Source organism: Pseudoclavibacter sp. RFBA6 (assembly GCF_002931575.1).
Classification (GTDB): domain Bacteria; phylum Actinomycetota; class Actinomycetes; order Actinomycetales; family Microbacteriaceae; genus Pseudoclavibacter; species Pseudoclavibacter terrae.
Genome location: NZ_PSUA01000015.1, coordinates 167295 through 222896 on the forward strand (window position 1 = coordinate 167295; position 55602 = coordinate 222896).

Here is a 55602-nt window from a genome sequence, read left to right on the forward strand (position 1 = left end):
TCTCGAAGAGCACGTCGTCTGACGTGTACTCGTACGGATGCTCGCTGACGAGCTTGTGCTGCAGGCTCGCGACGGTCGGCCCCTTCGCCGACTCCGGCGGTGCCTCCGCCTCATCGACGGGGCAGTCGTCGGCGATCTGGATGAACGTGCTGGTGTAGTTCGTCGTCCCCATGGGCAGAGCCTACGGGTCCGCGGCGCCAGGGACCAGACGAGCGAACTGCGCGCAGCATCGCAAGCGTGACCGGTTGTACCGGAGGCGAGCTTCGAGAGCGACACCTATGGCGTGCGGTTCCGGAGTTCCGAGTCTGACCGGAGCGCCGTCAGCTACGAGGAGGGCGCGTTGGGGATGACCGTTGCCGACCAGCAGCTGTGGGTCGAGGAGAAGTTCCTGATCTCGCAGTGCATGCGCGAGAAGGGCATCGAGTACCGCTTCCGGCTCCCCTGGCAGCTGCACCCCGACGACCGGAGCGAGGCGAACGAGCAGTACGGCGAGGATGAGCTGCTCGCCCTCTACGGCGAGCCCGCACCAACGGGTCCGGACGACTGGACGCAGCACAGATGTTCGGGCTTCGCGGAGCATGAGATGAGCCCGAGCGGCACGACCTACCGGGGGCCGCGGCCGCACGACATCACGCGCGGCGCGCTCCTCCCATGTCATTCGCTGGGTGCGCGCCGCCCTGCGCCCCGCGGTGGTGCCGACGCGGAGAAGGCCGGATGCGTGGCATCCGGCCTTCTCGTGCGCGTTCGGGGGAAACGCGCGACACGATCGGGGGAGATCGTGCCTCGGTCGCCGAAGCGACCAGGGTTGGGACTACTGGGCGAGCGTCGCCTGCACGTCGAGGTTGATCGTGACGGTGTCGCCGAGCGTGAGGCCACCGGCCTCGGTCGGTGCGTTCCAGTTGACGCCGAAGTCCTTGCGGTTGATCTTCGTGACCGCTTCGAAGCCGAGCTTCTTCTGGCCGTAGCCGTCGGTCGTGATGCCGCCGAACTCGACATCGAACGTGACGGGCTTGGTGACGCCGCGCAGCGTGAGCTCGCCGTCGACCTTGACCGAGTCGCCCTCGACACGCGTGGCGGAGGAGGCGAACGTGAAGGTCGGGAACTCCTCGGCGAGGAAGAAGTCGGAGGTCGCGAGGTGCTGGTCGCGTGCGGGCTGCTTCGTGTTGACGGATGCGACCTCGACCTCGGCGTTGACCGTGGACTCCTCGATGGTCTCGCCGGTCGTGATGACACCCGAGAAGGTCTCGAAGCCGCCACGGACCTTGCTGATGGCGAGGTGGCGGACGACGAAGCCGACCTCCGTGTGGGTGGGGTCGATGTTCCAGGTGCCGGCGGTCCAGCCGTTGATGTCTGCTGCGCTGATGCTCATGTCTTCTCCTGAAGGCTCGGGTGTTGTCTCGGTCAAGTCCTGGACAACGTAACACATTGTTGCGGATACAAGTTATTCAAACGCATAGAGATGTGACGGTATTCCGACCGGCAGGAGAAACTTCGGTGAACTCGTCGACGACCCCACCGAACGCGGCAAGCAGCTAGGCCTGCTGCTGCTTCGCTGCCGCACTCACCGACTTCATGAAGCGCAGCACGTTGTCGTCGACGAAGATGTCGTTCGGCTGCAGCGGGCGCGACAGGTGCAGCCCGTCGAGGGCGCGGATGCGTGACAGCGCCACGTAGGTCTGACCGGGCGAGAAGGCCCGCGCGCCGAGGTCGACCACCGCGCGATCGTAGGTCTTGCCCTGCGACTTGTGGATCGTGACTGCCCACGCGAGACGCAGCGGGAACTGCGTGAACTCCCCGACGACGTCCCGCGACAGCTCACGCGTATCCGGCGAGTACGAGTACTTCAGCTTCTCCCACACAAGCGGTTCGACCTCGTGCTCGTCACCGTCGATCTCGACGTAGACGGTCTTGTCGATGCGCGTGACCTCGCCGATGGAGCCATTCACCCAGCGCCCGTCGGAGTCGTTGCGCAGGAACATGACCTGCGCGCCGACCTTCAGGTCGAGGCGCTCGTCGGCGGGGAAGTTGCGCCCGCCGAACTCGCCGGAGATGTCGGCGTTGGCGGTCATCGACGCGCCCGGCAGGCGCTCGAGGTTCTGCGCGTTGATACGCGACACCTGAGCGTTGCGGGACGCGAGCGTGATGGTGCCGTCGGCTGGGGCAGGCCTGGCGCCGACCGTGTTGAGACGGTTCGCCATGTCGGCCGTGACCTGCCCGTACCTGACGGCGGTGAGGATGTTCTTGAACTCGTCCTCGTGCTGCCGGTGGATCTCACGCAGCGCGTGGATGCGCAGCTCCGCCTCCTGCCACACCTTCGCGTCGAAGAACCAGAGCGAACGGTAGTGGTCGCGGAAGTACGCACGCTCGTCCGGGTCGGACGGCGGCACGGGTGCCAGCTGGAACGGGTCCCCGAACATGACGAGCTGCACGCCGCCGAACGCCTCGTTCCCCCGCTGCCTCGCCTGCCGCAGCGACCGGTCGATGGCGTCCATGAGGTCGGCGCTCACCATCGACACCTCGTCGATGACCAGGGTGTCGATCTTGTTGAGCAGCTTGCGGACGTCGCCGTTCTGTTCGATCGGCGCATCCCCGATGACACCGATCGGCAGCTTGAAGAGCGAGTGGATGGTCTGCCCGCCCACGTTGAGGGCCGCGACTCCCGTAGGCGCCGCGATGACGAGCTGCTTCGAGGTGTGCCACGCGAGGTGGTTGAGCAGCGTCGACTTGCCGGTCCCGGCGCGACCCGTCACGAAGAGGTGGTCGCGCGTGTGCTCGATCGCGTCGAACACACCCTGCTGCTCCGGGGTGAGGACGATCGTCACTGCTTCGCCCCCTGCTCTGCGTCACGCTCGAGCTGCGCCTCCTGCTCGCGCCGGTCCTGCTTGCGCTTCTCGAGCGCCGCAGTGCGGTCGGCCATCACCTTCAGCTGCGCGTTGTACGCCTCGAGCTCCGCGTCGCCGTCCCGGTCCGCCTTCCGGTCGCGCCGCTTGGCCTCCCGATCGTCGGAGCGAGACCACGAGAACGCCACCAGCATGGCGAGGATGACCGTCGGCACCTCGCCGACACCCCAGGCGATCGCGCCGCCGATCTGCTGGTCGGTGATCGCATCCGCACCCCACGGCCTGCCCATCGCCCCGTACCAGTCGGCGAGCAGCAGCCCCGTTCCGCTCATGATGCTGAGGCCGAAGAACGCGTGGAACGTCATGACGAGCACCAGTGCGATGAGGCGCATCGGGTAGGGAGCGCGTGTGCCGATCGGGTCGATGCCGATGAGCGCGTTCGCGAACAGGTAGCCGACGATGAGGAAGTCGGCGATCATCCACATGTGCCCGACGTGGTCGGTCACCGCCCAGCGGAACAGCGGCGTGTAATAGAAGACGAGCAGCGAGCCAGCGAAGACGACGGCGGAGACGATGGGGTGCGAGAAGAACTTCGCCCACTTCGAGTGCACGAACTTCAGCGCCCACTCGCGGGTCCCCATGCTGCCGTCGTGGCGCGCGTGCACGGCGCGAAGCAGCAGCGTCATGGGCGCTGACAGCACGAACATGATCGGCACCAGCATGGTGAGGAACATGTGCTGCGTCATGTGGAAGCTGAAGACGAACTTGCCGTAGACGATGAGCGAGCCGTTGACGAGGTAGAGCAGGATGAGGATGCCGAGGACAAACGAGATCGTGCGTCCCAGCGGCCACTCGTCGCCGCGGCGGCGGAGGCGCAGCACACCGGCGATGTAGAAGAACAGCGCGAAGAGGCACAGAGTTGTCCACATGGGGTCGAGGCGCCACTCGGTGAGCAGGCGGAAAGGCTCGAACTCGGGCGGAAGCGGGTCGCCCGTCAGCAACTGGGCCGGTGACGGCGACGCGAGCTGGTCTGCCGTGACCTCGGTGACGGGCGACGGCGTACGGCCCAGGGCCGCCGCCGCACCGGAGGCGATACCCATGAAGGCGAGTTCGAGCGACACGAGCCACACGAGCGGCTTGCGAGTGGATGTGCCCTGCTCGACCGCAGCGCGCATCCGGTTGATGAGTCCGCGCCGCTGCGCCCAGCCGATGAAGCCGAGCACGATCAGCACGACCGCCTTCACGATGACGATGACCCCGTATGGCGTGACGAGTTCGGCGAACGAGCCGATGTTCGCGACGCTCGCGACGACCCCGGACGCGGCGACCACGATGAAGGCGATGAGTGCGAGCGTCGAATAGCGTTCGAGCACCGCCAGACGACGGACGTCGGGCAGGCGCGGGGCGAGGATCGCCACGACGAGCAGCCCTCCGAGCCAGAGCGCCGCACCCATGTAGTGCAGGGTGATGCCGCCGACGACGGTCTCGTGGTTCGCGGCGCCCGCGGCGTGCCCCTGCGCTCCGAGCGGCCACAGGCAGAAGAACGAGAATGCCGCGGACAGGCCGATCATCCAGGGGCTACGGCTCGCGAACACGACGATCGACAGCAGGAGGACCATGCCGACCGCGAGCACCCAGGCCTGGCCGAGCTCCAGCGACGTGAAGAAGAACAGGAGGCCCTGGCCGAACGCCGCGTCGAACGAGAACGCGGCGTTGGAGATCTGCAGGTACGTGAGGAACGCCGCGGAGAACGTGGAGACAACCCAGGCGGCGGCACCAGACGACGCGATCGTCATCGCGCGCTCGAACTCCGGCTGCTTTCGGCTGGCCGCCCACGCGGCGAGCACCAACGCGCCGATCGTGACCGACGCGGACAGGTTCAGGGCCAGGCGGGCGATCGGCACACCCCACATGACGACGGGGCCCGGGTCGGAGACGATCAGTGCCTTCGCACCGCCGCCGTAGGCGAGGCCCCAGACGACCGCGGCGAGGGCGGCGAGGAGGAAGAGCGCGGGGCCGAGGACAACCATCCGCTTCGTGTGGAGCGACCAGGAGTCCGCGTTCGCGCGATTGCGCTCAGCCTTGCTGGCGGTCTTGCCTGCGGCTGCCGCCGTCTTCTCGTCTCTGGAACCGGGGACGAGGGGCGTAGGCATGATCATCAAGTGTAGATCGTCGCCGCCGGACGGGCTCTTCATCCACAAGCGGATGCACACGCCGGGCACCGCGGGGGCGGGGCGCCGCGGCGATCTCCGGGTGGCCTTCACGCACGCGGATGGCTTGCAACCCATCCGCGTGCGTGGAAGCCATCCCGAAATCTGGCAGTGGCGGCAACTCGGCGGAATCCAGCGCACCGGAATCGAGCACATCGGATGGGGCCTGCGATGGCGGCACGGATGCGGTGCGAGCCGCGCACACGAACGCGGGGCCGCTCCCGAGTGGAAGCGACCCCGCGTGCGTTCAGGCGCGAAGACTACTTAGCTGCGGCCTTGAGCTTCGAGCCAGCCGAGATCTTGACGCCCTTCGAGGCGGCGATCTGGATGGCTTCACCCGTCTGAGGGTTGCGGCCGGTGCGTGCGGCACGAGCGGTCTGCTCAACGGAGAGCCAGCCCGGGATCGTGACCTTGGTGCCCTTGGCAACGTTCGAGGCGAGCTCGCTGAAGAGTGCGTCGAGGACGCTTCCAACAACAGCCTGGCTCTGGCCGGTCTCAGTCGCGATCGCGGCAACGAGTTCGGTCTTGTTCACAGTCTTGTCTGCCATATGTCCTCCTTAGGACGCAGCCCCGCCCTTGCGAGTGCAGCATGTTGGGTTCAGAAGTCCTGCAGTTCCGCGGGATTCCGCGGCAGGACCTTCGTCAACCTACCAAAACCCGGGCCCCTGGCATGCAGATTCGCCTGACACGCCGCGTCTTGCCACCCAATTCACCGGTTTGGGGCCTTTCTGGACCGGATCGATCCCCGGATCGGCGCTGAATCGCCGGAGCCGCGAGGACTGCGCTCGGCGGCGTCGACCCTCACTCAGCGCCGCTTGATCTCCGGGAAGTCATCGTCGCGCCATTCGCCGTCGAGCCGCGCGCCCTCAGCCTCGATCTCCCGGTTTCGGAGTTCGACGCGGCGGATCTTGCCTGACGCGGTCTTCGGCAACTCGAAGAACTCGAGACGCCGGACTCGCATGTACGGCGGCATGACGGCGCGAGCATGCCGGAGCACCTCGAGGGCAGTCTGCCGGTTGGCCTCCCAGCCCGCCGCGAGCGTCACGTAGGCCTTCGTGATGTTGAGCTTCGTCGCGTCCGGCGCTCCGACGACACCCGCCTCGGCGACGGCGTCGTGCTCGAGCAGGAGACTCTCGACCTCGAACGGCGACACCTTGAAGTCGGAGGACTTGAAGACGTCGTCGGTGCGTCCGACGAAGGTGATGCATCCGTTCTCGTCCCGAGTCGCGACGTCGCCCGTGTGGAAGAAGCCGCCGCGCACCGCGTTGTCGGTCGCCGCGGGCGAGCCCAGGTACTCGGTCATGAGGTTCACTGGGCGCTGGCCGCGCATGTCGAGGCAGATCTCGCCCTCGTCGCCCGCCGTTCCCGTGACGGGGTCGAGCAGCACGACGTCCATGCCCGGCAGCGGATGCCCCATCGCGCCTGGCTTGATGACGGACCCCGGCGCGTTCGCGATGAGAGCCGTGGTCTCGGTCTGTCCGTAGCCGTCGCGGATCTCGAGTCCCCACCAGTCGTCGATGCGCGCGATGACCTCGGGATTGAGGGGTTCGCCGGCGGAGAGCAGTTCACGCATGGCCCGCGGCTTCTCGCTCTTGCCGTGCTGCACGAGGATGCGCCAGACCGTCGGCGGCGCGCAGAACGAGGTCGCACCGGCCTTGTCGAGCTGCTCGAGCAGCAGCTGCGCATCGAACCGCTCGTAGTTGACGACGAACACGGTGGCCTCCGCGTTCCAGGGCGCGAAGAAGCTGCTCCAGGCGTGCTTGCCCCAGCCGGCGGCGCTGATGGCGAGATGCACCCCGCCAGGCTCCACGCCGATCCAGTACATCGTCGAGAGGTGCCCGACGGGGTACGAGCGGTGCGAGTGGACCACGATCTTCGGGTGACTCGTCGTGCCTGACGTGAAGTAGATGAGCGCGGCGTCGTCGCTTGCCGTCTGCTTCACGACCGGCGCATCCGGTGCGTCGTAGATGTCGTTGAAGTCGAGCCACGAGTCGCGAGCTGCGCCGTCGAGCCCGGCACCCACCTGCACGATGCGGTAGCTGCCGATGACGTTGTCGAACTTCGCCGCGTCGGCTTCCTCTGCGATGACGAGCCGAACCCTGGCTCGCTCGACGCGGTCGTCGAGGTCGTGCGGGCCGAGCACGACGGAGGTGGGCAGGATCACGGCGCCGAGCTTCAGTGCGCCGAGCATCGCCTCCCACAGCTCCCGACGGTTGCCGAGCATGAGCATCACGACGTCGCCGCGGCGGATGCCCTGGGCTTCGAGCCAGTTCGCGACCCGGTTGGAGCGGCGGCGGAGGTCGTCGAAGCTGTACTTCGCCTCGCTGCCGTCGGCTTCCACGATCCACAGCGCTGTGCGGTCGTTGCCCTCGGCGATCTCGTCGAACCAGTCGAGGGCCCAGTTGAAGCGGTCGCCGACGTCTGGCCACTCGAACTCACGGCGCGCCCGCTCCGCATCCGTGCGGAGGGCGAGCAGCTGGTCGCGTGCGCTGCGGAAGGCGGAAACTTCACGAACATCTGACATGCGTGCCATTCTCACGCACGCCACCGACATCGCGCCGCCGATCGGAATGCTCGCGGGCAGGTCGGCGCAACGATCAGCGAGGCGGCAGGTAGTCGAGGAGCTCGCCCGGCTTGCATTCGAGCACGGCGCAGAGCCTCGCGAGCGTCTCGAAGCGCACCGCCTTGGCGCGGTTGTTCTTGAGCACCGACAGGTTGACGACGCTGATGCCGACACGTTCGGACAGGTCGACGAGGGTGATGCCGCGCCTCGCCATGATCTCGCCAAGGTGGCACACGATGTAGTGCGGCTCCTCGAGGGGCTCCGGCACCATCAGACGAGGCCTTCCTGGTCCTGCTCCAGGCGCGCGCCACGGCGCATGATGAGGTTCACGACGAGCAGGATCACGAGGATGAGGAGGAACGTCCACGTCTGGTCGAGGATGGTCGGCTCAGGCGCGTCGGACCCGCTCCACCCGAGCTTCGCGATCGTCCAGTTCGTACCGAGGAGCTCGAAGAAGCCCGGGGCCGCGAGGGAAGCGACGACCAGCCCAGACGACCAGTCGAGGAGGCGGATGCTCTTGCGTCCGAAGAAGTCACCCTTCGCGAGGTTCCTGGCGAAGAGGAGGAGCATCCAGACTGCGGCGAGGCTCAGGACGGCGCCGATGATCTGTCCGATGAGGAGCAGCACGAGCGCGCCGGTTGGCAGGAGATCCCCGGCGACGAGGATCGTCGAGGCACCATCGAGCGGAACGTCGGCCCCGACGGGGGTCGGCAGGGAGACGGATGTTCCCTCGAACGACGCGTTGACGCGCACGCTGCCGTCGACGAAGTAGCCGATGACGTTCTCGAGGGGCTTCAGGACGACGAGGCCTGCTGCGACGATGCCGAGCGGCCAGAGGTAGCCGAGCTCCTTCGCTTCGCGGTCGGTGCCTGCTGGATTCTGTCGTGCGTTCATGGTCTTCCTCCATATCGTTTCTCGTTATGCATAACGATAAACGATATGGCCGGATGCGCAACCCCTGGCTCGCATCCCGTTTCGGGATGGCTTCCACGCTTCCGGATGCCTTGCAACCCATCCGGAAGCGTGCAACCCATCCCGAAAGTGGCGCGACGGAACGCACGAAACCCCCGAGCGAAGACGCTCGGGGGTTTCGGGGAAGCACTACGCCATCACTGGCGGGCTGGTGGCTACCAGCTCGACTTCGTGATTCCTGGAAGCTCACCGCGGTGAGCCATGTCGCGGAAGCGGACACGCGAGATGCCGAACTTCGAGACGTGGCCGCGGGGGCGTCCGTCGATGCTGTCGCGGTTGCGGACGCGGACCGGCGAAGCGTTGCGGGGAAGCTTCTGCAGGCCGACGCGAGCTGCCTCGCGCGACTCGTCGGTGCCGTTCGGGTCGACAAGAGCCTTCTTCAGCTCTGCGCGGCGTTCCGCGTAGCGCTCGACGATGACCTTGCGCTGCTCGTTCTTGGCGATCTTGCTCTTCTTGGCCATGTTTAGCGCTCCTCTCGGAATTCGACGTGCTTGCGGATGACCGGGTCGTACTTCTTGAGCACGAGGCGGTCAGGCGTGTTGCGACGGTTCTTCTTCGTCACGTAGGTGTAGCCCGTTCCAGCGGTGGAGCGGAGCTTGATGATCGGACGTACGTCCTGGCTCTTCTTCGCCATTAGAACTTGACTCCCTTCGCACGAAGCTCAGCGACGACGGACTCGATGCCGCGTGCGTCGATGACCTTGATGCCCTTAGCCGAAAGCGTCAGCGTGATCGTGCGCTTCATGGAAGGCACGAAGTACTTCTTCTTCTGGATGTTCGGGTCGAACCGACGGTTGGTCCGTCGGTGCGAGTGCGAGATGTTGTGACCGAATCCGGGAACCGCCCCGGTCACCTGGCACACTGCTGCCATTGTTTCCTCCGTAGATACCGCGGGAACCAGAAGGCCCCGCCCAAGATCTCTTGTCTGCGTCGGTGGCGGTTGCACACCAACACGGTCGCGCCAGAGGGGAACCCCGGCGCACCAAGGGTCGAGCTTAGGCGACACGCCCGGGAGAGCGCAAGCTTGGGCCGTACGAAGGCGCGCGAGCGGGGTGAAAGACTCGAGCATGGCCTCCTCCCCCACGTTCTCTCCTCCCTGCGGTCCCGTCACGGGATGGACCGAGGAGTGGCCAGGCGAGGTGCCGTTGGTGCGAGCCACGGGCATCCGGTACGCCGCGGCCCGCAGGTTCGAGGCCCCGCTGCCAGCTCCCGACCGCACCGAGGTGTTCGAGGCGACGAGCTGGTCGCCGGCCTGCCCGCAGGCCCCCATGCCCGTGCTCGAGGAGGTGCTCGGCGGTGGCATCGGCGAGCTCGGCGTGGACGAGGACTGCCAGCGACTCTCGATCACGCTGCCCGGCGACCTCGCTCCGGGCGAGCAGCTGCCGGTGATGGTGTGGATCCACGGCGGCTCGTACGTCTCGGCCGCCGGTGACGCCGCGGTCATGGATCCAGCTCCCCTGGTCGCGGAGCAGCGCGTGGTCGCGGTGAACGTGACGTTCCGGCTCGGCTTGTTCGGGTTCCTGGGTGGGTCGGATGCGCGTCCCGCCAACCTGGGGCTGCTCGACATCCTCGAGGCGTTCCGCTGGGTGCAGCGCAATATCTCGGCGTTCGGCGGCGACCCGGCCCGGGTCACGGCGTACGGGCAGTCTGCCGGTGCGCACGCGATCGCGCAGCTGATGGCGCTGCCGGAGGCCCCGAGCCTGTTCCGGCGCGCGATCATCCAGAGCGCTCCACTCAACGTGGAGGGTGGCCGCGAGGAGATGCAGGGCAGGATGCTCGAGGCGACCGCCGAGCTCACTGCCGAGAGTCCCGTGGCAGCAGTGGTCCGCGCGCAGGCCGCGGCGTCGCGCGCATCCGCCGAGTACGGCCTGCAGGGCGCGATGTCGTTCAGCCCACAGCACGGCGCGGACCCGCTGCCGGACACTGCGGGCGTGCTCGCGGGTCGCGATTCGAACGCGCCCGCGATCGATGTGCTCATCGGTTACACGTCGGAGGAAGCGCTGCTGTTCGTGCCGCGCATCCCCGCGACCAAGCGGCTCAGCGAGCTGCCGGTCGTCGGGAGGCCGCTGACGAAGGCGGTCGTGAGCGCGCTCACCTGGGTCGTCTACCGGCGCGACGCGGCACGGTTCGCGAGGCGGCACGTGCGGGCCGGTGGGCGCGCATCCACGTATGTCGTGAGCTGGCGCGCGCCGCACAACATGTGGGGCGCGTGCCACATGATCGATCTGCCCCTGCTCTTCGGCAGCGAACGGACATGGAGTCGTGCCCCGCTCGTGCGAGGCGCTAGCTGGACTGAGATCAACCGTGTTGGCAGGCGGATGCGTGCCGTCTGGGGCGAGTTCGCGCGCGGCACCCTGCCCGCCGAAGCCGACAGCATCCCGGGCGCCGCGAGCTTCCGTCGCCGTGGCTGAGCGTCGCCGCTCCGCTGCCCCACGCCTGCCTTCTCGCCCCGCTCCGCGCGCCTCCCATTCGCGAGTCGCCGGAAACGGTCGCGAAGAGCCGGCCAGAACGACCGTTTGAGGCAACTCGCGGACCGCGTTCAACCGTGTGAGGCGACTCGCGAACGCAGGGGTGCCGCTAGGCCAGGAACGCGAGCGCCACGGGCGCGATGATCAGCGCGGGCAGCAGGTCACCGACCGGGATCGCCCTGAGCGGGACGAGTCGCACGCCGAGGGCGATCAGGATGAGCCCGCCCACAGCCGAGAGCCCGTCGATCTGGGCGTCGCTGAAGACATCGCCCGCCAGGAATCCGACCAGCGTGAAGGCGCCCTGGATGATCCCGACCGGGACCGCGGCGAACAGCACCCCCTTGCCGAAGGTCGAGGCGAAGGCCATCGCCGCGAAGCCGTCGAGCACCGCCTTGACGTAGAGCTGGTCGGCGCCGAGCCCCAGGCCGTCGGAGATGGGGCCGAGGATGGCAAGCGGGCCGACGCAGAAGAGGAGCGTGGCCGTGACCATGCCATCGACGAAGCGGCCGTCGCCATCGGATTCGGACTTCAGTCGACCACGCACCCAGACCGCCAGCCCCTCGAGGCGATCCTCGATGCGCAACCACGACCCGAGCAGCGCGCCGAACACGAGCGACAGCAGGATGACGATCATCGCGAACGGGCCGGCCGCATCCGCGAGCGCCGCAGACCCCATGTCGGCGACGCTCATGCCGCCGAGCACGATGACGAACAGGCCGAGCACCGCGGTCACCGTCGTCTTCGTGCGCTCCTTCAGGCGGTCGCCGAGGAGGATGCCGAGCACGCCGCCGACGAGGATGAGCGCGACGTTCACTAGCGTCCCTGACCCGATGATCACCGTCCGATTATCGTGCCGACTTGCAGGCGTCGTGGACACGAGGGGATCCGAGACCCGAACGGGCAGGGCCCGCCGCCCGCGCCGCAGAACAGACGGACGCGTCTGCCCGGTCGCGAGACTCGTCGCTCGACCGACCGCGGCCCGCATGGCGGATCAGGACAGCGGGTGCGACTCCCGAGCGCCCCCTCGCGCGGCGGTGAGCGTCGCCTGGAACCGGTATGCGCTGGCCCGGTAGTTCGACGTGCTCAAGTGGAGGGGTGCTCCATGCTGGTTGTAGCTCAGCTCCTCGCCGACGAGAACCGGGTCGCTGGCATCGATGTCGAGGGCCGGAGCGATGCTGCCCGCGAGCGCGGCCGAGACGATGAAGTCGCTGCGTGATGGCGTCGCCCCGTGGCTGCTCATCAGCTCGTAGAGGGAACGATCGACGAACGACTCATCATCGAGCCCAGGGGTCAGCCACAGCGCGATGATCGATCGCTCCACGCAGATCGGCTCGCCCTCCAGGAGGCGGACTCGCTCGAGCTCCAGGACCCGGTCCGAATCGCGTGGCTGGAGCCGCTGGCGCTCTTCGTGGCTCGCGAAGCGCGTCAGCTGATGCGTGACCCGGGTCTGGACGATGAGCCCGCGGCGCCTGGCCATCTCCGTGAAGCTGAGCAGCTGACGCGGGGGCGGACCGTACGGAACGTTCGTGATGAACCATCCCGACTGCGCTGCGGGCGTGACCTCGCCCTGCGTGGCGAGCAGGGTGAGCGCCTTGCGCAGCGTCGAGCGGCTCACCTCGAACTGCTCGCTCAGGACCCGCTCCGGGGGCAGGCGTCCGGAGGGACCCACGTCCTGGGAGCGGATGTACTCCCGGAGTCGGCCTGCGACGGTCTGCGTCAGGAGCGATGGCGACACCCCTGGCGCGCGCCCGATCTGTGCGGTCTGCTCACGGTCTCCCATGCGGCAACCATACAGACCAAAGCAATCCAATTGGCCCGAAGTGTGCGCAAGCATTCCGCAGGGTCTCTGCGCCTGCCTAGACTCCGAGGCAGTTCAAGCGACCAAGAAAGACCAATCATGCATACGGAAAGGACCAGTGCATGACCAGACAGCTCGTAGCCCTCGCCGGCCACGGCGACATCGCAGCCGGCATGCGAAGCGCCGCATCGCTCATCCTCGGGGAGCGAGACGACCTCCGCGCGTTCCCGCCATACAGCGGTGACGTGGACGCCGTCCGACGCCACGTCGAGGCCCTCCTCAGCGAGGTGGGCAGCACCGGCACGCTCATCCTCGTCAGCGACCTCGTCGGCGGCAGCGTCAGCAACACGCTCCTCGAGTACCAGCAGGACCCCCGGGTGCACCAGATCACCGGCATGACGCTCTCACTCGTGCTCGAGTTGCTCACGACGCAGCCCATCACCGCAAGCGCCTCCATAGACCCGGCGCTGATCGACCGCATCCGCGCCACCGTGAGCGTCCTGCCCCTCCCCCACACCGACCAGGAAGACGACTTCTGATGATCCAACTGCTCCGAGTCGACCACCGGCTCATCCACGGCCAAGTGGTCATGTCGTGGGTGCGCACCCTGGACCCGACCGCCATCCTCATCGCCAACGACGACGTCCCCTCCGACGAGCTGCGCAAGAGCACGCTGAAGCTCGCGAAGCCCGCCGACGTGAAGCTCGTCATCAAGACGGTCGCCGACTCGATCGAGGCGATCAACTCAGGCAAGACCGACAGCTACCGCCTGCTGATCCTGACCGACAACGTCGCAGACGCCATCCGCCTCGCCGACGGCTGCCCGACCGTGCAGCACGTCAACCTCGGCGGCACGAAGCGACTCGAGGGGACCACTCCCCTCACCAACACCGTCAACCTGACCGAAGACGAGACCGCCGGCCTGACCAGGCTGGCCTCCCGCGGCGTCGAGGTCGAAGCGCGCGCCATCGCCACAGACCGGAAGGTGCCGCTCAGCGGCAGTGGGAGCGCACCCGCATGATGACCGCGCTCACGCTCTTCATCGCCGCGCTGGGGCTCGGGCTCATCGACCTCTTCCTCGGCCGCAACCTCGCCATCCGCCCCATCGTCACCGGAACCGTCGTGGGGTTCATCCTCGGCGACCCCGTCACCGGCATGGCCATCGGAGCGACCCTCGAGCTCGCGTTCATCGGCCTCTTCACCGTCGGCGGCGCGATGCCGCCCGAGATCCTCACCGGCGGCATGCTGGCCACAGCTCTCGCGATCAACGCCGGAGCCGGACCGGAGACAGCGCTCGTGCTCGCCTTCCCGATCGCCGCCCTCGGCCTCATCGTGAAGAACCTCCACTTCGTCTTCGTGGCCCCCGCGCTGCTCCACCGAGCCGACACCTACGTCGAGCGAGGCTCGATCCGCGGCGTCAGCGCCATGCACATCCTCTCCGGGTTCCTCTGGATCTTCTGGCTCGCATGCGTGGTCGGCGTCTCCTACGCAGTCGGCAGCGACGCCATCGGGGCGCTCGTCGCCGCCATCCCAGAACCAGTGACGGTCGGACTGCAGGTGGCGACGGGCATCCTCCCAGCCCTCGGCTTCGCGCTCCTCGGCCGGATGCTCATCAACAAGAGGGTCATGCCCTTCTTCTTCATCGGCTTCCTGCTCGTCACGTACGGAGGCATCCCGATCGTCGGCCTCGCCGCCGGCGCGGCCATGATCGCCTGGGTCCTCGTGGACGCAGAACGCCGCCGCACCAGCGCGCAGCAGCCAGCACTCGCCATGAACGGAGCAGCAGACGATGACTTCTGACACGACAGCACCAGGCACGCACCTCGACGAGGTCAGCCCTGAAGCACCGACGACGCAGACCGGCAGGATCACCACCGCGGTCCTGAACCGCATGTACGTGAGGGCGCTGAGCATCGAAGCGTCGTTCAACTACGAACGACAGCAGGGCCTCGGGTTCGCCTACTCCATGATCCCCGCCGTCCGGGCGCTCTACGAGAAGGAGTCAGACCAGGCCGCGGCGCTCAAGAAGCACCTCGAGTTCTTCAACACCACCCCATACGTCGCCGGCGCGATCGTCGGCGTCTCCACCGCCGTCGAGGAGCAGCTCAGTCAGGACCCGAGCCTCGCGCCATCCACCGCGAACAGCGTCAAGGCCGCCCTCATGGGTCCTCTCGCGGGCATCGGCGACTCGCTCTACTGGGGCACCATCCGGCTCCTCGTCACCGGCATAGGGGTGTCGCTGGCGATGGCGGGGAACATCCTCGGGCCGATCATCTTCCTCCTCGGCTTCAACCTGCCCGTGCAGCTGCTGTCCTACCTGTACCTGAGATCCGGATACAAGTTCGGGACGAAGCTCCTGCAGCGCATCTCCGGCAGCGACGCCATGTCGAGCCTCACCTACGGTGCCGGGATCGTCGGGCTCATGGTCATCGGTGGGTTGACCGCCTCGATGGTGTCGGTCTACGTGCCGCTGCAGTTCGAGGTCGGCGAGGGAGTCAGCTCCATCCAGACGGACGTGCTCGACGGCATCATGCCGGGCATCCTCGGTCTCGGCGCCTTCTGGCTCGTGTACTGGCTTCTCGGCAAGGGATGGAAGACGACCTGGGTTCTGCTCGCCATCTTCGCCGTCGGGCTCCTCGGCGCGCTGACCGGCGTGCTCGGCACCGCGCCGTGACCACCCACTGACTGATCGACCCACGAACTCGAAGGAATCACATCATGACGACGATGCTGGACTGCATCAACGAACAACCCCGCGTCTGCGAGCAGATCCTCGCCGACGAGGCCACCAGCTTCTCGGAGTTCGACCGCCTCATCGAAGACCGCCAGGTGAACCGCGTCCTCGTCCTCGCGACGGGGTCATCCCTCAACGCCGTGCACGCCGCCGAGCGCCACCTCGAGGTGGTCGGCGGCATCGTGACCAAGGTCGTCGAACCGTTCACATACTCGGAGTACGAGAGTCTGGACAACGACTTCGACCTGGTCATCGCGGTCTCCCAGCGCGGGACCAGCTCATCGACGATCGACGCGGTGAAGGCCGCCCGGGACCGGGTCGCGGCTCCCATCCTCATCGTGACCGCCGACATGCGGAGTCCACTCGCTGCCCTCGGCGACTGCCGTCTGGACATCGGCTGCGGTGACGAGGCCGTCCGCTACTCGACGAAGGGAGTCACGGCCACCGTCCTGAGCCTGCTGCTCCTGTCGGTTCGACTCGCGGAGCACGGACGCCGTGAGATCCCCGCCGAGCTCGCGCGGCCCGGAATCGCCGCGGCGGTGGCCTCCATGGGTGGCGTCATCCAGCACGCGGAGCAGTACTACGACGCGCACCGGGAGGAGCTCGAGGCCGCAACCCGCATCTCGATCCTCGGATTCGGACCGAACGTGGGCACCGCCGTGGAAGCCGAGACGAAGATCATCGAGACGGTTCGCGTCCCCGTCCAGGGCATGGAGCTCGAGGCGTACATGCACGGGCCTCTCTTCGAGCTGCGCCCCGAGTACACCCTCTTCCTCACCGAAGTGCCCGGGACCACGTCGGCTGAGCGCCTCCGTCAGTTCGCGGACTTCGCGTCAGGACACTGCGACCACGTGCACATCGTGACGTCGGGTGCGAGCACGGGCGCCACGCGAGAGCTGGCACTCGACGAGCAGGTCGCGGAGGAGCTTTCCCCGCTCCTGCTCATCGTTCCCTACCAGGTGCTCGCCTATCGGATGTCCGCGTCCCGGGGCATCGACCTCGTCGAGCCGGCGTTTCCCGACTTCCGCTCCGCCATGCGGACCAAGGTCGCCGGTTAGCCACGGCGCTCCGCGGGGGTGGCCAGCGGCACTGGTCATCCCCGCCCCCTGGCGCCGTTAGCCTTCGATCTCCTCCACGGAGAACACGTAGTAGGTGTGGCCGGGGGCCGTGACCTCGACGACCCTGCCGCCCGGGATATCGCGGGGCTCGCCCGTCGTGACGTTCGGATGCTCCGCCCGCCACGCATCCACGTCGTCGACGAAGTACATGGGGCCGGCGGGGCCCCAGCCGGGCTCGTCGTCGAGCATCAGCTCGATCTCGAGCTCCGGCATCTGCATCGACACGGTGTGCTCGCCCTCGCGCCACGCCTCCTCCCAACCCAGGTCGAGGTAGTGCTGCACGGCCGCCCCCAGGTCTTCGACGGGCTGGAACTGGAACGTCAGGATCACGGTGGTCTCCCCAGTCGGCGGGCGGGCGCGGTGCTCCGAATCTAGCCGCCTGCGCGCGTTCGACGCCACGCGGCGACTCCGAATCGTGATGCGCGCGACAAGTGTCGATATCGTTCCGTGACCGGATGCGGGACGTCCGGTCCCTAGGGTCGGTGCATGTCCCTCCGTCGCCTCGCCCCAGCGTCGATGCTCTGCGGCGCCCTCCTGCTGCTCGCCGGATGCGCCTCGCCCGAATCGGCGGCTGTCGCGCAGCCCGCTGCCAGCGTGGCACCCTCCGCGAGCGCGGGCGGGCCGGTGGCCGACGAGCTTCCCTCGCAGGACGCGCTCGATGGCATCCCGATCGAGGAGATGACGCATCAGCCCGTGCCGGTGCAGATGACGCAGTGCCTCACGCAGCAGGCGAAGTGGATCGACCTGCCCGCGGGGAAGACGTCGTCGGACCTGTACACCCGCATCGCCGCGCACGAGCAGGAGCTGCTGTTCCTGCTCCCAGACGAGGTCGGCGGCTTCGACAACGTCGAGGTCGCGGCTGGCCCTGGCCCGCGGGGCACGGTCAGCGTGTCCATCGTCGGATCCGCTGAACTGGGGGACGACGCCGCGGCCTCGTGGCAGGCGCTGCGCGACGCGACGCCGGAGGTCGACGCCGCGGCGGTGGGCATCGAAGCGGAAGGAGCGTCGTTCGTTGCGAGGCTCGTGGACTTCTCCTACGCAGAGCTGTGCACGACGCAGCTGGCGGTTTTCGCTCTTCCGTTGTGGGCGGACCCGAGCCTGGGCCTGCAGTCCGTTCGGATGGACGTCGAATCCAATCGCCTCATCGCGGGGGTCGAATCCGGCGTGCTCAGCGACGCTGGCGTCAGCGAGATCCGCGAGACCGGTCCGGATGGAATCTTCGAGTTGGAGGAAGTTCAGTAGGCGCCCGTCGAGATTCGAGCTCTCGTTCCTTCCGCTCAGCGGCGAGGGTGACGCGGCATTCCTGGGCCGTGGCGGGGCCGAGGACGGACACCCAGCCCGCGGAATGTCGGCGAGTTCAGGCCAGAGCGACTGCTGTCGGTGCTGGTGCTGCTGTCGGTGCTGGTGCTGCGCAGTTCTCACTGGACTTCCCGCCGGCGCGCCTACCCTGTCCAGCATGACTGCGACCACGCATGCAGGTGTCACGTTCGGAAACCGTTTCGCTCGGGAGCTGCCCGAGCTGTCGGCGCCGTGGGCGGCCGAGCCCGCGCCCGCCCCGCACCTCGTGCTGCTGAACGAGGCCCTCGCCGACGAGCTCGGCTTCGACGCCGAGTTCCTGCGGTCGAGCGACGGCGTCTCCGTCCTCCTGGGCGCATCCGTCCCTGAAGGCGCGACCCCCGTCGCGCAGGCCTACGCGGGGCACCAGTTCGGGCAGTACTCGCCGCGCCTGGGCGACGGGCGCGCGCTCCTGCTGGGGGAGGTGACGGATACGCGCGGACGACTGCGGGACATCCACCTCAAGGGTTCGGGCCGCACGGCATTCGCCCGCGGCGGTGACGGGCGCGCGGTCCTCGGCCCCATGCTGCGGGAGTTCATCGTCAGCGAGGCCATGCATGCCCTCGGCATTCCCACCACCCGATCGTTGAGCGTGGTCGCGACGGGTCGCCAGGTGCAGCGCGACGACGTGCTCCCGGGCGCGGTCCTCACCAGAGTCGCGAGCAGCCACCTGCGCGTCGGCTCGTTCCAGTTCGCCCGAGCCACCGGCGACCTCGAACTGCTGCGGCGTCTCGCGGACCACGCCATCGCCCGCCACTACCCGTCTGCCGCGGAGGCGGTGAATCCGTACCTCGCCTTCTTCGAGCGCGTCGTGTCCGCCCAGGCGAAGCTCGTTGCGCAGTGGATGCTCGTGGGCTTCGTGCACGGGGTCATGAACACGGACAACATGACGATCTCGGGCGAGACCATCGACTACGGACCGTGCGCGTTCCTTGATGCGTTCGACCCGGACGCCGTCTTCAGCTCCATCGACATCCAGGGCCGCTACTCGTTCCGCAACCAGCCGCATGCCGCGGGGTGGAACCTCGCGCGGTTCGCGGAGACGCTCCTCCCGCTCTTCGCGGCCGACGAAGACGAGGCCGTCGCCCTGGCCGAGCAGTCGGTCTCCGGGTTCGGGCCGGTCTACCAGGAAGCGTGGGTCTCTGGCATGCGAAGCAAGCTCGGGCTTCCCGACGACGTCGCCCCGGACACGTTCGAGCGCCTGCTCGGTGAGCTTCTGCCCCTCATGCAGCGCAGCGGCGCCGACTACACTTCGACCTTCCGGGCGCTGGGTGCCTACGCTCGCGGCAACCGCGCCCCAGCGCTCGACATCTTCGGGGAGGCGGGTCCCGCGTTCCGCACCTGGGCGCAGGCCTGGCTCGCGCTCTCCCCGAACGCGAGCGCAATGGATGCCGCCAACCCCATCTACATCCCGCGCAACCACCTCGTCGAGGAAGCACTCGAGGCGGCCCTCGATGACGAGCTCGAACCGACGAGGCGCCTGCTCGCAGCCGTGACCGCCCCGTTCGACGAACGGCCCGGCCTCGACCGCTACGCGACCGGAGCACCGCAGGATTTCGGAGACTACGTCACCTTCTGCGGAACCTGAGCGTCGCGACCGCCAGCAGTGGATCTCCCTGTCGAACATGGAGTTCTGCTTCTCGCCGAGTTCAACCGAACGGCCGATCCGAATGTCGGTGCGTGTTCCTAGACTCAGCGCATGACCGCTCCTCTCCCGAAGGCCCCGCACCTCGTGGACGAGCTGGCCCTCGACGGGGAGCCGCACGGCGTCGGACTGACCGAGCGCGACCTCCGCTCCGCGGAGTCCTGGGGAGGCAGTCGCCGCTGGCGTCCGTGGATGCGGGCCGTCGCGGTCTCGCTCGGGTCATTCCTCGCGGGCGCGGTGGTCTTCACCCTGGTACTCGCCGTGGAGATCGAGGATCCCGCGTCTGATACGGAGTCGGGGGCGTTCTACGGGTTCCTCATCGTGAACGTGGTCGGCGGGCTTCTCGCGTGCATCGCCATCGGCCCGATCCGCGGTTCTCGCGCGGGGAACCTGTGGGTCGTCGTCATCGGCATGACCAGCTCCCTGGCCGTCGGGGCATGGCTGATCGCTGTGATGCGGCTCGGCGCGCGCCGTTCGCTGCCGTTGGATGCGCTGGTCGTGGCCCTCGTCGTCGGCGGCGGGGTCCTGTGGGACGGGTTCCAGTCCAGCGTGACCGGCCGTGCGCCCATCGACGCCCCGCTCTTCTACATCATCCTCGTCGCCCTGTCGACGATCATCGCGCTCCTCTTCGGACGTTCCCGTGGAACTCGCGCCGCACTCATCACCTCGTTGCGCGCGCAAGCCGCGTCGGCGGAACGCGAGCGGGCCGCGCTCGCGCAGAGCCGGGTCTCCGACCTCGAGCGCGCCCGGGCCGAGGAACGGGCCGCGATAGCCCGTGACATGCACGATTCGATCTCGCACGACCTGGCCGTCGTCGCAACGCAGGCAGGAGCGCTCGCGTATCGCAGCGACCTGTCGCCGGAGATCGTGCGGGAGACGGCCGCCACGGTGCGGGAGTCGGCGGCACGCGCCAACACTCGTCTCCGCGAAGTGCTCACGGGCATGCGCGAGCCAGACGGCACCGGTCGAGGCGACGCCCCCCTCCCCGACCTGCGAGCTTTCGAGTCGCTCCTCACCGAGGGTGCGCCCCACCAGAATCCCCCGTCGGTGACCTGGCGCGACATCGAGCCGGGTGACCTCTCGCGGCTTTCCGCGGAGCGCATCCGGGCCCTCCACCGCACCCTCTCGGAGCTCCTCGTCAACGTTGGCAAGCATGCCCCGGACGCGGGGGTGCACGTCGTCCTCGCGGGTGGCGACGCTCATCTCAGCGTCACCGTCTCGAACACCTTCCAGCCACCGGCGGCCCCGGCCCTCGGCACCGGCTACGGCCTCCTCGGTGCCCGCGAGCGCATGCATCTCGTCGGGGGCACCTTCGAGGCGGGTCCCGCCGAGAGCGGCGATTTCGTGGTGGAGGTGACGCTTCCGTGGTGACTCCCGGGCAGGACAGCATCAGCGTGCTCATCATCGACGACGAGGTGGGGATCCGGATGGGGCTCAGGCTCCTCATCGACGGTGCGGAACGCATTCGCGTCGTCGGAGAAGGCGTCAACGGCGACGAGGCGCTCGCCCTCGCCGCACACCACGACCCCGACGTCATCCTCATGGACGTTCGCATGCCCGGCCTCACCGGCATCGACGCGGTGCAGCGACTCACCGACACCGGGTCCCGCGCGAAGGTCGTGATGCTCACCGCGTTCGACACGGAGGAGTTCCTGCTGGATGCGCTCCGGGCGGGTGCCGTCTCGTTCCTGCTGAAGGACGCCCCGCCGGAGGACATCGTCGGGGCCGTGCTCGACGCGGCACAGGGCAAGTCCGCCTTCTCGCCGAGCGCACTCGACCGCCTCGTTCGCGCCGCCGCAGGCGGAAGCACCGACGAAGCTCGCCCCCTCGAGAGCAGCGGCAAGCGGCAGCGCGAGCCGGGCGCGACCCGCGACGACGGGTTGCTCGCCAGCGTCACGAGTCGCGAGCGGGAGATCGCGCGGTACGTCGCGCAGGGCATGACGAACGCCGAGATCGCCTCGGCCCTGTTCGTCAGTCAGGCGACGGTGAAGACGCACCTGGCGAGCCTCTTCTCGAAGCTGCACGTCACCAACCGCGTGCAGCTCGCGTTGCTCGCCCTCGAATGGGAGGCGGCTGGACACGCCTGAGGCGCGGGAGCCCGGCGTGTACTCTGGGCGGCACAACCGAGATCGAGGTGAGTTCCGCAGTGACGAATGTCCCCTCCGCTGACGGCCCGCCCCATGCATCCGCGCTGAGCCCCGCTCTCATCGCGCTCGCGGAAGCAAGACAGGCGTCGCAGCATGAAGCGAGGCGGTCGCTCGGCATCGGCGAGATGGATGCGCGAGCCCTCGCGTTCCTGGCGCAGAACCCCGGCTCCAGGCCCAGCGCCCTCCGCGCACACCTGGGTCTCACCTCCGCGGGTGTCTCGACCCTCTGCGACCGGCTCATCGAACGCGGCACGATCCATCGCGACACCGACCCGAGCGACCGGCGCGCGAGCCTCCTCACGGTCACCGTCGACCTCTCGTCGAGTCCGTGGAACCGCCTCAACGCATTCGACCGGAGCCTCGAGGCGGCGCTCGCCGCGGAGGCGGACCCTGCGACGCTGCAGCGAATCGCCGCGCTGTTGACGCACGCGTTGAGCGTCACGACACAGTCGCCCGAAGGGGCCGAGTCAACCCAGACCGGTTAGGGGCGGGGGTTGCCGACCGCCGGCTGCTCCTCTGGAGGCGAGTGCAGCTCGGCGAGCAGCACGATCGACTTCGCCTGCAGGAAGGTGCACAACGCCGAGATGACCGCCAGCTCCTGCGCAAGGGAATGCACGCCCGCCGCTGAGAGATGCAGCGTGTGCTCGCGTGGCTCCATCGTCACCGACCACTTCGGGCTCTCGCGAGTTCCCGGCTGCAGGTAGAGCTCGGTGGGAACGTCCGTCAGCTGCACCCGCACGAGCCCCGTGTCATGACCCTCGTCGCCGTCCTGCACGATGACCTTGACGACCCCGGGCCCGGCGTAGCCGAGGCTCTCGAACTCACGCGCCCACGACTCGAGGACTTCTTTACTTCGATACGGCATTCTGGCCTCCGACCGGGGGTGACGGCTTACGACGTCCAGCATCCCTCATCCGGGGCAGTTTCTCGAACACTCTTGCCTGCCGGCTGCGGCTTCGCCCCACCGAGTCGAGCATCGCCTAGGTTTGTCGGGTGTCAGACGCAGAAACCGCCCAGCCGGAGCAGCACCCCTCGCATCGTCCGATCTTCTCGTTCTCGCGCCGCAGCGGCCGCCTCACGGAGGGTCAGCTGAACTCGTGGAACACGCTCGGCCCGAAGTACCTCGTCGACGTCGAACGCGCCGAGCTCGACTTCTCCGTGAGCCCTTCGTTCCGGGTCGACCCTGCCGAGCTGTTCGGCAGGGACGCGCCGCTCATCGTCGAGGTCGGATCCGGCACGGGTGAGGCCGTGGTCGCGGCGGCCGCCGAGCATCCGGAATGGAACTTCCTCGCCGTCGAGGTCTTCGTCGCCGGCCTCGCCCGCACGCTGCGCCGCATCGAGGACGCCGGCCTGTCGAACGTGCGTCTCGTCGAGGCGAACGCCGTCGAGGTGCTCGAGCACATGCTCCCTGCCGGCAGCATCGAGGAACTGTGGATCTTCTTCCCCGACCCCTGGCACAAGGCGAAGCACACGAAGCGGCGGCTCGTGCGCGAGGGCTTCGGCGCTGTCGCCGCGCACGCCCTGCGCCCAGGCGGCCGCATGCGGCTTGCCACCGACTGGGAGGACTATGCGTTCCAGATGCGCGAGGTGCTGGATGCGGCTCCCGAGTTCACGAGCGAGCATCCGGGCGATTGGGCCCCTCGGTTCGACGGTCGTACGCTCACCGTCTTCGAGCGGAAGGCCGCGAAGGCCGGGAGGCGCATCCGCGACCTCAGCTACGTGACGCCGGAGTAGCCTCTGCGGCCGCCTCCTCCTCGCGTTTCCCGGAGCCGAGGCGAAGCGTCGCGGCGAGGCCGAGCGCGAGGAACGCGGCGGCCGTGAACGCCGATGCGCGGGTGCCATCGGAGAGCGCCGCCTTCGCGTCGTCCGCGAAATCAGCCGTCGCGGGGTTCTCGCCGAGGCCGGCGATGGCGCCGCCGGCCGAGTCGACCACCGCCGAGACCACCTGATCTCGCGGCTCGGCGGGCACCTGGGCGTCGTCGAGCGAGGCGCCGAGGGATGCGCCGGTGATCGTGAAGAGGATCGTTCCGAGGATGGCGACGCCAAGCGCCGACCCCACCTGCCTGGACGTGGACTGCGTCCCGGAACCCTGACCAGAGAGCTCGACCGGGACATCCTGCAGCACGACTCCCGTGAGCTGCGCGGTAGCCAGGCCGACCCCGAAGCCGTAGACGAACAAGGCGGGGATGAGCCAACCCCACTGCGCATCCGGGGCGATGATGAACCCCGCCCACGCGATGCCGACGATCTCCGCGAGGATGCCGACGCGCACGATCGTGACCGCGTTGACCTTCCCGCTGCTCGCGCCCGCGAATCCGCTCGCGACGAACGAACCCGCGGCGAGGGCCAGCAGCACGAACCCGGTCTGCAGGGCGTCGAAGCCGAGCACGAACTGCAGCCACAGCGGCAGCGACAGGATGATGCCGAACTCGCCGAGCGCGACCACCATCGCCGCGATGTTGCCGTTGCGGAACGACGAGATGCGGAAGAGGGAGAACTCAAGCAGGGACGACTCGCCCCGGCGAGACCGCCGCACGCCGCGGACGATGAACGTGACGAGGGCGAGCGCTGCGACGCCGAACGCGACGGGCACGGGCGAGATGGAGAGGGGCCACTCGAACGAGCCGATCGTGAAGGTCTCGTTGACGGCCCACCAGCCGTAGGTGCGGCCTTCGATGAGACCGAAGACGAGGGCCCCGAAGGTGACCACGGAGAGCACCGCACCGACGAGGTCGAGTCGCTGCTGCGCGGGCTCTCTCGACTCGTTGACGAAGAGGAGCACGCCGATGACGATGATGATGCCGAGCGGCACGTTGATGCCGAACGCCCAACGCCACGAGAACTCCGTCGTGAGCCACCCGCCGAGCAGCGGACCGACCGCGGCCATGCCGCCGATCGTCGAACCCCAGACGGCGAACGCGATGCCCCGCTCTCGACCCCGGAAGGTCGCGTTGATGAGCGAGAGCGTCGTCGGGAGGATCATCGCCCCACCGACGCCCTGCACGAGGCGGGCGAGGATGAGCAGCCCACCCGTCGGAGCGAGTGCCGCTGCCACGGAGGCGATGGCGAAGATCACGACACCGATGAGCATCAGGCGGCGGCGGCCGACGCGATCGGCGAGGCTTCCGAAGAGGAGCAGCAGCGACGCGAAGACGAGGGTGTAGGCCTCCTGGACCCACTGCACCTCGGTCGACGTGATGCCGAGCTCGGTGACGATCGACGGGACGGCGACGTTCACGATCGTCGAGTCGACGATGATGAGCGCCACCGCGACGCTGATGAAGACCAGACCAACCCACCGACGACGTGCTGACTCAGCCATGATGCTCCAACTTCTCGGCAGGGGACGGGACGACGTGGTGAGGGTACGCCTCATTGCTTGCGATTTCGCTCAATCGTTTAATTACTTTGGGTGGGACGCGCCTGAGTTGTGGTCTCACCGTTCCATTCCCGCCCTGACGGTTCGTGACGTCCCCGAGCACACCATTTGTTGCGTGTCATGAACCGTCACACCCGTGACACTCCCCCGGGTCAGGCGTAGCCTCGCTCAGTTCGCGGAATATCCCGCGAAATGAGAAATCGCATCGGGAGATCTTCCATGTCGGCCAACACCCCCACAACAGCCGGAGCATCCGAAGCTGAGGTGACGCCGCGCCCCAAAAGCCGCGCGCGCAAGCTCCTCACGTCGTTCGGATTCCAGATCCTTGCCGCCCTCGTCCTGGGCGTCGTGCTCGGACTGGTCGCCCGCAACCTGGGCGACGACGCGGAAGGCAACCCCAACGGGCTCGCCGCGACGCTCGCCACCATCGGCAGCTCGTACGTCACCATCCTGACCGCCGCCGTCGTTCCGCTCATCCTCACCGCCGTCATCTCGAGCATCGCGCAGCTGCGCCTCGTGACGAACGCGGCCAGGCTCGCGGGCCAGACGCTCCTGTGGTTCGGCATCACCGCGCTCATCGCGGTGACGATCGGCATCGTGCTCGGCGTCACCATCCAGCCGGGCAACCGCGTCGACCAGTCGCAGCTCGAGACCGGTGAGCCCTCCTCGGTCGGCACCTGGTGGAACTTCCTCACCGGACTCGTGCCGCAGAACTTCCTCGGCATGGGCGTGCGCTCGCGCGTGGACGCAGACACCGGCGACGTGAACTCGACGATCGCGTTCAACGTGCTGCAGGTCATCGTCATCGCCGTCGTCATCGGCATCGCGGCACTCCGCCTCGGCAAGCGCGCCGAGCCGTTCCTCGAGTTCACGGCGTCCGCCCTCGCGGTCATCCAGAAGGTGCTGTGGTGGATCATCCGCATCGCCCCGCTCGGCACGCTGGGCCTCATCGCGAGCGCCGTCGTCAACTACGGCTGGGAGAAGCTCACGAGCCTCGCCTGGTTCGCGATCGCCATCTACATCGGCCTCGCGCTGGTGCTGTTCGTCGTCTACCCGATCCTCGTGAAGGCGCACGGCCTGTCCATCGGCCGTTTCTTCTCCGGCGTGTGGCCGGCAGTGCAGCTCGCGTTCGTGAGCCGCTCCTCCATCGGCACGCTCCCCCTCACGCAGCGCGTGACCGAGCGCAACCTCGGCGTGCCCCGCGAGTACGCGTCGTTCGCCGTGCCGTTCGGCGCGACCACGAAGATGGATGGATGCGCCGCGATCTACCCGGCGATCTCCGCGATCTTCGTCGCCCAGTTCTTCGGCATCGAGCTGTCGATCATGCAGTACATCCTCATCGTCATCGTGTCCGTCGTCGGCTCCGCCGCGACGGCCGGTACGACGGGTGCCACGGTCATGCTCACGCTGACCCTGTCGACGCTCGGCCTCCCACTCGAGGGTGTCGGCCTGCTGCTCGCCATCGACCCGATCCTCGACATGGGCCGCACCGCGACCAACGTGGCCGGCCAGGCGCTCGTGCCGATGATCGTCGCGAAGCGCGAGGGCATCCTCAACGAGAAGCTCTACAACGCGCCCCGCGGCGACGTCGCCTTCTCCGACGAGACCGACGAGGAAGTGGAGGAGACCATCCAGCGCTCCACCGGCTCGCAGAACGACCGCGAGCAGGACGCCTTCGAAGGCGCGACCCTGCAGGACGCGGAACGCCGAAGCTAGCCTCGGCTCAAGCAGTCAACGGGCGCTTGCCCTCGGAACCCCACGCGGGGCATCCGGGAGCAGGCGCCCGTTTCGCGCCCCGTCACGACCAGCGCGCCGGGAGCGCACTTGTGGTCGCTTCCAGCGAGTTTTGACGACCACAACTCCGCCCTCGGACGGCAGGGCGCCGCGCGGCGGCAGGGCGGGGCGGGGCGCCGCGCGGCGGCAAGGCAGGGCACGGACTCGGGATGCGCGGGGCCGAGCGTGCGAACCTTGCCGCATGCGCGCATCCACCTGGACTCCCCTCGCGATCTTCTACCTCGTGCTCGCCATCGTCGGCGGGGCCGTTACCTGGACGTTCAACGTCATGGCCGGCATGGAAGGCAGCGCCTTCATCGGTGACTACTTCGGCAGCGGACCCGCCGTCACGTCGATCGTGATCGACGTGCTGGTCGCCGCGACGGTCGGCGCGGTGTTCATCATCGCCGAAGGGCGGCGGCAGGGGATGCGGCGGCTGTGGGTCTACATCCTTTGCTTCGGCGTCGCGTTCGCGTTCGCCCTGCCACTGTTCCTCGCGATGCGGGAGCGGCGCATCGCGGCGGGGCGCGGTCAGGTCGCAGGCGACCGGATCACCGCCGAGCAACCCCGCTCATAGCCGCTGAGATTCCCGTGCGTTGAGGCAGCACGGAGGTCCGCCTGATTGGGTCACTGCATAGCCAACTCAGAGGGGGCCACCGTGCGCAGGACGCTCTGGTTCGCAGGCGGCATCGCTATGAGCATCGTGTACGTGCTCCTCGTCGGCTACCTGACACTGCAGGTGATCGGTCTCGCAGCGGGCGCGGTGCGCGGTATCGACAACCAGCTGACGGCCGTGACGAGGCCGGGTCCGGGCCTCGTCCAACTGGGCGGGATAGCCGCGGCCAGCGGCGGAGTGCTCCTCGGACTCACCTGGACGACACGACGCGCGGATTCCACAAGCCGGTTCTCGCTGCGGCTTGGTTTCGCCGTCACCACCACGGCGCAGGTCGTCGCCGCTTTCGCCATCCTGTCGCAGCGCTTCGAGGTCCTGGACCTCGACACCGGACCGGCGCCGTGGGTCGAGGGCTGGCTGACCAGGGGCGGCACCGCCTCGGTTGTTCACCTCATGCTGATCGTGGCCATTGGCCTGCTGTTCACGCGCCGCGATCCAACCGGTGTCAAGCCGCCGCGCACTGCTCGGCCAGCCAGGCATGAGCCAGCTGAGGGGCATCGCTCGTGAGTGCGGAAACGTCGGGTTGGATGGGCTCCGGCATGACCGCGCCCGTCCGGTCCGTGAAGCGCGACGTTGTGAGCAGGATCTCCGATCCGTCGGAGAGCAGGAAGCCCTCGACACCGGTCGCGAGCCCGTTGCTCTTCTCCCCGAACGTGCGGACGCCGTCCTGCCCCGAGAACCCCGCGAGCACCATCTCGGCGGCGGAGGCCGTGTAGAAGTCCTGCAGGACGGCGATGGGCTTGCCCGCGAAGAAGCTCGCTAGAACGTCGACACCAGAGTCGAAGCGCAACTCGTAGCCGTCGGTCGAGGTCGCACTCTCCGTGGATACCGTGATCGCGTCGTGTCTGCCATCGCGGTCCACGAATCCCGCAACCTCGCTCGTGTCGAAGAGCGGCGAGACGGCCCCGAGCATCGGGAACGCATTGCCGCCCCAGTTGCCGCGCAGGTCGACGACGAAGCCGCACGTGTTCGCATCCGCGAGCGCCGACAACCCCTCGACTCCAGTCCGTGCATACTCCTCGGCGAGGGGGCCTTCGTGTCCGATCGCCGACACCGTGATCGTGACGGTGCGGCCCTGCGTCGCTTCGACCGTCGGCGGGGCGCTCGGTGCCTCCGTGTACGCTGCTTTCCGCTCATCGGCGGGAAGGAACCTCGCATGCCGGCCACCGGCATCGAAGGCCGCCGCCGCGATCAGGTCGTGCGCCTCCTCGAGGGTTGTGGCCGACACGCCCGCGGCGAGGAGCGCATCCCGTTCAGCCGACCAATCTCCGCCCGAATACAGGCCGTTCTCCTCCAGAACCTGAGCAGCCTCTTCGACAAGTGCCGCCGGACTGACGGTCGGCGTGGGGACGGGCGCTGGCTGATCGGCGGTGCCGCATCCCGTCAATCCGACAACGAGCGTGGCCACCGCCCCCGCGACGAGCGCACGCGCGGATCCCCCGCGTCTCGGGATGAACGCGCCGCTGCCCATGCGCTCACCTTACGGTCTCAGCTCCCGGAGAAACGGGGCATGTCCAGCAGAACGGAGACTGTTCCGCGCCGACCAGTTCCTCTCCTGGCGCATTCACGAGCTCGCCTTCGACGGGACGCTCTTCGGGTAGGCAAGGTGGCGCAGGAGCCGCTCGAAAGGGCCGCGCTGTCCGCGACGTTCCATCGCCGTCGCGATGAGCACCGTCGTCAGCCACACACCGACCGCGTAGAGGGCGCCCTGCCACTCGGTGAGGACCCCGCCGAGGCCGAGCCCCCAGATTGAGAGCACCGGCACGAAGAGCACGGATTGCAGCAGGTAGCTCGTCATCGACCGCTTCCCGGTCGCAACGAGAGCACGTCCGACGACGCCGACGCCCCGGCGCTGCCAGGCGACGCCGATGAGCCCGAACGCGGCGGCATACCCGATACCTCCGGCCAAGCCCGTCGCGATGGACAGCATCTGGAAGGTCCAGGAAGGCAGGTCGGGGAGTGCGCCGACGAAGTGCGCGAACGCTACCGCCCCTCCCGCCCAGCCGATCCCCACACCGACGAGCGCGGTCGCCGTCAGCAGTCGCCGATGTTCATCCGCTCGCTCAAGCACCGAGTGCCGGGCGGCCAGCAACGCGAGCAGCACCGCGACCGGCACCGCCAACGTCAGGAGCCCCTGTCCGAGAAGAACCGTCGCCCAGGTGGCGAGCCGAATGGGGACGGAGTGCAGGAACGTGTCGGATTCGGCCGCGGTCGGGACACTCACGCTTCCGCCCGCATCACCGGCAAGACCAAGAGCGGCGCCCCCGATCCACGACGACACTGCCCCGACGACCAAGAGCCCGGTGAGCGCTCCGGCCCAGATGGCCAGTGTCCGGTCGCTCCGATCCAGAAACAGCCAGCATGCGAGAAGCCCGACGAGACCGTATGCGCCGATGATGTCCCCACCCCACAGCAGCAGGGCGTGCACAGCGCCGAAGGCCAGCATCCACCAATGCCTGCGCCTCAGGAGGCGACGCGCTTCCTCGCGGGAGGCTCCCGCTGAGACCTGTCGCCGGTAGAGCTGCCAGATGCCGTAGCCGAAGAGGAACGCGAACAGCGGGTAGCTGCGCCCGTCGATCGCGATGATGGCGACGGCCTGCCAAGCCCGATCGAGGACGCCCCCGTTGGGGTCGTGCATGGATAGCCCGTCGGTCTCGTAGCTGGAGAGGTGCCAGGGCATGTTGGCGAGCGCGATGAGCAGAAGCATGAGGCCGCGAGCTATGTCGGGGGCGAGGACCCGGGCAGGCGCGGAGTGGGTAGTCGTCATGCGACCACCGTACATAACACTTGTTATGTTGGTACTGTCATGCAGGAGATACACACCTGGGAGGTGATGCGACGTGCCGCACGCCGACGCCCGCGAAGCGCTCATCCGAGCCGCCATAGACACGCTCGGGACCCCCAGGCCGCCGGCCATGCCGCTCCGCGAGGTAGCCGCCGCCGCCGGCGTCACCACAGGCGCCGTGCAGCACCACTTCGGCAACCGCCGAGGGCTCCTGCTCGCTGCCATCGACCGTCAGACCGAAGCGCTTGTGCAGCGGCTCTCCGACGTCGCCGACCGCCACCCGGAAGGTGGCCTCCCGCGCCTGAGAGCGGCGGCGTTCGAGCTGCTGCCGCTCGACGAGCAGCGGGTTCGCGAGGCTCGCCTGCTCGCCGCCTTCGAGCAGCTCGCCGTCGACGACGAACCCCTCGCCGCGGAGTTCCGGAAGCGATACAACCTGCTGCTCGAGATGCTGCAGCGCGACCTCCCCGGTGGGGCCCAAGACGCGGCACTCCTGCTCTCCGTTCTCACCGGCACAGCCGGAGACATGCTCTTGCGCATCGCCGACGAGCGCGACGCGACGGAGCTCGTCGACCGCTTCCTCGCAGCACTCGGGGCTATCTAGGCGAGGCGCCGCCGGAGAACAGCGTCGTTCCGCGGAGAACGTGGACGTCTCAGCGATCCAGTCGGTGAGGCCACCACCGACTCGCGGTGGAATGTCGGCGGCCGTGGGTAGCGTCAGTGCCGTGGACATCATCCTCATCCCCGGCTTCTGGCTCACCGGCGACTCGTGGGCCCCGGTCACGCGAGCTCTCGAAGACGCGGGGCACACCGCGCACCCCCTCACCCTGCCGGGCAAGGCCCCGGGTGAAGATGCGGCGGGCGTTGGCCTGCGCACCCACATCGACGCGGTCGCCGCGCTCATCGACACCCTCGACGGCGACGTGGTGCTTGTCGGCCACAGCGGCGGTGGCGCGGTCGCTTACGGGGCGGTGGATGCACGCCCCGACCGCGTCTCGCGGGTCGTCTACGTCGACTCCGGGCCGCTCGCCGACGGCGGCCTGATCAACGACGGCTTCGAGTCTTCCGGCGGCGCGGTGCCATTGCCAGACCGCAGCGTCTTCGAGGAGCCCGAACTCGTCGACATGACCGACGAGGTCTGGAAGCGACTCGAGGACATCGCCGTGCCAGAGCCCGTCGGCGTCGCCACGGAGACGCAGCACCTCAGCGACGAGCGCCGCTACGACGTGCCGGCGGTGGTCATCACGAGCACCATGCCCGAGCCGATGCTTCGACAGTTCATGGACGACGGCCACCCCTACGTCGCCGAGCTCGCCCGTGCGCGATCCGTGCGCATCGTCGAGCTCCCGACCGGGCACTGGCCACAGCTCACGAAGCCGGACGAACTCGCGGCCGCCGTCGTCGACGCCGTGACCGGCTGAGAAAGCTGAGGCGATCTAGAGGAAGACCTGAAGCACCGCGAGCAGCGCGATCCCGCCCACGACCGCCGCGAGCACGGTGACGCCGATGCGCATCTGCGGACGGCGGCGGGAGCCGATGCCACCTGACGTCTGCGCGAGCTGCGTCGCGGCGATGAGCTCCGGCGAACCGGCCGGCGGGAGCTGCTCGGTCCCGCTCGCCGGCTCGGACGCCGGCACGTCGATCGAATAGTCACGCGGATCGACCCGTTCGGGGAGGCTCTGGAACCTACCGCTCTCCACATCAGCCATGGTGCCGCCCCCGTTCGTCGCCCATGCCCACCACGCTAACGTGCGCAGGTCCGAACGCCCAGGGAACACCTGACGCCCTGCTGGCCCATCGGCGCCGACACCCTGCCTTTCGAGGTGGGCGGTCAGCACTGAGCACCGACCGCCCGCGCCTCAACTCCGCGTCGAGGTAGCCACCCCGACTGCTTCGACCGTGAGCGGAGGCCCGTCCTGCGTGCGACGCTCGACGATCGGGAACGCAGCGCCGTTCAGCACGACCACCGGAGTGGCAAGCGAGCGAACCCTGCCGCGCACGGCCTCGAGATCCACGGCGACGACCACGTCGCCAGCCTCGACGACGTCACCCTCCGCCCGCTTGAGGTCGAAGCCCTCCCCGTGCAGGTCGACGGTGCCGAGACCGATGTGCACGAGCACCTCAAGCCCTTCGGCGGTCGTCACGCCGAACGCGTGGCCAGTCGGGAACAGTGCCGTGATAGTTCCGGATACGGGGCTCCGGAAGTCACCGGACGTCGGCTCGACGGCGAAGCCGTCACCCATGGTTCCCGCGGAGAACGCCTCGTCCTCGACATCGGAGAGGCGAATCACCGTTCCTTCGACCGGAGCGAGGATATCGATGCGCTGCCCCGCGACGGCCCGGGCCCCGGAGGCGACTGCCGACGCCGGCGCCGCTGCCCTCGCAGGGTCCGCATCCTCGCCTCTCGGCGCTCCGTACTCGTCCTGATCCGCGTTGTGCTCGGCGAGCAGCGCTGGGGTGAAGCCCCAGAAGTAGGTGATCAGGAAGCCGGAGACGTACCCGGCAAGCAGCCCGACGACGTAGGCGAGGATCGCGTACCCCTGGCCGTTGTCGCTCTGCAGCAGCGGCAGCAGCGCCCACCCGGACGGGCCGATCGCCGTCGCCCCGAACGCACCGGCGAACTGATTGAAGGCACCCGCAACTGCACCACCGACCGCGCCGCCGAGGCAGGCAGTGAGGAAGGGGCGACCCAGCGGGAGCGTGACCGCGTAGATCAGCGGCTCCCCGACCCCCAGGATGCCAACCGGCAGCGCACCCTTGATCGTTGTCCGCAGGGACTTGTTCCGGTTCAGCTTGAAGTAGATCGCCAGGGCGGCGCCGACCTGGCCGGCCCCCGCCATCGCGAGGATCGTGAGCAGCGGCGTGAAGCCCACCTGCTCGATGAGCGTCGCGTGGATGGGGATGAGCGCCTGGTGGAGGCCGAGCATGACAAGCGGCAGGAAGAGCCCGCCGAGCACGAACCCCGCGAGGAGCCCGGAGTTGCTGAGCAGCCAGATCGCGCCGGCCCCGATCGCGCTCGCGATGTTGCCCGCGACGAACATGAACACGAAGATCGTGGCGAGGCCGGAGATGAGGAGCGCGAGCGTCGGCGTGACGAGGATGTCGATGGCATCCGGGATCTTCCCGCGCAGGCTTCGCTCGATCCAAGCGCAGAGGCCCGCGGCGAAGATCGCCCCGATAACGCCTCCCTGCCCCGGCGCGAGCACGATGTCCCCCAGGACGGGGAGGCTGTACTGCACGTCACTGATGCCGGCGAAGACGATGATCGCGGCGACGGCGCCGCCGAGTGCGGGTGTGCCGCCGAACTCCTTCGCGGCGTTGATGCCCGCGAAGATGGGCAGGAACGCGAAGAACGCCGACCCGATGACGGTCAGGGCCGGCACGATCGCCTCGACGAACTCCGGAGCCGTCCCGACGGTGACCCAGTTCACCAGGAGGCCGCGAACGGCCGCGACGATGCCGGCGCCGATAAGGGCCGGGATGAGCGGCACGAAGATGTTCGCGATCTTGCGGATGAAGTTCTTGAACGGGGTGTTGTTGCGCTGCTTCTGTCCCGCCTTGATGGCCGCTCCGCGAGCCGCGAGCGCATCGGCGTCGGCACCCGCCGCGCCGAGCTGCTGGCGGAAGGCATCGGTCACCTTGGTAACCTTCCCCGGGCCGAGCACGACCTGATACGTGTCGTCATCGACGACGCCGAGCACGCCCGGAAGGGACTTGATCGCGGTCTCGTCGATCAGGTCGCGGTCGACGGGGCTGACGCGCATCCGCGTCATGCAGTTCTCGACACCGGCAACGTTGCCGGGGCCACCGAGCAACCGCAGCAGCTCGCTGGCGAGTTCGTCGTTTGCGCTCATGGGCATCCTCTTCTCGCGACATTGCTCGAATTTTGAAGAACAGTACCAGGATTTGAGACAAATGGGTAAAAAAGTTCCCCACTGCAAGGTTCCACACCGAAGGCCCTCCGCGCGCGACGGAAACGCGCGACAAGCGCGGGACCAGCAAGACCGCCCCCGAGCGAACCCATCGTGCCCGGAGGCCTCAGCCCCCAGAAACCGCCTGGTGCGTCTTCTCGATGGCAGCGACGGACGCCTCGTAGTCAGCCTGCGCGACTCCCGTGAAGACGCAGTCCACGACCATGAGCTGCGCGATGCGGCTTCCAAGAGCAGCAGAACGCAACGGTGTCTCCCGCGCCGCAGTGCGGAGGACGATATCTGCGAGCTCGGCGAGCGGCGACCGCTCGTGGTTCGTGATCGCGATCGTCGTGGCCCCGGTCGCCTTTGCGATGCGGAGGAACTCGACCACCCCGGCGGTCGCGCCGGAATGCGAGATGGCGATCGCGACGGCCCGATCGTCGAGCACTGCGGCGGCGGTCCACGCCGCGTGGGCTTCCGGCCATTCGAGCGCGATGCGTCCGATCCGCGACAGCTTGCGCTGCAGGTCGACACCGACGACGGAACTCGCACCGATCCCGTGGATGTCGACGCGAGCAGCGCCGGCAATGGCCTCGACAGCGGCCGCCAGGGCATCGATGTCCAGAACCTCGGCGGTATCTGCGATCGAGAGCGTCTCGTTCATCGCGATCTTGGCAACCACGTCGGACAGCGAGTCACCCGGGGAGATGTCTGCCGCCGGGGCGACACCTCCCCTGGAGGCGAGACGCTCACGAAGGTTCTGCTCGGTGAGGTCGTGCCGCAGATCGCGGAACCTGCTGTACCCGGCACGCCTCGTGAAGCGAACGACCGTGGTGGTGGACGTGCCGGCGAGGTCCGCGATCTCCGCCATGGACCTCGTCGCGAAGCCCTCTGGGTCGGCGAGGAGCGCTTCGGCGATGCGCCGCTCCGACGGCCTCAGCGAGGGCAGCAGTGCCCGCAGCTCGACCAGTACAGTGCGAGAACTCGCCTCTGCGTCACGTGTGCCCAAGATCCACCTGCTTTCCGGAGCTAGCGTAGCGAGCAGGCGCACAGACACGCCTCGGAAGTTTATTTACTTCCCTTGTGCAATTCGTGTACTTTCATAACTCAGGTTCGCACGGTGGCGACCCGAGGATCGGAGACGCGCATGCCCAACGAAGAGATCTCGACGCTCGCAGCCCTCTCGACCGAGGGGCGAAACCCCCGAACTCAGGACCTCGACACGCTCGACACCATGCAGATCCTGGCACTCATGAACGACGAGGATGCGACGGTCGCCGGCGCCGTTCGCGCGGCACTCCCCTCCATCGCGCGGGCGGCAGACCGCATCGCGGAGGCCAGGCGCGCTGGTGGCCGCCTGATCTACCTCGGTGCCGGGACGAGCGGCCGCATCGGCCTCCTGGACGCCGTCGAGTGCCCGCCGACGTTCGGGACCTCGCCAGAGGACGTGCTGGGCGTCATGGCCGGCGGGCCCCAGGCGTTCGTCCGTGCGGTGGAAGGCGCCGAGGACGACCCCGAGCTGGCGGGGCGCGAGCTGGACGCGATCGGCCTGCAGGCAAGCGACGTCGTCGTCGGCCTGGCGGCGAGCGGTCGCACCCCGTACGTCATCGGCGGCCTCCGAGCCGCCCGTGCCCGCGGCGCATCCACCGTTTCCATCGCGTGCAACGCGAACGCCCCGATCAGCGCGGAGGCCGACATCGCCATCGAGGTCGTGACCGGGCCGGAGGTGCTCACCGGGTCGACGCGCCTCAAGGCTGGCACCGCCCAGAAGCTCGTGTGCAACATGCTGTCGACCGCGAGCATGGTGCGCGGCGGCAAGGCCTACGGCAACCTCATGGTCGACGTGCGCCCGTCGAACGCGAAGCTCGTCGACCGCGCGCAGCGCATCGTCGCCGAGGCCACCGGGGCCGCACGCCCTGACGCCGACGCGGCGCTCGCCTCGGCGGGCGATCACGCGAAGACCGCCGTGGTCATGCTGCTCGCCGACTGCGACGCAGAAGCGGCCGCCGCTCTCCTGCGCGAGGCCGACGGCAACGTGCGGCGCGCCGTCGAGCTCGCCGCGGGCTGAGCCCGCCGCGGAGCAGTCCGCGCCTCAGGATGCGTCGAGCCCGACGAGCTCCGCGCTGCGATTCCACAGCCCCTCGATGAGGTCCTCATCGAAGATCTGCGGGTTCACGTTCGTCGCGTGGTGGCGTTCGTCGTAGTACTCGCCCGCCTGCCAGGTGACACCCGGCGTGCCTGCGATGAACCACTCCAGCGTCTCGCCGCCCTTCGCAGCGCTGATGGTGAAGAGCTTCGCGAGCGGGGTGCGGTAGAGCAGCCGCATGAGGCTCGTCGAATCGGAGGAGAAGTTCGTGCCGACGACCCCGGGGTGGAACGCGACGCTCGCGACGGGCCGCCCCGCGAGTCCACGGTGCAGCCCTTTCGTGAAGAGGATGTTGGCGAGTTTCGCGTCGCCGTAGGCCTTGTTCGCGCTGAAACGGGCGTCGTTGTTCAGGTCGTCGAGATCGATACGACCCATGAGGCGTGCCGCGATGCTCGCCGTGTTGATGACCGCTCCGACCTGGACCTCCTCCAGCAGGAGGTTCGTGAGCAGGAACGGCGCGAGGTGGTTGACCTGCAGCGTCAGCTCGTTGCCGTCGACGGTTCGCGTCGTGTCGCCGAAGATCCCGCCCGCGTTGTTCGCGAGCACGTCGATCGGGCCGACCTTGGCGACGAGCGACGCGGCGAGTTCCCGCACCTCGCCGAGGCGTGAGAAGTCGGCGACGAACGACTCGGCGCCGATCTCGCCCGCGACCGCAGCCGTCTTGGCGGCGTTGCGCCCGATGACGACGACCCGCCACCCCTTGGCTGCAAGCGACCGCGCAGCCGCGGCCCCGATTCCGTCCGAGCCGCCCGTGATGACGACCGTCTTCGCCTCAGCCACGAGCGTTCGCCGCCAGCACGCCCTCGAGGCGGGCGATGATCGCCTCGAGTCCGAAGTCGAACGCCAGCTCGAGGCGACGCGACGGCTCGAGCGACCGCGTTACGCCGTGGAGCACCGGATGCGCGTCCGGGTCCGCTGCCCAAGGGATGGGCGGGGAAGCCGCATCCACCACCCTCCCGAAGGTGAGCCCCTCGAGCACGGCGATCGCGACGAGCGCCTGCTCGTCCGTGAATCCCACCGAGCGGAAGGTGATCGCGATGGCTTCGTACACCTCGAGCGTCTGCTCGTCGCTGACCGGCTCCTGCACCATGATCGGGAGGGCGAGCGGATGCTTCGCGAGGGCTCGCGTGTAGTCCTTCGACCACCGGCGCACCTGGTCCTGCCAGCTCATGGCGGCGAGGGCCGCGAGGTCCTCGTCGGTGGCGTCCTCGAGACCGATCGCCAGGGACAGCTCCGTGCTGATGAGCGCCCGGATCCCGTTCACGATGCCGGCTCGCCCATGCACGTGGTGGTACATCGACGACGCACTCACCCCGAGCTCTTTGGCAAGCACAGGAATGGAGAAGTCACCCTTGCGATCGATCTGCTCCAGCGCGGCCAGGCAGATTTTCTCGGGAGACAGGATCGGAATTCTCGGACGTGCCATGATCAGACTCCCTCGTTCTCAGCGCACGACATCTGCGCGAGCGTTCATCTCAGAAGACTATGACGCTTCGCGCTCGCTCGCCTCTCCGCATGGCGTCGAACGCCTCGTTGACCTCGCTCAGCTGGATGCGTTCGCTGATGAGCTTGTCGACGGGGAGTCGCCCTGCAAGGTAGAGCGCGGCGAGCTTCGGGAAGTCGCGTCCCGGCACGGTCGAGCCGTAGTTGGTGCCGAGGAGGCGCTTGCCGGTCTCTGCGAGGGCGAGCGCGTCGAACGACACGGGGGCGTCCGCAGGCGGGAGTCCGACGATGACGGCGGTACCGCCAGGCGCGATGAGGCCAGGCAGCGACTCGATGGTCTGCACGCGGCCGATGGCCTCGAACGCGTACTCGGCACCACCGCCGGTGATCTCCGCCACCTGGGCCGCGAGGTCGGGGCCGGGAACGATCGTATGGGTGGCGCCGAGTTCGCGCGCGGCGGCGAGCTTGTCCTCGTTGAGGTCGACCGCGATGATCGGGTTCGCGCCCACGAGCTGCAGCCCCATGATGATGCTGAGTCCGACGCCGCCGGCGCCGACGACCACCGCCGACTCCCCCGCGTCGACTTCGGCGTCGTTGACAACCGTGCCGACGCCTGTCGCGATCGAGCAGCCGATGAGGCTGGCCACGTCGTACGGCACCTCCTTCGGCACCTTGATGGCGGCCGACTCCGGGACCACCGCGTATTCGCTCATGGTGCCTGCCGTGAGGTACGGGTATACCGGCTCACCGTCGAGGGCGAGCGGCGTCGTGCCATCCGGCAGCAGGCACTCCTCGCTGCGGCTGCCCGTGCACACGAACGCGCGGCCGCTGAGGCAGGCCGTGCAGCGGCGGCACGGGTAGAACCAGCTGAGGATGACGTGGTCTCCTGGTTCGACGTCGATGACGCCCTCGCCGATGGCGACGACCTCGCCGGCACCCTCGTGGCCCATGACGGTGGGCGAGGGCAGCTGCCAGTCGCCGTCGAGCACGTGCCGGTCAGAGCCGCAGACGCCGGATGCGCCGAGCTTCACGAGCACGGTCCCTGGTCCTGGCTCGGCGACCTCGATCTCGCGGATCTGGAGCTCGCTGCTTCCCTCGAAGTGAACTGCCGCCTGTGCGCGCATGGTCAGACCCCTTTCCGGGTGGTCGTGTGCTGAGTGGTTGAAGAGGTTGCGCCGTCGCCCGGCTTGTCCGCGAAGGCCCCGACGCCGCGGCGCCGGTAGAGGAGCTGGGCGAGCAGCAGGTAGACGCCGCCCGAGAGCACGGTGGCGGGCGCGGATGCGGTGAGCAGCAGGAAGAGCGGGTGTGTCTCGAGGGTCACCGGGTTGTAGATCCACAGGTAGAAGGCGGCGCCGACGACCACGGAGGCGATTCCGGCCCAGTTCACGCCTCCAGTGAAGTGGTAGGCGCTTTCGCTGCGGAGCTTGTAGAGGTCTGGCAGGCGAACCCACTGGCGTCGGAGCACGAAGTAGTCGGCGAGGATCGCGCCGCACATGGCGGCGAGGAAGGCGCCGGAGATCGTGACGAAGACCATGAACTGCTGGTACATGAAGTCGGGGAAGAACGTGAGGATCGCGGGGAGCACGAAGAACGCGCCGCAGAGGAGCGGCCAGGGCACGCGCCCGAGGAGGTTGCCGCTCGCCTGTCTGATCGCGAGCACCGTCGAGTAGACGATCGACGACATGCTCGTGATGTTGGCGAACGAGATGAACAGCAGCATGAACGCGCCGAGGATCGGACCGCCGAGGGGCAGCATCCACACCGTCGGGTCGGAGTCGCCGAGCGTGAGCGCCGCCGCCATGCCGACGATCTGCGCGACGAGCGTGCCCACGATGAGGCCGGTGAACGCGGGCCAGAGGGCGGCCTTCGGGGAGCGGGTCATGCGCGCCATCGATCCCATGACGGGGTACCAGGAGAAGCCGACGGCGACGTTGAACTCCACGGCGAGCATGAAGTTGAGCTGCGATTCGTCGAACGGTGCGAGCGGTTCCGCGGCGAACAGCGGCTCCCATGAGGTGTTCGCGACGAGGAAGAACAGCATGAAGACCGTCACGAGCACGAGGCCAGGCGCGACGAAGCGGTTGAGCTTGCCGATGGTGACGGGGCCGCGCGAGAGGATGAGCCACGCGATGACGATCGCGATGAGTCCGACCGCGGTCACGAGGAAGCTGCCAGAGCCGAAGTCGGTGCCGGCGGCGCCGTTGGCGACCTGCGTGACGGCCCGACCGACCATGATGGCGAGCAGCGACGACCATCCCATCTCCGTGACGAGGATCACGGTGAAGACCAGCACGCCGACCCCGATGAGCCCGAAGACGGGGCGGAGGATCGTGTACTGCTCGACCCCGAAGCGCGCGCTCGCGGCCGTTGCGGCCGGCACCATGATCCCGAGCCCGATGGCGTTGCCGATGATCATCGCGGCGATGCCGTCCTGGAATCCGACGAGCAGGGCCGTCGAACCGCCGACGAGGAACGCCCACGTCGCGATCGCGAGGCTCAGGTTGACCCAGCTGTAGTCCCAGCCCGACCAGATGCGCTCCTTCTTGAGGAGCGGCAGCGAGCCGAAGGTCGCGGCCTGGTCGAGTTCGGCGGATGCGCCCTCGATCTTCCGCGCGACGCCGCCGCGCTCGGGTGCGCCGCTCACAGGATCACCACGAGTGCGCCGACGGCGACGAGGGCGACGCACGTGAGGGCGAAGAGTCCGATGTCACGACCGCTCAGCGGGTCGTGTGCGACGTCACCGGCTTCGGTGGTCGCGATAGTGTCGAGTCGTCTCGCGAGATCGGCCGTGATCTCCGGGTCGCGCATATCCATGGGGTCCTGCCCTCGTCGTCGAAACCAGATCAACCGAATTACTTTCGGTTTCGGCTATCTTGGGCGGTGTCACCCACCGTGTCAAGAGATATTCTCGGGACATGATGCCGACACCCGGCCCGGGTGGGACTCGACAGGCACCGAGACGATGTGAGGCTGGCGATGGCGCTGATTTCCGTACTGCAGGCACAGGGCGCCGTCGGCGCGATCGACGACAACCTCAGCGCGCTGCGCTCATTCGCCGAGCGGGCCGCCGGTGACGGCACCGACATCCTCGTCACCCCGGAGCTCTTCGCGACCGGCTACGCCCCGGCGAAGGTCGCCGCCGAAGACGGCTCCGCCATTCGCGAGCGGATCGCGCAGATCGCCGCCGACCTGCGGATCGCGATCGTCGCATCCACCGTCGAGCACACGGTCGAGCGCTCGGCCGGGTTCGCCGCGAACGCGACCACCGAACGCCGCTTCATCTCGGCGTCGCTCTTCGGCAGCGACGGGAACGAGCTCACCCGCTACCGGAAGTCGAACCTCTTCGGCGGCGAGGAGCAGGAGGTCTTCGACCTCGGGGATGCGCCCGCCGAGGTCGTCGAGCTCGCCGGCCTGAGGGTGGCACTCGCAATCTGCTACGACATCGAGTTCCCCGAGATCGCCCGCCGCGCGGCCGTCGCGGGCGCCGAGGCGCTGCTCATCCCGACCGCCGTCCCCTCGACGGGCGATGTCGCAGGAGACCAGCCGGGCCACTCGTACAACGCCGAGGTCATCTCGACCCACATGGTGCCCGTCCGCGCCCTCGAGAACGGGCTCTACATCGGCTACGCGAACCACTCCGGCCCCGGATTCACGGGACTCAGCACCATCGCGAGCCCCTACGGCAACACGCTCGCCATGGCCGGCCGCGACGATGCTGAGCTGCTGAGCGCCGAGTTCCTGTCCTCCGAGGTCGCGAAGGCCCGCGAGGTCAACACGTACCTGAAGGACCTGCGCCCCTAGTCCCGCGCGCCACTCCCCGCACCTCGCCGGAGCGCAATCGCTGCCAGTCGAGTCGCCGTTCTGGAACACCCACAACGGCACTCTGACTGGCAGCGATGAGCAGTCGCTGCCCTCCGCCTCGGGGCCGCTCGGCACCGTGCACTCGGCACCGGGTCAGGTGCGGCGCGTTAGCATCTGGCATGCTTCAGCGAACCCTCGGTCGTACTGGCCGCCCCGTGTCCATCGTCGGTCTCGGCACCTGGCAGCTCGGTGCCGACTGGGGTGACGTCGACGACCGAGCCGCCCTGGAGGTGCTCGGCACCGCCGTCGAGCGCGGGGTCACGTTCTTCGACACCGCCGACGTCTACGGTGACGGTCGCAGCGAGTCGCTGATCGGTACGTTCCGGCGAGAGAACCCCGACGTGGACGTGTTCGTCGCCACGAAGATGGGGCGGCGAGGCCCGCAGGACCCGACCGAGTTCACGCTCGACAACTTCAGGGCCTGGACGGACCGCTCGCGCAGCAACCTCGGCGTCGACACGCTCGACCTGGTGCAGCTGCACTGCCCGCCGACGCCCGTGTTCTCCAACGACGCCGTGTACGACGCGCTCGACACCCTCGTCGACGAGGGCGCCATCGCCGCGTACGGCGTCAGCGTCGAGACGGCCGACGAGGCGCTCGCCGCGATCGCCCGGCCGGGAACGGCCTCGGTGCAGATCATCCTCAACGCGTTCCGCCTGAAGCCGCTCGATCGGGTGCTGCCGGCGGCGCGGGAAGCCGGCGTCGGCATCATCGCGCGCGTTCCGCTCGCCTCGGGGCTGCTGAGCGGCAAGTACACGAAGGACACGACCTTCGCGGCCGACGACCACCGCACCTACAACCGCGACGGCAGCGCGTTCGATGTCGGGGAGACCTTCTCCGGCGTCGACTTCGCCACCGGCGTGGAAGCCGCACGCGCGTTCGCGGCCGCCCTCCCCGAGGGTGTCACGCCGGCTGCGGCGGCCATCGCCTGGATCGCGGCTCAGGACGGCGTGACGAGCGTGATCCCCGGCGCGCGCAACCCTGCACAGGTGGAGTCGAACACCTCCGCCGCGTCGCTGGAGCTTCCGGCCGGCCTCGACGCCGAGGTGCACGAGATCTACGATCGCTACTTCCGCGCGACGGTCCACAACCGCTGGTGAATCTGCGTCCGCGGAGCGCAAGCCCCGCGGACGCCTCACCTCGCTGTCGCGAGGGTTAGGCGGACGCTTCCGCGAGCGCCGTGCACTTCGGGCAGAGGCCGAAGATGTCGACGACGTGCCTCGCCTGCGTGTAGCCGTGCTTCGCGGCGACGCTCGCCGCCCACTGCTCGACCGGATCGGCCGTGATCTCGACGGCGGCTCCGCAGTTGCGGCAGATGAGGTGGTGGTGGTGCTCGCCCATCTCGCAGGCACGATAGACGACCTCGCCCTCTGCGTTCTGCAGCGAGTCGGCCTCTTCGCTCTCGCTGAGCGCCCCGAGCGTGCGATAGACGGTCGCAAGCCCGATGCGCTCCCCCGCGGCTGACAGCCGCTGATGCAGCACCTGCGCGCTCACGAACTCCGGCGACTCGGCCAGGGCCCGACGCACGGCCTCGCGCTGGCGAGTGTTCCGCTTGACGGGGGCCGCAGGTGCTTCAGCGGCGCCGCCGTTCTCGCCGTTCGTCTCGTCGCTCATATCAGCCGACGATACCCGGGGCGGATGCGCGGTGCGAGACGCCCTGCGCGAACCGCTGCGTGATCGCCTTCGCGCACAACGCGACCACGAAGATCGCGACCGCGGCAAGCGCCATCGAGCCGCCGGCCGCGAACGACAGCGACCGCGAGACCTGGAGCCCGACGACCGCGGCCGTGACACCGAACGCGCAGGCGAGCGCGAGCATCCAGCCGATGCGCTTCGTGAGCAGGCGGGCGGCGGCGGCCGGAGCGGCGATCATTGCGATCGCGAGGATGGACCCGATGGCCGGCATCGCGACCACGACGGTGAGCGTGATGAGAGCAAGCGCGACGAGGTCCCACGTGCCCTCTCGGAAGCCTGCCGCGCGGAAGCCGCGGGTGTCGAAGCTGGAGAACAGCAGCTCCTTGCCGAAGAGCGCGTAGACGAGCGCGACCACCACGAGCGCGCCGCCGAGCAGCCACACGTTGGTGGGGTTCATGGCGAGGATCGACCCCGTCAGGTACGAGTCGACGCGCACCGACTGGCCGCGGTTCAGGGACGCGAACAGCATGCCGAGCGCGTAGCCGAAGCTCAGGACGATGCCGGCGGCGACCTGCTTGCCCTGCCTCGGCACGCGCGAGAGCGCCGCCATGAGGGCCACGAGCAGCAGGCTGAAGATGGACGCGCCCACCACGATGTTGATGCCGGCGACGGCCGCGAAGACGCCGCCAGGGAACGTCGCGTGGGTGAGGGCGACCGTGTAGAACGCGCGCTGGCGCAGCAGCACGAGCACGCCGATGAGGCCGCTGAGGAGGCCGACGAGCGCGCCGGTGATGAGGGCGAGGGAGAAGTAGTCCACGGCTACGAGACCACCTCGGCGCGTGCTGGCGTCGCGACGCGGGGTGCCGTTGCACGCCCACGACCGCGGCGCGATGACCCGAGCGCGGCCAGCCCCGTCGCGGCCACGACCACGAGGTACAGCGCGACGAGCACCAGCACGAGCACGGCGCTCGGGGAGGCCTGGATGCCCGCATCCAGCGACAGCCAGAGCCCTGCCCAGAGACCCGCGAGTCCGCAACCGACCGAGACGAGCAGCGAGACGGCGACGATCGCCCACACTCGGCGCACGAGCAGGCGCGCGACGGCGACGGGCACGATCAGCAGGGCGAGGACGAGGAGGTTGCCGACCGCGCGAGCGGCCGCGACGACCACCAGCGCTATGGCGATGTTGAGGACCAGTTCGTAGGCGAGCACCCGCATGCCAGACGCTTGCGCCTGCTTGCGGTCGAAGGAGATGAGCAGCTGCTCCTTCCAGGTGGCAAGCACGAGCAGGATCGCGGCGCCGCCGAGCACGCAGATCGCGACGATGTCGCCACTGGAGACGGTGAGCAGCTGCCCGAACAGCAGGTGCTCGAGGCCCGACGCGTAGTCGACGCTGCGCGAGACGATGACGATGCCGAGCGAGAACGCGCCCGCCAGCACCACCGCGATGGTCGCGTCCGAGCCGATACCCCTCGACGTGGCGATCGTGAGCGCAACCGTTGCGAGGAGCGCCGCGATGCCCGCTCCGACGTAGACGCCGTCCGTACCAGCGGCGATGAAGCCGATCACCACGCCGGGGAACACCGAGTGCACGAGCCCATCACTGAGGAACTCGAGGCCGCGCAGCGCGAGGGCCGTGCCCACGATCGCGCTCGCGACGGCGAGCACGATGATGGCGATGGCCGCGCTCTGCACGAACGGCAGCTGCAGCAGGATGGAGAGGTCGGTCACACCCGGGCCCGCTCGTGCTCGTCCGCGTCGTCGCCGCCCGGCGCGCACAGCGTGCCGTGGGCACCGCCGTGCGCTTCCGTGTCGGCGGACGTGCCGGAGAAGGCGGCCGCGAGCGCCGCATCCGTCAGCGCCTCAGAGATGGGGCCACCCGCGATCTGCCGCCCGTTCAGCAGCAGCACATGCGAGCACACCTCGTGGGCGAGCTCGAGGTCGTGCGTGGAGACGACGATGCCGACGCCCGTCTCCCGGAGGCGAAGCAGGGTCGCGATGAGCGCGTCCCGGTTCGTGCGGTCGAGGCCGTTGAAGGGCTCGTCGAGCAGGATGAGCTTGGGCTCCGTCGCAAGCGCGCGTGCGAGGAGGGCGCGCTGGCGCTGCCCTCCGGAGAGCTCGCCGAACGTGGTCTTCGCGAGGTCCGTCAGCCCAACCGTCTCGATCGCGCGCCGAACCACCTCGCGATCAGCGGCCCCTGGCCAGCGGAACAGACCGAGACGACGGTAGCGACCCATCGTGACCACCTGGCCGAGCGAGACGGGGAAGTCGGGGTCGATGTGCGTCGACTGCGGCAGGTAGCCCACCTCGGAAGCGCGAGCCCCGGGAGTCGTGCCGAGCACCTCGGCGGTGCCGGTTGTCGGCAGCAACCCGAGGAGCGACTGCAGCAGCGTGGACTTGCCAGCGCCGTTGGGGCCGAGCAGCGCGACCGCATCGCCCTGCCCCACCTCGAACGACACACCGGTCAACGCGGGCGCCTCCCTGCCATAGGCAATGGAGGCGTCGCGGTACGAGACGAGGGGGCTGCGCTGCGTCACTGCTGGGCAAGCACCTCAGGCACGTCGGTCGCTGTCGCGCCCCAGGATTCGATGATCATCTGAGTATTGTGCACCGTCGCACCGACATACGTGCCAGTCGGGGTGCCCGGCTCGCCGAGCGCATCCGTCGCGAGCGCCTTGTCGCCCGAGAAGACCTTCGCGCCGGTCTGCGCTGCGATGGTCTCCGCGTTCTGCGGTGAAAGCTGCGTCTCGGTGAAGATCGCCTTCACGTCGTGCTCCTTGATCTCGGCGATGAGGGCGTCGATCTCGGCCGCGCTCGGCTCGGCGCTGTCGTCGAAGCTCGGCATGATCGAGCCGACGAACGTGATGCCGTACTGCTCGAGGTAGTAGTGGAGCGCATCGTGGTTCGTGACGACGACCCGATCGGCCTCGGGCACCGCGTCGACGTTCGCAGCGATCCACGTGTCGAGCTCGGTGAGCTCGGCGTCGTACGCGTCGGCGTTCGCCTGCACCGCGGCGGCGTCGATGCCGGGCAGCTCCTCGAGGTGCGTCGCGATCTCGGTCGCCATGAGCTTCGCGTTGGCGGGCGAGGTCCACGTGTGCGGGTTGCCCTCGGCGTGCTCGTCGGCTTCGGCTGTCGTCTCCTCGGCGTGATCGTGCTCCTCGCCCTCGGCGTGGTCGTGGCCTTCCTCACCCTCGGTGTGGTCGTGGCCTTCCTCGGCGTGCGCTTCCTCACCGTGGTCGTGCTCGTGGCTGCCCGAGAGGGTGACGTCGGCGGACGCATCCACCACTTCGCCCGCGTATCCGCTCGAGGAGACGGCCGCGTCGAGCCATTCCTCGAGGCCGGCGCCGCTCGAGACGACGAGGTCCGCTGAGCCGAGCGCAACGAGGTCGGCGGGGGTGGGCTCGAAGCTGTGCGCGCTCATGCCGGGCTGCAGCAGCTGCGTGACCTCGACGTTGAGGCCGTCGGTGAGCTCACGCGTGAAGTCGGCGACCTGCGTGGTCGTCGCGACGACGGTGAATGGCTCGCCCTCCGCCGTGGGGGCAGCGGATGCGTCGCTGCCGGCCGCCGGGCCGGAGCACGCCGCGAGGGCGAGCGTCGAGAGTCCGGCGAGGGCGATGAGGGAGGGTGCGCGAAGGTTCACCAGTGGAGTCTAAAGCGTACTGAGAATCAATGTCAATTGAGTCAGGCACACGCACTTCTGCCGCGTGCTCCTGCGACAAAGTTGTGGGCATCTGCGCTTCAAGCTCGCGCCGACAACATCCCCCCACAACTCTCCCAAAGCCGCAGCCAGCCACCTGCCGCAGCGGCCGCCCCGACCAAAGCACCGCCGGCCAAAGTTGTGGCGAAGCGCTCTTCAACGACACCTGAACTGCATCAAGCCACAACCCTGGCCCGCGATTTCGCACTCACGCTCACGGCGAGGCCCGCGTTGCCGCCTCTGTGATCGCTTCGCGGAACGCGCGGATGGCGGGATGCTGGGCCCGCCCGTCGCGCACGGCCGTGAACAGCACACGGTGCGGGTCGCCTGGCAACGCGACCAGGCGCATTCCGGCGAGATGCTGGGTGGCGATGATCTCCGACATGAACGACACTGCATGGCCCGTCCGCACGAGGTGCGCATGCAGCAGCGGGTCGGTGGTCTCGAAGCGGACGATTGCCTCGAACCCCGCCGCCCTGCAGGTGGCTCGTTCCCAGCGCCCAGTCGTGCTGCCCTCCGGATCGACGGCCCAGGATGCGCCCGACAGGGCGGCGATGTCGCTCTCGAGGTCAGCGAAGGGCCCCGTCGTCGGCATGGCGAGACGCAGCGCATCCGTCGTGAAGTCTTCTCGGTGGACGCCGGCACGGTGCGGCTCGGGCACCCCCGGGTACTCCTCGCCGAGAATCAGGTCGAAGTCGTGCGCGAGCAGCCCCTCGTAGGCGCTTGTCACCTCGCGCTGCGTGATCTCGACCTGCAGACCGGGGTGACGCTCGGCGAGCAGCGTCAGCGCAATGGGGCCGATCGACAGCAGCACGCTCTGGAACGAGGCGACCCGCAGCGTGCCGCGCACCTCGGTCTGCGCCGCGGCGAGCTCGGCCTCCGCCCGCTCGAGGCGCGCGAGCACCACCTCGGTGTGCTCGACAAGCGCGATCGCGTCCGCCGTGAGCAGCACCCGTCGGCCCGAGCGCTCGAGCAGCCGCACGCCGACCTCGCGCTCGAGCACCGCGAGCTGCTGTGAGATCGCCGACGGCGTGTACGAGAGCGAGCGTGCGACTTCACTGAGGGTGCCGAGCCGGCGCAGCTCGCGGAGCATGCGCAGGCGGGAGAGGTTGAGCATGCTCTTCACCCCTTCTCTGTTAGCTGCGCTACATGTTATGCGTGAGAGACGTTCACTAGACTAAACACGCGTACCGGATCGACAGTTGGCTCATGACCACCCCAGCGACCCGACCAACCGCACCGTCCGCTGCCGCCACCGGTGTCGGCGTCCGCGTCAGCGTCGGCGTCGGCGTCGGCGTCGGAACACGCCCCGGCATCCGACCAAGCGGCACCACGCCAGCCGTCGCGATGATCCTCGCGTCCTGCATCTCCCTCCAGTTCGGGGCCGCGCTCGCGATGCAGCTCTTCCCTGAACTCGGCAGCTGGGGCGTCACCACCTTGCGACTGCTGCTCGCCGCCGGGGTGCTGCTGCTCGTGGCCCGCCCACGCATCCTGAGCTGGTCGCGACGCCAGTGGATGCACGTGCTGCTGTTCGGAGTCGCGATCGCGGGCATGAACGGGTTCTTCTTCGCGTCCCTCGCGCTCATCCCACTGGGTCCCGCCGTGGCCATCGAATTCATCGGGCCGCTGACGCTCGCGGCCGTGCTCTCTCGCAAACCGCGGCACTTGGCCTGGGTCGGCCTGGCCCTTGTGGGCATGGCGCTGCTCGGGGTGGAGAGCTTCGACTCCGGGGAGCCGCTCGACCCGCTCGGGGTGCTGTTCACGCTCATCGCTGGCGGGTTCTGGGCCGGGTACATCCTCATGGGCGCCCGGGTCGGTGCCTCGGTCCCCGGAACGGGAGGCCTGGCGGTCGCATTCGCGGTGGCGGGAGTGCTCACGATGCCGCTCGGGTTCGGGGGCGTCGCCGCAGCAGTGGCGGCTCCTTGGCTCCTCCTCTTGGCTTTCGGCACGGCGATGCTGTCGTCGGTTGTCCCGTATTCACTCGAGTTCGCAGCCCTGCGGCGCGTGCCGAAGCACGTGTTCGGCGTGCTGCTGAGCCTGGAGCCCGTGATGGCCGCGCTCTCCGGCTGGCTGCTCCTCGGTCAGGACGTTGGCCTGCTCGCGATCATCGCGATCTTCCTGGTCGTCGCCGCGAGCGCGGGGTCCACGCTGAGCTCCGTGCAGGAGCGGCGTCCGGCCTCAGCCGCCAGAGCGATGGCATGAGACCAGCGTCGGCTTGACGTATCAGTCGTCGTCGTTGCCCGAGTTCTTGCCTGCAGCCATGGTGAAGCGCATGCGCAGTTCGACCGTGCCCGTCGATGCCGCCGTGTACGTGACCGTCGTGGTGCAGACAGCACCGGCGACGCCGCCGTACCCGGGCGCATTCACGCTGGGACCGCCGACCGTGCAGCTCGCCGGCGGATTCATGAAGACGCTTGGGTTCGCGCCTGCCGCGGTCTGCGTGTGGCCACGGAACAGCATCTGGCGCGTGGTCCCCGTGCCGGTGACGAGCGTCGCCCCGGAGACCGTCGCGGCCGAGTCCGTGAACGCACGGAAGAACGGCGTCCCCACGTTCGGACTCGGAGTGGCCGTGGTTGTCCAAGCCGCGGGCGCGTTGTTCGGGTTCGACCCCAGCGTCGTCGTCCAGCCGGAGGCGGGGAGCGTCCTACGGGAAGTGACGTGGGTTTCTTGCGCGGAGCGGTTCCATTCAGAGGAGGAGCCCCTAGTGCACCCAAGCTGAGACGAAAGCCGCTAAGTTACCCAGATTCACTCGAACCCCTGCTGCTGCCTCCGCGTCAGTCGAGCAGCAGCGCGGGCTCCTCCACGATGGTCGCCACGTCGGCGAGGAAGCGGCTCGCGACGTCGCCGTCGACGAGGCGGTGGTCGAACGACGCACCGAGGGTCGTCACCATGCGCGGGCGAACCTCATCCTCGAACACCCACGGCTTCAGCTTGATCGTGCCGAGCGCGAGGATGCCGACCTCGCCCGGGTTGATGACGGGCGTGCCCGTGTCCATGCCGAAGACACCGATGTTGGTGATCGTGAACGTTCCGTCGCGCATCTCCGTCGGCGGCGTCTTGCCGTCACGCGCGCGGTACGTGAGCTGCTCGATCGCCTGCGCCAGCTGGTGCAAGGTCATGGCGTGCGCGTCCTTGATGTTCGGCACGATGAGCCCGCGCGGGGTCGCGGCGGCGAGGCCAAGGTTCACGTAGTGCTTGACCGTGTACTCCTCGTCGGTCCACGCCGCGTTCACCATGGGGTTGCGACGGATCGCCCACATCACGGCGCGCGCCACGATCAGCAGCGGCGAGACCTTCACGCCAGCGAAGTCGGGCGACGCCTTGAGTCGCTTCACGAACTCCATCGTGCGGGTCGCGTCCACATCGGTGAACAGCGTGACGTGCGGGGCCGTGAACATCGACGACACCATGGCGTTCGCCGTCGCCTTCCGCACGCCCTTGACGGGGTGCTTCTCCTCGCGCACCTCGCCCCAGATGGGGGTCTCGAGGTTCTTGAAGACGCTCGCCTGCTGCGCGTGGCGGATGACGTCGTCGCGCGTCGTCTCACCAGCGAGGCCGGTTGGCTCCACCTGCGACAGGTCGACACCGAGGTCCTTCGCGAGCTTGCGGATGGGAGGCTTCGCGATGATCGGCGATGCGGATGCGGCGGGCACCGACCCGGGTCGCGCCTGCGCCTGCGCCTGCGCTCCTGCCGCAGCCGGTGCCTGGGCCTGAGCGGGCGGGCGGTGCGAGGGCTGAGCCGGAGCCGGGATCTGCGCGGGGCGCGTCGGCTGAGCTGGCGCCGCCGACTTCTTGCGGCGGCGGGTCGTGGGCGCGTCGCCGAGGCCGTAGCCGACGAGGACCGAGTTGGCGCCGGACTCGGCGCCCTCCGTGGAGACGGTCGAGGCCGCATCCGCCTGGGCTGCGTCGAACTCGGGGTCGGCTGCCGGCGCCTCGGGAGCCGCGGCGGGCGCCTCGCTGCCGCTGCTGGCGCCGGCGGTCTCGATGGAGAGGATGTACTTGCCCACGTCCACCGTCTGCCCTTCGCTTGCGAAGAGCTCGACGACGCGACCCTCGAAGGGGCTCGGCAGCTCGACGATCGACTTGGCGGTCTCGATCTCACACAGCGTCTGGTTCAGTTCGACGGTGTCGCCGGCCTTGACATGCCAGGAGACGATCTCGGCCTCGGTGAGACCCTCGCCGACGTCGGGGAGTTCGAAGTTCTCGGTGCTCATATGCGTGCTGGTCTCTATCTGTGCGTCAGGGTGCGTGCGGGCGTCGGGTGCCGAGGTCAGTACTCGAGCGAGCGGTCGACGGCTTCGAGGATGCGGTCCGCGTCCGGCAGGTAGCTCGCCTCGAGCTTGGCTGGCGGGAAGGGCACGTTGAAGCCCGACACGCGAAGCACGGGGGCCTCGAGCGAGAAGAACACCCGCTCCTGCACGGTCGCGGCGATCTCGGAGCCGATGCTCGCGTTCGAGGGCGCTTCCTGTGCGACGACGAGGTGACCGGTCTTGCGAACGGACTCGACGATGGGCGCGTAGTCGATGGGGCTCAGCGAGCGGAGGTCGATGACCTCGATGCTGATGCCCTCGTTCTCGGCCACGGCGGCGGCCTGCAGCGCGACGGCGGTCATGGCGCCGTGCGCGACGACCGTCGCGTCGGTGCCGGTGCGGGCCACGCGGCTCGCGTGCATCCCCGCGGCAGGAGCGCCGAGGCTGACCTCTCCCTTCTGCCAGTACTTGCTCTTCGGCTCGAAGAACATGACGGGGTCGTTGCTCTTGATCGCCTGCTGAATCATCCAGTAGGCGTCGTTGGGCGTCGACGGGGAGATGAGGCGCAGGCCGGCAGTGTGGGCGAAGTACGCCTCGGGGCTCTCCTGGTGGTGCTCGACGGCGCCGATGTGCCCGCCGTATGGCACGCGGATGACAACCGGCATCTGCAGGCGGCCCTCGTTGCGGTTCGTGAGCTTCGCGAGCTGCGTCGTGATCTGGTCGAACCCGGGGAAGATGAACCCGTCGAACTGGATCTCGCACACGGGCCGGTAGCCGCGCATGGCGAGACCGATGGCGGTGCCGATGATGCCGGACTCCGCGAGCGGGGTGTCGAGCACGCGGTTCGCCCCGAAGTCGCGCTTCAGGTGCTCGGTGACGCGGAAGACGCCGCCGAGCGTGCCGATGTCCTCACCCAGCTGGACGACCTTGTCGTCGTCCTCCATGGCGCGGCGCAGGCCGGCGTTGATGGCCTTCGCGAGCGGCATCGTGACCGTCTCCGGCGCATCCGCCTCAGGCCCGCTCTGGGTGGTGCTCGTGGCGACGTCGGTCATCGGCTTGCCTCCTGGTTCGCGGCCTCGTCGAAGGACGCCTCGTATCGGCGCAGCCACTGCTTCTCTTCCTCGAGCTGCGGGTGCGCGTCGCTGTACACGTTGTCGAACATCGAGTCGTTGTCCGGCTCTTCGATCTCGAAGACGCCGCGACGCACGTCGGCCGCGTAGTCCTTCGCCGCCTCATCGACACCGGCGAAGAAGTCCTCGCCGACGCCCTGGCCGCGCAGGTAGGCGCCGAGCCGGGCGATGGGGTCGCGGCGACGCCACGACTCCTCTTCGTCCTTCGTGCGGTACTTGGTGGGGTCGTCGGTCGTGGTGTGCGCGCCGATGCGGTACGTCTCAGCTTCGATGAAGCCGGGGCCGCCGCCCGCGCGCGCCCGTTCGAGGTGCGCACGCGTCACGGCGAAGCTCGCCATGACATCGTTGCCGTCGATGTGCGTCGATGGCATGCCGAAGCCGCCCGCGCGCTTGTAGAGCGGGTTGTTCGCCTGCACGGAGACGGGCACGGAGATCGCCCACTGGTTGTTCTGCAGGAAGAAGACGAGCGGCACCTGGTAGCTCGTCGCGAAGACGTAGGCCTCGTTGGTGTCGCCCTGGCTCGTCGCGCCGTCGCCGAAGTAGACGACGGTCGCCTCGTCCTTGTCGAGGTCGCCGGTGCCCGTGGCGCCGTCGAACTTCTGGCCGAGCGCGTAGCCGGTGGCGTGGAGGGTCTGCGAGCCGATGACGAGCGTGTAGGGACGCACGCCGTGGCCTTCCGGCGACCATCCGCTGTGGGTCACGCCGCGCAGCAGGCGCAGCACGTCGACGAGGTCCACGCCGCGCACGAACGCGACGCCGTGCTCGCGGTAGGAGGGGAACACCGCGTCCTGCGGACGCATGGCGTAGGCGGAGCCGATCTGCGCGGCCTCCTGGCCTTCGGCCGGGACGTAGAGCGACAGCTGGCCCTGGCGCTGCAGCATGGTCGACTCGCGGTCGAATGCTCGCACGTAGCTCATGTCGCGGTACGCGCGGAGGTAGTCCGAGGTGCCCAGCAGCTCGAGCTGCTCCAGGAAGGGCTCGGCGGCCTTCGTCGGCTTCACCTCTCCCTCTGGGGTGAGGATCTGCACGGTCTCGTCGCCTGGAGTCACGTCGTGTGGCGCCTTCCTGCTGTTCCGATCCCGAATGCGGTTGCCCGAGATTTCGCCAGTCTAGTTCTCCGCCCCACCTCGATTCAGGAGAAATCCTCCAACACTTCGGGCAGACCCTGCACGAGATGGACGAGGGGATGGTGTCAGCCGACCCAGGCCGTTCCCCGCGGCATCGGGGAGAATACGCGTATGCGAGCCCTCTTGAGCATCATCATCAACGCCGTCGCCCTCTGGGTTGTGACCCTCATCCTGCAGTCGCACGTGCAGGTGGTCCCGTTCGAGGACTCGACGTGGGGCGTCATCGGAACGCTCACGCTGTTCGGTCTCATCTGGGGTGTCGTGAATGCCGTGGTCGGCGGCTTCGTGCGGGTCGTCGCGTTCCCCCTGTACATCCTCACGCTCGGGCTCATCTCGTTCATCGTGAACGGGTTCCTCTTCTGGCTGGTCGGTGTCATCAGCGAGAGCATCGGCTTCGGCATCGAGGTCTCCGGCTTCTGGTGGGCGGTGCTCGCAGCGCTCATCATGTCGGTCATCACGTCGATCCTCGGAGCCTGGGTCCGTGGTGCCGATTCGAAGCTCAAGAGCGACAGGCGCCGCCGCGAGGACTAGCTAGTACACGATCGTGAACACCCACACCGCGAGGGTCATCGTGGTGGCGCTGATGAGCACGATGCTGACGAGGTTGAGCCACAGTCCGCCCTTCACCATCTGACTGATCGTGACGTACCCGGTTCCGAAGACCACTGCGTTGGGTGGGGTCGCGACGGGCAGCATGAAGGCGCAGGTCGCCGCGAGGGCGACGGGGATGGTGAGCAGGAGCGGATCGACGCCGATGCCGCCGGCGATGCCACCCACGAGCGGGAGGAACGTGGCGGCTGTCGCCGTGTTCGAGGTGATCTCCGTGAGGAAGAGGATCGCGGCCGCAAGGATCACGACCATGAGCACGACCGGGAGGCCGCCGATCGCCTGGGAGGCATCACCGATCCATTCGGTGAGGCCGGAGGATGAGAACTGTGCCGAGAGTGCCAGGCCACCGCCGAAGAGGAGCAGCACGCCCCACGGAAGCTTGACCGCTGATTCCCAGTCGAGCAGGCGCACACCGCGCTCTGCACCTGCGGGGATGAGGAACAGGAGGAGGCCGGCCGCGAGCGCGATGCCGGCATCGGTGATGGGAGGGCTCTCGAAGAGGAGCGGAATCGCGATCCAGCTGACCGCGGCCAGGACGAAGATAGCCAGGACGAGTTTCTCCCCGGTCGCCACCGGCCCCAGCTTGCTGATCTCGTGGCCGATGACTTCGCGGCCGCCTGGGATTCGCTCGACTTCGGGCTTGAACAGCACCTTGACCAGGAGCCACCAGGCGATGCTGAGGAGCACGATGGAGAGCGGCAGGCCGACGAGCATCCACTGGCCGAAGCCGATCTGAACGTCGTGCTCCTGCGCCATGTAGGCGACGAGCAGCGCGTTCGGCGGGGTGCCGATGATGGTGCCGAGCGAACCTATGGACGCCGCGTAGGCGATGCTGAGCATGAGCCCGACGCCGAACTTCGTCTTGAGCGCGCCCTTCGCGCCTGCGCCCTTCCCGATGACGCCCTTGCGTTCCATGGTGTCGCTCACGAGCTCGAGAACCGAGAGACCGATGGGCAGCATCATGACCGCGGTGGCGGTGTTCGACACCCACATGGAGAGGAAGCCGGTGGCGATCATGGACCCGGCGATGATGGCGCCGGTGCGCTCCCCCATGAGTTTCAGCACCATGAGTGCGATCCGTCGGTGGAGGTTCCAACGCTGCATCGAGAGCGCGATGAGGAACCCGCCCATGAACAGGAAGATGATGTCGTTGCCGTAGCTCGCGCCGACGGAGGAGACATCGATGGGGGCTTCCTCGGTGCCCTCGCCCAGCAGAGGGAAGGCGACGAGCGGGACCAGTGCGGTGGCGGGGATGGGGAGGGCTTCAGTCATCCACCAGACGGCCATGAGCCCGGCAACGGCCGCCGTGAGTCTCGCATCGTGGCTGGCCTCGGCCGGTACGGCCCAATAGAGG

At 68.5% G+C, this 55602-nt stretch carries 59 protein-coding genes (2 of these 59 running past the window's edge); 22 read left to right on the top strand and 37 right to left on the bottom strand.

Annotated elements, in window-relative coordinates:
- From C5C17_RS15480 to rpmB, 11 genes are all read right to left on the bottom strand, one after another.
- Window positions 1-172 carry the beginning of a DUF6157 family protein gene (locus C5C17_RS15480; protein WP_104254294.1) on the bottom strand. It extends 239 nt beyond the left edge of the window, so 172 of the gene's 411 nt are visible here — the first part of the coding sequence; it begins with the start codon at window positions 170-172; its stop codon lies off the left edge, out of view.
- A gap of 639 nt (window positions 173-811) precedes the next feature.
- A complete protein-coding gene (locus C5C17_RS15485; RefSeq protein ID WP_068483909.1) occupies window positions 812-1369 on the bottom strand; it encodes a YceI family protein in 558 nt (185 codons plus the stop codon).
- A 163-nt stretch (window positions 1370-1532) separates the two neighbouring features.
- Window positions 1533-2822 (bottom strand): ATP-dependent RecD-like DNA helicase, encoded by a 1290-nt coding sequence (locus tag C5C17_RS15490; RefSeq protein WP_104254295.1) that lies wholly within the window; start codon window positions 2820-2822, stop codon window positions 1533-1535.
- On the bottom strand, window positions 2819-4993 hold the full coding sequence (locus C5C17_RS15495; RefSeq protein WP_258066244.1) for a bifunctional copper resistance protein CopD/cytochrome c oxidase assembly protein: 2175 nt from the start codon (window positions 4991-4993) through the stop codon (window positions 2819-2821). The genes C5C17_RS15490 and C5C17_RS15495 overlap by 4 nt, the downstream gene beginning before the upstream one ends.
- A 317-nt stretch (window positions 4994-5310) precedes the next feature.
- Window positions 5311-5598: an HU family DNA-binding protein gene (locus C5C17_RS15500; protein WP_068483913.1), complete on the bottom strand. Its 288-nt coding sequence runs from the start codon at window positions 5596-5598 to the stop codon at window positions 5311-5313.
- Window positions 5599-5855: 257 nt separating this feature from the next.
- Window positions 5856-7574 (bottom strand): AMP-binding protein, encoded by a 1719-nt coding sequence (locus C5C17_RS15505; RefSeq protein WP_104254296.1) that lies wholly within the window; start codon window positions 7572-7574, stop codon window positions 5856-5858.
- Window positions 7575-7647: 73 nt separating this feature from the next.
- On the bottom strand, window positions 7648-7884 hold the full coding sequence (locus tag C5C17_RS15510; protein WP_104254297.1) for a helix-turn-helix transcriptional regulator: 237 nt from the start codon (window positions 7882-7884) through the stop codon (window positions 7648-7650).
- Entirely contained in the window at window positions 7884-8507 is a 624-nt protein-coding gene (locus tag C5C17_RS15515) for a DUF2975 domain-containing protein (RefSeq protein WP_104254298.1), read from the bottom strand. The genes C5C17_RS15510 and C5C17_RS15515 overlap by 1 nt, the downstream gene beginning before the upstream one ends.
- A 233-nt stretch (window positions 8508-8740) precedes the next feature.
- Window positions 8741-9046, bottom strand: a complete 306-nt coding sequence (gene rpsN / locus C5C17_RS15520) for a 30S ribosomal protein S14 (RefSeq protein WP_068483923.1) — start codon at window positions 9044-9046, stop codon at window positions 8741-8743.
- Between the two features lie 2 nt (window positions 9047-9048).
- Window positions 9049-9219, bottom strand: coding sequence for a 50S ribosomal protein L33 (gene rpmG, locus C5C17_RS15525; protein ID WP_068483925.1), 171 nt, complete (start codon window positions 9217-9219; stop codon window positions 9049-9051).
- The gene (gene rpmB, locus C5C17_RS15530) at window positions 9219-9455 is read right to left on the bottom strand and encodes a 50S ribosomal protein L28 (RefSeq protein WP_068483927.1); all 237 of its coding nucleotides are present in this window, start codon (window positions 9453-9455) and stop codon (window positions 9219-9221) included. The genes rpmG and rpmB overlap by 1 nt, the downstream gene beginning before the upstream one ends.
- Before the next feature lie 196 nt (window positions 9456-9651).
- Between rpmB and C5C17_RS15535 the strand changes: the two genes are divergently transcribed.
- On the top strand, window positions 9652-10995 hold the full coding sequence (locus tag C5C17_RS15535; protein WP_104254299.1) for a carboxylesterase family protein: 1344 nt from the start codon (window positions 9652-9654) through the stop codon (window positions 10993-10995).
- 166 nt (window positions 10996-11161) lie between these two features.
- Here the strand turns inward: C5C17_RS15535 and C5C17_RS15540 are convergent, their stop codons facing one another.
- Window positions 11162-11890, bottom strand: a complete 729-nt coding sequence (locus C5C17_RS15540; RefSeq protein WP_258066245.1) for a DUF554 domain-containing protein — start codon at window positions 11888-11890, stop codon at window positions 11162-11164.
- A gap of 153 nt (window positions 11891-12043) precedes the next feature.
- Window positions 12044-12832, bottom strand: a complete 789-nt coding sequence (locus C5C17_RS15545) for a GntR family transcriptional regulator (protein WP_181028637.1) — start codon at window positions 12830-12832, stop codon at window positions 12044-12046.
- Between the two features lie 140 nt (window positions 12833-12972).
- Between C5C17_RS15545 and C5C17_RS15550 the strand changes: the two genes are divergently transcribed.
- The 5 genes from C5C17_RS15550 to C5C17_RS15570 are packed head-to-tail and all read left to right on the top strand — an operon-like array spanning window position 12973 to window position 16642.
- The gene (locus tag C5C17_RS15550; RefSeq protein ID WP_104254302.1) at window positions 12973-13389 is read left to right on the top strand and encodes a PTS sugar transporter subunit IIA; all 417 of its coding nucleotides are present in this window, start codon (window positions 12973-12975) and stop codon (window positions 13387-13389) included.
- Window positions 13389-13871, top strand: coding sequence for a PTS sugar transporter subunit IIB (locus C5C17_RS15555; protein WP_104254303.1), 483 nt, complete (start codon window positions 13389-13391; stop codon window positions 13869-13871). Before C5C17_RS15550 ends, C5C17_RS15555 begins: the two co-directional genes overlap by 1 nt.
- Complete coding sequence (locus C5C17_RS15560) at window positions 13868-14650, top strand: PTS sugar transporter subunit IIC (RefSeq protein WP_104254304.1); 783 nt, start codon at window positions 13868-13870, stop codon at window positions 14648-14650. Before C5C17_RS15555 ends, C5C17_RS15560 begins: the two co-directional genes overlap by 4 nt.
- Window positions 14640-15524, top strand: coding sequence for a PTS system mannose/fructose/sorbose family transporter subunit IID (locus C5C17_RS15565; RefSeq protein WP_104254305.1), 885 nt, complete (start codon window positions 14640-14642; stop codon window positions 15522-15524). Before C5C17_RS15560 ends, C5C17_RS15565 begins: the two co-directional genes overlap by 11 nt.
- A gap of 44 nt (window positions 15525-15568) precedes the next feature.
- The gene (locus tag C5C17_RS15570) at window positions 15569-16642 is read left to right on the top strand and encodes an SIS domain-containing protein (RefSeq protein ID WP_104254306.1); all 1074 of its coding nucleotides are present in this window, start codon (window positions 15569-15571) and stop codon (window positions 16640-16642) included.
- Window positions 16643-16699: 57 nt separating this feature from the next.
- On the opposite strand, the gene C5C17_RS15575 is transcribed toward C5C17_RS15570, so the two are convergent.
- Window positions 16700-17032: a hypothetical protein gene (locus C5C17_RS15575; protein WP_104254307.1), complete on the bottom strand. Its 333-nt coding sequence runs from the start codon at window positions 17030-17032 to the stop codon at window positions 16700-16702.
- A 156-nt stretch (window positions 17033-17188) separates the two neighbouring features.
- Between C5C17_RS15575 and C5C17_RS15580 the strand changes: the two genes are divergently transcribed.
- From C5C17_RS15580 to C5C17_RS15600, 5 genes are all read left to right on the top strand, one after another.
- Entirely contained in the window at window positions 17189-17944 is a 756-nt protein-coding gene (locus C5C17_RS15580; RefSeq protein ID WP_104254308.1) for a hypothetical protein, read from the top strand.
- Between the two features lie 214 nt (window positions 17945-18158).
- On the top strand, window positions 18159-19625 hold the full coding sequence (locus tag C5C17_RS15585; RefSeq protein WP_104254309.1) for a YdiU family protein: 1467 nt from the start codon (window positions 18159-18161) through the stop codon (window positions 19623-19625).
- A 111-nt stretch (window positions 19626-19736) separates the two neighbouring features.
- Entirely contained in the window at window positions 19737-21053 is a 1317-nt protein-coding gene (locus tag C5C17_RS15590; protein ID WP_104254310.1) for a sensor histidine kinase, read from the top strand.
- On the top strand, window positions 21047-21769 hold the full coding sequence (locus C5C17_RS15595) for a response regulator transcription factor (RefSeq protein WP_258066246.1): 723 nt from the start codon (window positions 21047-21049) through the stop codon (window positions 21767-21769). The genes C5C17_RS15590 and C5C17_RS15595 overlap by 7 nt, the downstream gene beginning before the upstream one ends.
- A 59-nt stretch (window positions 21770-21828) precedes the next feature.
- Window positions 21829-22314, top strand: coding sequence for a MarR family winged helix-turn-helix transcriptional regulator (locus C5C17_RS15600; protein WP_181028638.1), 486 nt, complete (start codon window positions 21829-21831; stop codon window positions 22312-22314).
- Here C5C17_RS15600 and C5C17_RS15605 read toward each other — a convergent pair.
- Window positions 22311-22694, bottom strand: a complete 384-nt coding sequence (locus tag C5C17_RS15605) for a hypothetical protein (RefSeq protein ID WP_181028639.1) — start codon at window positions 22692-22694, stop codon at window positions 22311-22313. The genes C5C17_RS15600 and C5C17_RS15605 overlap by 4 nt on opposite strands.
- Before the next feature lie 128 nt (window positions 22695-22822).
- Between C5C17_RS15605 and trmB the strand changes: the two genes are divergently transcribed.
- Entirely contained in the window at window positions 22823-23563 is a 741-nt protein-coding gene (trmB, locus tag C5C17_RS15610) for a tRNA (guanosine(46)-N7)-methyltransferase TrmB (RefSeq protein WP_104254312.1), read from the top strand.
- Here the strand turns inward: trmB and C5C17_RS15615 are convergent.
- Window positions 23541-25151: a DHA2 family efflux MFS transporter permease subunit gene (locus C5C17_RS15615; RefSeq protein WP_104254313.1), complete on the bottom strand. Its 1611-nt coding sequence runs from the start codon at window positions 25149-25151 to the stop codon at window positions 23541-23543. The two genes, trmB and C5C17_RS15615, sit on opposite strands and share 23 nt — an antisense overlap.
- 276 nt (window positions 25152-25427) lie before the next feature.
- Between C5C17_RS15615 and C5C17_RS15620 the strand changes: the two genes are divergently transcribed.
- From C5C17_RS15620 to C5C17_RS15630, 3 genes are all read left to right on the top strand, one after another.
- Window positions 25428-26924 carry a dicarboxylate/amino acid:cation symporter gene (locus C5C17_RS15620; RefSeq protein WP_104254314.1) on the top strand — a complete coding sequence of 499 codons (1497 nt, stop codon included), beginning with the start codon at window positions 25428-25430 and terminating at the stop codon, window positions 26922-26924.
- Window positions 26925-27183: 259 nt separating this feature from the next.
- Window positions 27184-27558, top strand: coding sequence for a DUF2834 domain-containing protein (locus tag C5C17_RS15625; RefSeq protein ID WP_104254315.1), 375 nt, complete (start codon window positions 27184-27186; stop codon window positions 27556-27558).
- Between the two features lie 81 nt (window positions 27559-27639).
- A complete protein-coding gene (locus C5C17_RS15630) occupies window positions 27640-28161 on the top strand; it encodes a hypothetical protein (RefSeq protein ID WP_146079208.1) in 522 nt (173 codons plus the stop codon).
- Here the strand turns inward: C5C17_RS15630 and C5C17_RS15635 are convergent.
- Window positions 28100-29125, bottom strand: coding sequence for a S41 family peptidase (locus C5C17_RS15635; RefSeq protein ID WP_104254317.1), 1026 nt, complete (start codon window positions 29123-29125; stop codon window positions 28100-28102). The two genes, C5C17_RS15630 and C5C17_RS15635, sit on opposite strands and share 62 nt — an antisense overlap.
- A gap of 93 nt (window positions 29126-29218) precedes the next feature.
- Window positions 29219-30421, bottom strand: a complete 1203-nt coding sequence (locus C5C17_RS15640; RefSeq protein WP_104254609.1) for a DUF418 domain-containing protein — start codon at window positions 30419-30421, stop codon at window positions 29219-29221.
- A gap of 73 nt (window positions 30422-30494) precedes the next feature.
- Here C5C17_RS15640 and C5C17_RS15645 point away from each other — a divergent pair, with 73 nt between their 5' ends.
- A complete protein-coding gene (locus C5C17_RS15645; RefSeq protein WP_104254318.1) occupies window positions 30495-31040 on the top strand; it encodes a TetR/AcrR family transcriptional regulator in 546 nt (181 codons plus the stop codon).
- Between the two features lie 121 nt (window positions 31041-31161).
- Window positions 31162-31857, top strand: coding sequence for an alpha/beta fold hydrolase (locus C5C17_RS15650; RefSeq protein WP_104254319.1), 696 nt, complete (start codon window positions 31162-31164; stop codon window positions 31855-31857).
- 15 nt (window positions 31858-31872) lie between these two features.
- Here C5C17_RS15650 and C5C17_RS15655 read toward each other — a convergent pair whose 3' ends face one another.
- The 3 genes from C5C17_RS15655 to C5C17_RS15665 form a co-directional block, all read right to left on the bottom strand.
- Window positions 31873-32145, bottom strand: a complete 273-nt coding sequence (locus tag C5C17_RS15655) for a hypothetical protein (RefSeq protein WP_104254320.1) — start codon at window positions 32143-32145, stop codon at window positions 31873-31875.
- Window positions 32146-32295: 150 nt separating this feature from the next.
- Window positions 32296-34290, bottom strand: coding sequence for a glucose PTS transporter subunit IIA (locus C5C17_RS15660; protein ID WP_104254321.1), 1995 nt, complete (start codon window positions 34288-34290; stop codon window positions 32296-32298).
- Window positions 34291-34474: 184 nt separating this feature from the next.
- Entirely contained in the window at window positions 34475-35356 is an 882-nt protein-coding gene (locus C5C17_RS15665; protein WP_104254322.1) for a MurR/RpiR family transcriptional regulator, read from the bottom strand.
- A gap of 138 nt (window positions 35357-35494) precedes the next feature.
- Here C5C17_RS15665 and murQ point away from each other — a divergent pair, with 138 nt between their 5' ends.
- Window positions 35495-36415, top strand: a complete 921-nt coding sequence (gene murQ / locus C5C17_RS15670) for an N-acetylmuramic acid 6-phosphate etherase (RefSeq protein ID WP_104254323.1) — start codon at window positions 35495-35497, stop codon at window positions 36413-36415.
- A 24-nt stretch (window positions 36416-36439) separates the two neighbouring features.
- Here the strand turns inward: murQ and C5C17_RS15675 are convergent, their stop codons facing one another.
- The 5 genes from C5C17_RS15675 to C5C17_RS18705 are packed head-to-tail and all read right to left on the bottom strand — an operon-like array spanning window position 36440 to window position 40750.
- Window positions 36440-37273: an SDR family NAD(P)-dependent oxidoreductase gene (locus C5C17_RS15675; RefSeq protein WP_104254324.1), complete on the bottom strand. Its 834-nt coding sequence runs from the start codon at window positions 37271-37273 to the stop codon at window positions 36440-36442.
- Entirely contained in the window at window positions 37266-37919 is a 654-nt protein-coding gene (locus tag C5C17_RS15680; RefSeq protein WP_104254325.1) for a TetR/AcrR family transcriptional regulator C-terminal domain-containing protein, read from the bottom strand. The genes C5C17_RS15675 and C5C17_RS15680 overlap by 8 nt, the downstream gene beginning before the upstream one ends.
- Window positions 37920-37968: 49 nt before the next feature.
- Entirely contained in the window at window positions 37969-39060 is a 1092-nt protein-coding gene (locus C5C17_RS15685) for an alcohol dehydrogenase catalytic domain-containing protein (RefSeq protein WP_104254326.1), read from the bottom strand.
- Window positions 39061-39062: 2 nt separating this feature from the next.
- Window positions 39063-40580: a cytosine permease gene (locus tag C5C17_RS15690; RefSeq protein WP_104254327.1), complete on the bottom strand. Its 1518-nt coding sequence runs from the start codon at window positions 40578-40580 to the stop codon at window positions 39063-39065.
- Window positions 40577-40750 carry a hypothetical protein gene (locus tag C5C17_RS18705; RefSeq protein WP_156475794.1) on the bottom strand — a complete coding sequence of 58 codons (174 nt, stop codon included), beginning with the start codon at window positions 40748-40750 and terminating at the stop codon, window positions 40577-40579. Before C5C17_RS18705 ends, C5C17_RS15690 begins: the two co-directional genes overlap by 4 nt.
- 162 nt (window positions 40751-40912) lie before the next feature.
- On the opposite strand from C5C17_RS18705, the gene C5C17_RS15695 reads away from it, so the two are divergent.
- Entirely contained in the window at window positions 40913-41737 is an 825-nt protein-coding gene (locus C5C17_RS15695; protein ID WP_104254328.1) for a nitrilase-related carbon-nitrogen hydrolase, read from the top strand.
- A 179-nt stretch (window positions 41738-41916) separates the two neighbouring features.
- Window positions 41917-42897: an aldo/keto reductase gene (locus C5C17_RS15700; protein WP_104254329.1), complete on the top strand. Its 981-nt coding sequence runs from the start codon at window positions 41917-41919 to the stop codon at window positions 42895-42897.
- 55 nt (window positions 42898-42952) lie between these two features.
- On the opposite strand, the gene C5C17_RS15705 is transcribed toward C5C17_RS15700, so the two are convergent.
- The 6 genes from C5C17_RS15705 to C5C17_RS15730 all read right to left on the bottom strand — a co-directional run bounded on the left by C5C17_RS15705 (window position 42953) and on the right by C5C17_RS15730 (window position 48249).
- Window positions 42953-43411 carry a Fur family transcriptional regulator gene (locus tag C5C17_RS15705; protein WP_104254330.1) on the bottom strand — a complete coding sequence of 153 codons (459 nt, stop codon included), beginning with the start codon at window positions 43409-43411 and terminating at the stop codon, window positions 42953-42955.
- Between the two features lies 1 nt (window position 43412).
- Window positions 43413-44249, bottom strand: a complete 837-nt coding sequence (locus C5C17_RS15710) for a metal ABC transporter permease (protein WP_181028640.1) — start codon at window positions 44247-44249, stop codon at window positions 43413-43415.
- A gap of 2 nt (window positions 44250-44251) precedes the next feature.
- Window positions 44252-45163: a metal ABC transporter permease gene (locus C5C17_RS15715; RefSeq protein ID WP_181028641.1), complete on the bottom strand. Its 912-nt coding sequence runs from the start codon at window positions 45161-45163 to the stop codon at window positions 44252-44254.
- Window positions 45160-45969, bottom strand: coding sequence for a metal ABC transporter ATP-binding protein (locus C5C17_RS15720; protein WP_104254333.1), 810 nt, complete (start codon window positions 45967-45969; stop codon window positions 45160-45162). Before C5C17_RS15720 ends, C5C17_RS15715 begins: the two co-directional genes overlap by 4 nt.
- Window positions 45966-47075 carry a metal ABC transporter substrate-binding protein gene (locus tag C5C17_RS15725; RefSeq protein ID WP_258066247.1) on the bottom strand — a complete coding sequence of 370 codons (1110 nt, stop codon included), beginning with the start codon at window positions 47073-47075 and terminating at the stop codon, window positions 45966-45968. The genes C5C17_RS15720 and C5C17_RS15725 overlap by 4 nt, the downstream gene beginning before the upstream one ends.
- Before the next feature lie 271 nt (window positions 47076-47346).
- Complete coding sequence (locus C5C17_RS15730) at window positions 47347-48249, bottom strand: LysR family transcriptional regulator (protein ID WP_104254610.1); 903 nt, start codon at window positions 48247-48249, stop codon at window positions 47347-47349.
- A gap of 92 nt (window positions 48250-48341) precedes the next feature.
- Here C5C17_RS15730 and C5C17_RS15735 point away from each other — a divergent pair, with 92 nt between their 5' ends.
- Window positions 48342-49334: a DMT family transporter gene (locus tag C5C17_RS15735; RefSeq protein ID WP_104254335.1), complete on the top strand. Its 993-nt coding sequence runs from the start codon at window positions 48342-48344 to the stop codon at window positions 49332-49334.
- Window positions 49335-49355: 21 nt separating this feature from the next.
- Here the strand turns inward: C5C17_RS15735 and C5C17_RS15740 are convergent, their stop codons facing one another.
- The 4 genes from C5C17_RS15740 to C5C17_RS15755 all read right to left on the bottom strand — a co-directional run bounded on the left by C5C17_RS15740 (window position 49356) and on the right by C5C17_RS15755 (window position 53561).
- Window positions 49356-49682 carry a hypothetical protein gene (locus C5C17_RS15740; RefSeq protein WP_104254336.1) on the bottom strand — a complete coding sequence of 109 codons (327 nt, stop codon included), beginning with the start codon at window positions 49680-49682 and terminating at the stop codon, window positions 49356-49358.
- A 224-nt stretch (window positions 49683-49906) separates the two neighbouring features.
- Window positions 49907-51346, bottom strand: coding sequence for a dihydrolipoamide acetyltransferase family protein (locus C5C17_RS15745; protein ID WP_104254337.1), 1440 nt, complete (start codon window positions 51344-51346; stop codon window positions 49907-49909).
- A 56-nt stretch (window positions 51347-51402) separates the two neighbouring features.
- Window positions 51403-52368, bottom strand: a complete 966-nt coding sequence (locus tag C5C17_RS15750) for an alpha-ketoacid dehydrogenase subunit beta (RefSeq protein ID WP_104254611.1) — start codon at window positions 52366-52368, stop codon at window positions 51403-51405.
- 62 nt (window positions 52369-52430) lie between these two features.
- Window positions 52431-53561, bottom strand: coding sequence for a thiamine pyrophosphate-dependent dehydrogenase E1 component subunit alpha (locus C5C17_RS15755; protein ID WP_104254338.1), 1131 nt, complete (start codon window positions 53559-53561; stop codon window positions 52431-52433).
- Between the two features lie 189 nt (window positions 53562-53750).
- On the opposite strand from C5C17_RS15755, the gene C5C17_RS15760 reads away from it, so the two are divergent.
- Window positions 53751-54170 (top strand): phage holin family protein, encoded by a 420-nt coding sequence (locus C5C17_RS15760; RefSeq protein ID WP_104254339.1) that lies wholly within the window; start codon window positions 53751-53753, stop codon window positions 54168-54170.
- Here the strand turns inward: C5C17_RS15760 and C5C17_RS15765 are convergent, their stop codons facing one another.
- A protein-coding gene (locus C5C17_RS15765; protein ID WP_104254340.1) for a DASS family sodium-coupled anion symporter crosses the window boundary here: on the bottom strand, window positions 54171-55602 show its 3' portion. Its footprint extends 167 nt past the window's final position; only the last 1432 of its 1599 coding nucleotides appear in the window; its start codon lies off the right edge, out of view — the gene reads right to left on this strand; its stop codon occupies window positions 54171-54173. It lies immediately after the preceding gene.

Bases quoted from the DNA above. Each gene is read 5' to 3' on its own strand.
- C5C17_RS15485 (WP_068483909.1), bottom strand. From the start codon at position 1,369: ATGAGCATCAGCGCAGCAGACATCAACGGCTGGACCGCCGGCACCTGG.
- C5C17_RS15495 (WP_258066244.1), bottom strand. From the start codon at position 4,993: ATGCCTACGCCCCTCGTCCCCGGTTCCAGAGACGAGAAGACGGCGGCA.
- C5C17_RS15500 (WP_068483913.1), bottom strand. From the start codon at position 5,598: ATGGCAGACAAGACTGTGAACAAGACCGAACTCGTTGCCGCGATCGCG.
- C5C17_RS15505 (WP_104254296.1), bottom strand. From the start codon at position 7,574: ATGTCAGATGTTCGTGAAGTTTCCGCCTTCCGCAGCGCACGCGACCAG.
- C5C17_RS15510 (WP_104254297.1), bottom strand. From the start codon at position 7,884: ATGGTGCCGGAGCCCCTCGAGGAGCCGCACTACATCGTGTGCCACCTT.
- C5C17_RS15515 (WP_104254298.1), bottom strand. From the start codon at position 8,507: ATGAACGCACGACAGAATCCAGCAGGCACCGACCGCGAAGCGAAGGAG.
- rpsN (WP_068483923.1), bottom strand. From the start codon at position 9,046: ATGGCCAAGAAGAGCAAGATCGCCAAGAACGAGCAGCGCAAGGTCATC.
- rpmG (WP_068483925.1), bottom strand. From the start codon at position 9,219: ATGGCGAAGAAGAGCCAGGACGTACGTCCGATCATCAAGCTCCGCTCC.
- rpmB (WP_068483927.1), bottom strand. From the start codon at position 9,455: ATGGCAGCAGTGTGCCAGGTGACCGGGGCGGTTCCCGGATTCGGTCAC.
- C5C17_RS15535 (WP_104254299.1), top strand. From the start codon at position 9,652: ATGGCCTCCTCCCCCACGTTCTCTCCTCCCTGCGGTCCCGTCACGGGA.
- C5C17_RS15545 (WP_181028637.1), bottom strand. From the start codon at position 12,832: ATGGGAGACCGTGAGCAGACCGCACAGATCGGGCGCGCGCCAGGGGTG.
- C5C17_RS15550 (WP_104254302.1), top strand. From the start codon at position 12,973: ATGACCAGACAGCTCGTAGCCCTCGCCGGCCACGGCGACATCGCAGCC.
- C5C17_RS15555 (WP_104254303.1), top strand. From the start codon at position 13,389: ATGATCCAACTGCTCCGAGTCGACCACCGGCTCATCCACGGCCAAGTG.
- C5C17_RS15560 (WP_104254304.1), top strand. From the start codon at position 13,868: ATGATGACCGCGCTCACGCTCTTCATCGCCGCGCTGGGGCTCGGGCTC.
- C5C17_RS15565 (WP_104254305.1), top strand. From the start codon at position 14,640: ATGACTTCTGACACGACAGCACCAGGCACGCACCTCGACGAGGTCAGC.
- C5C17_RS15570 (WP_104254306.1), top strand. From the start codon at position 15,569: ATGACGACGATGCTGGACTGCATCAACGAACAACCCCGCGTCTGCGAG.
- C5C17_RS15580 (WP_104254308.1), top strand. From the start codon at position 17,189: ATGTCCCTCCGTCGCCTCGCCCCAGCGTCGATGCTCTGCGGCGCCCTC.
- C5C17_RS15585 (WP_104254309.1), top strand. From the start codon at position 18,159: ATGACTGCGACCACGCATGCAGGTGTCACGTTCGGAAACCGTTTCGCT.
- C5C17_RS15590 (WP_104254310.1), top strand. From the start codon at position 19,737: ATGACCGCTCCTCTCCCGAAGGCCCCGCACCTCGTGGACGAGCTGGCC.
- C5C17_RS15605 (WP_181028639.1), bottom strand. From the start codon at position 22,694: ATGCCGTATCGAAGTAAAGAAGTCCTCGAGTCGTGGGCGCGTGAGTTC.
- C5C17_RS15615 (WP_104254313.1), bottom strand. From the start codon at position 25,151: ATGGCTGAGTCAGCACGTCGTCGGTGGGTTGGTCTGGTCTTCATCAGC.
- C5C17_RS15620 (WP_104254314.1), top strand. From the start codon at position 25,428: ATGTCGGCCAACACCCCCACAACAGCCGGAGCATCCGAAGCTGAGGTG.
- C5C17_RS15625 (WP_104254315.1), top strand. From the start codon at position 27,184: ATGCGCGCATCCACCTGGACTCCCCTCGCGATCTTCTACCTCGTGCTC.
- C5C17_RS15635 (WP_104254317.1), bottom strand. From the start codon at position 29,125: ATGGGCAGCGGCGCGTTCATCCCGAGACGCGGGGGATCCGCGCGTGCG.
- C5C17_RS15640 (WP_104254609.1), bottom strand. From the start codon at position 30,421: ATGACGACTACCCACTCCGCGCCTGCCCGGGTCCTCGCCCCCGACATA.
- C5C17_RS15655 (WP_104254320.1), bottom strand. From the start codon at position 32,145: ATGGCTGATGTGGAGAGCGGTAGGTTCCAGAGCCTCCCCGAACGGGTC.
- C5C17_RS15660 (WP_104254321.1), bottom strand. From the start codon at position 34,290: ATGAGCGCAAACGACGAACTCGCCAGCGAGCTGCTGCGGTTGCTCGGT.
- murQ (WP_104254323.1), top strand. From the start codon at position 35,495: ATGCCCAACGAAGAGATCTCGACGCTCGCAGCCCTCTCGACCGAGGGG.
- C5C17_RS15680 (WP_104254325.1), bottom strand. From the start codon at position 37,919: ATGGCACGTCCGAGAATTCCGATCCTGTCTCCCGAGAAAATCTGCCTG.
- C5C17_RS15685 (WP_104254326.1), bottom strand. From the start codon at position 39,060: ATGCGCGCACAGGCGGCAGTTCACTTCGAGGGAAGCAGCGAGCTCCAG.
- C5C17_RS18705 (WP_156475794.1), bottom strand. From the start codon at position 40,750: ATGGATATGCGCGACCCGGAGATCACGGCCGATCTCGCGAGACGACTC.
- C5C17_RS15695 (WP_104254328.1), top strand. From the start codon at position 40,913: ATGGCGCTGATTTCCGTACTGCAGGCACAGGGCGCCGTCGGCGCGATC.
- C5C17_RS15700 (WP_104254329.1), top strand. From the start codon at position 41,917: ATGCTTCAGCGAACCCTCGGTCGTACTGGCCGCCCCGTGTCCATCGTC.
- C5C17_RS15705 (WP_104254330.1), bottom strand. From the start codon at position 43,411: ATGAGCGACGAGACGAACGGCGAGAACGGCGGCGCCGCTGAAGCACCT.
- C5C17_RS15730 (WP_104254610.1), bottom strand. From the start codon at position 48,249: ATGCTCAACCTCTCCCGCCTGCGCATGCTCCGCGAGCTGCGCCGGCTC.
- C5C17_RS15735 (WP_104254335.1), top strand. From the start codon at position 48,342: ATGACCACCCCAGCGACCCGACCAACCGCACCGTCCGCTGCCGCCACC.
- C5C17_RS15745 (WP_104254337.1), bottom strand. From the start codon at position 51,346: ATGAGCACCGAGAACTTCGAACTCCCCGACGTCGGCGAGGGTCTCACC.
- C5C17_RS15750 (WP_104254611.1), bottom strand. From the start codon at position 52,368: ATGCCGCTCGCGAAGGCCATCAACGCCGGCCTGCGCCGCGCCATGGAG.
- C5C17_RS15760 (WP_104254339.1), top strand. From the start codon at position 53,751: ATGCGAGCCCTCTTGAGCATCATCATCAACGCCGTCGCCCTCTGGGTT.